The 55903-nt window shown below is 49.4% G+C and carries 60 protein-coding genes (1 of these 60 cut by a window edge); 35 read left to right on the top strand and 25 right to left on the bottom strand.

Annotated features, from left to right (window positions below; genetic code table 11):
- Nucleotides 1-654, bottom strand: partial view of a DUF58 domain-containing protein gene (locus ACN4EG_RS10265; protein ID WP_431629289.1) — the 5' portion only. The gene continues 495 nt to the left of window position 1, outside the view; 654 of the gene's 1149 nt are visible here — the first part of the coding sequence; its start codon is at nucleotides 652-654; the stop codon falls past the left edge of the window.
- 626 nt (nucleotides 655-1280) lie between these two features.
- Here ACN4EG_RS10265 and ACN4EG_RS10260 point away from each other — a divergent pair.
- The 13 genes from ACN4EG_RS10260 (at nucleotide 1281) to ACN4EG_RS10200 (ending at nucleotide 15504) form a co-directional block, all read left to right on the top strand.
- Nucleotides 1281-2597 (top strand): type IV pilus twitching motility protein PilT, encoded by a 1317-nt coding sequence (locus ACN4EG_RS10260; protein ID WP_431629288.1) that lies wholly within the window; start codon nucleotides 1281-1283, stop codon nucleotides 2595-2597.
- Between the two features lie 366 nt (nucleotides 2598-2963).
- Nucleotides 2964-3953: a UDP-N-acetylglucosamine 4,6-dehydratase (inverting) gene (pseB, locus tag ACN4EG_RS10255; RefSeq protein ID WP_431629287.1), complete on the top strand. Its 990-nt coding sequence runs from the start codon at nucleotides 2964-2966 to the stop codon at nucleotides 3951-3953.
- Nucleotides 3950-5116, top strand: coding sequence for a UDP-4-amino-4,6-dideoxy-N-acetyl-beta-L-altrosamine transaminase (gene pseC, locus ACN4EG_RS10250; protein WP_431629285.1), 1167 nt, complete (start codon nucleotides 3950-3952; stop codon nucleotides 5114-5116). Before pseB ends, pseC begins: the two co-directional genes overlap by 4 nt.
- On the top strand, nucleotides 5113-5856 hold the full coding sequence (locus tag ACN4EG_RS10245; RefSeq protein ID WP_431629283.1) for a cytidylyltransferase domain-containing protein: 744 nt from the start codon (nucleotides 5113-5115) through the stop codon (nucleotides 5854-5856). The genes pseC and ACN4EG_RS10245 overlap by 4 nt, the downstream gene beginning before the upstream one ends.
- A complete protein-coding gene (gene pseG / locus ACN4EG_RS10240) occupies nucleotides 5853-6905 on the top strand; it encodes a UDP-2,4-diacetamido-2,4,6-trideoxy-beta-L-altropyranose hydrolase (RefSeq protein ID WP_431629281.1) in 1053 nt (350 codons plus the stop codon). The genes ACN4EG_RS10245 and pseG overlap by 4 nt, the downstream gene beginning before the upstream one ends.
- A 15-nt stretch (nucleotides 6906-6920) precedes the next feature.
- Nucleotides 6921-7544, top strand: coding sequence for a class I SAM-dependent methyltransferase (locus ACN4EG_RS10235; RefSeq protein WP_431629279.1), 624 nt, complete (start codon nucleotides 6921-6923; stop codon nucleotides 7542-7544).
- A gap of 67 nt (nucleotides 7545-7611) precedes the next feature.
- On the top strand, nucleotides 7612-8211 hold the full coding sequence (locus ACN4EG_RS10230; RefSeq protein ID WP_431629278.1) for a class I SAM-dependent methyltransferase: 600 nt from the start codon (nucleotides 7612-7614) through the stop codon (nucleotides 8209-8211).
- Nucleotides 8212-8231: 20 nt separating this feature from the next.
- A complete protein-coding gene (locus ACN4EG_RS10225) occupies nucleotides 8232-8945 on the top strand; it encodes a WbqC family protein (protein WP_431629276.1) in 714 nt (237 codons plus the stop codon).
- A 15-nt stretch (nucleotides 8946-8960) separates the two neighbouring features.
- Nucleotides 8961-10019 (top strand): pseudaminic acid synthase, encoded by a 1059-nt coding sequence (gene pseI / locus ACN4EG_RS10220; RefSeq protein ID WP_431629275.1) that lies wholly within the window; start codon nucleotides 8961-8963, stop codon nucleotides 10017-10019.
- Nucleotides 10020-10072: 53 nt separating this feature from the next.
- Complete coding sequence (locus ACN4EG_RS10215) at nucleotides 10073-11065, top strand: hypothetical protein (RefSeq protein WP_431629274.1); 993 nt, start codon at nucleotides 10073-10075, stop codon at nucleotides 11063-11065.
- Between the two features lie 100 nt (nucleotides 11066-11165).
- On the top strand, nucleotides 11166-11999 hold the full coding sequence (locus ACN4EG_RS10210) for a class I SAM-dependent methyltransferase (protein ID WP_431629273.1): 834 nt from the start codon (nucleotides 11166-11168) through the stop codon (nucleotides 11997-11999).
- Nucleotides 11996-13243 (top strand): glycosyltransferase family 4 protein, encoded by a 1248-nt coding sequence (locus ACN4EG_RS10205; protein ID WP_431629271.1) that lies wholly within the window; start codon nucleotides 11996-11998, stop codon nucleotides 13241-13243. The genes ACN4EG_RS10210 and ACN4EG_RS10205 overlap by 4 nt, the downstream gene beginning before the upstream one ends.
- A gap of 98 nt (nucleotides 13244-13341) precedes the next feature.
- Nucleotides 13342-15504, top strand: a complete 2163-nt coding sequence (locus ACN4EG_RS10200) for a DNA polymerase III subunit gamma/tau (protein WP_431629269.1) — start codon at nucleotides 13342-13344, stop codon at nucleotides 15502-15504.
- Nucleotides 15505-15511: 7 nt separating this feature from the next.
- On the opposite strand, the gene ACN4EG_RS10195 is transcribed toward ACN4EG_RS10200, so the two are convergent.
- The 4 genes from ACN4EG_RS10195 to ACN4EG_RS10180 form a co-directional block, all read right to left on the bottom strand.
- Entirely contained in the window at nucleotides 15512-15829 is a 318-nt protein-coding gene (locus ACN4EG_RS10195; RefSeq protein ID WP_431629268.1) for a slr1957 family protein, read from the bottom strand.
- Nucleotides 15830-16364: 535 nt separating this feature from the next.
- Nucleotides 16365-17072, bottom strand: a complete 708-nt coding sequence (locus ACN4EG_RS10190; protein ID WP_431629267.1) for a class I SAM-dependent methyltransferase — start codon at nucleotides 17070-17072, stop codon at nucleotides 16365-16367.
- Between the two features lie 107 nt (nucleotides 17073-17179).
- Entirely contained in the window at nucleotides 17180-18040 is an 861-nt protein-coding gene (locus ACN4EG_RS10185) for a DUF6816 family protein (RefSeq protein ID WP_431629266.1), read from the bottom strand.
- A gap of 213 nt (nucleotides 18041-18253) precedes the next feature.
- Complete coding sequence (locus ACN4EG_RS10180; RefSeq protein WP_431629265.1) at nucleotides 18254-18658, bottom strand: NIL domain-containing protein; 405 nt, start codon at nucleotides 18656-18658, stop codon at nucleotides 18254-18256.
- Between the two features lie 298 nt (nucleotides 18659-18956).
- Here ACN4EG_RS10180 and ACN4EG_RS10175 point away from each other — a divergent pair, with 298 nt between their 5' ends.
- On the top strand, nucleotides 18957-19535 hold the full coding sequence (locus tag ACN4EG_RS10175) for a thioredoxin family protein (protein ID WP_431629264.1): 579 nt from the start codon (nucleotides 18957-18959) through the stop codon (nucleotides 19533-19535).
- Here the strand turns inward: ACN4EG_RS10175 and ACN4EG_RS10170 are convergent.
- From ACN4EG_RS10170 to ACN4EG_RS10160, 3 genes are all read right to left on the bottom strand, one after another.
- Nucleotides 19532-19678, bottom strand: coding sequence for a hypothetical protein (locus ACN4EG_RS10170; RefSeq protein WP_431629262.1), 147 nt, complete (start codon nucleotides 19676-19678; stop codon nucleotides 19532-19534). The two genes, ACN4EG_RS10175 and ACN4EG_RS10170, sit on opposite strands and share 4 nt — an antisense overlap.
- Nucleotides 19679-20106: 428 nt before the next feature.
- On the bottom strand, nucleotides 20107-20409 hold the full coding sequence (gene ureA, locus ACN4EG_RS10165; protein ID WP_431629261.1) for an urease subunit gamma: 303 nt from the start codon (nucleotides 20407-20409) through the stop codon (nucleotides 20107-20109).
- Nucleotides 20410-20596: 187 nt separating this feature from the next.
- Nucleotides 20597-22762, bottom strand: coding sequence for a CapA family protein (locus ACN4EG_RS10160; RefSeq protein WP_431629259.1), 2166 nt, complete (start codon nucleotides 22760-22762; stop codon nucleotides 20597-20599).
- Nucleotides 22763-23487: 725 nt separating this feature from the next.
- On the opposite strand from ACN4EG_RS10160, the gene ACN4EG_RS10155 reads away from it, so the two are divergent.
- The 5 genes from ACN4EG_RS10155 (at nucleotide 23488) to ACN4EG_RS10135 (ending at nucleotide 28899) form a co-directional block, all read left to right on the top strand.
- Nucleotides 23488-23928, top strand: coding sequence for an EamA family transporter (locus tag ACN4EG_RS10155; RefSeq protein WP_431629258.1), 441 nt, complete (start codon nucleotides 23488-23490; stop codon nucleotides 23926-23928).
- Nucleotides 23929-24158: 230 nt separating this feature from the next.
- Entirely contained in the window at nucleotides 24159-25865 is a 1707-nt protein-coding gene (locus ACN4EG_RS10150) for an NAD(P)H-quinone oxidoreductase subunit 4 (protein WP_431629256.1), read from the top strand.
- Between the two features lie 134 nt (nucleotides 25866-25999).
- Nucleotides 26000-27268: a DEAD/DEAH box helicase family protein gene (locus ACN4EG_RS10145; protein WP_431629255.1), complete on the top strand. Its 1269-nt coding sequence runs from the start codon at nucleotides 26000-26002 to the stop codon at nucleotides 27266-27268.
- A 120-nt stretch (nucleotides 27269-27388) separates the two neighbouring features.
- Nucleotides 27389-27943, top strand: a complete 555-nt coding sequence (locus tag ACN4EG_RS10140; RefSeq protein WP_431629254.1) for a hypothetical protein — start codon at nucleotides 27389-27391, stop codon at nucleotides 27941-27943.
- Nucleotides 27944-27945: 2 nt separating this feature from the next.
- On the top strand, nucleotides 27946-28899 hold the full coding sequence (locus ACN4EG_RS10135; RefSeq protein WP_431629305.1) for an HNH endonuclease: 954 nt from the start codon (nucleotides 27946-27948) through the stop codon (nucleotides 28897-28899).
- On the opposite strand, the gene ACN4EG_RS10130 is transcribed toward ACN4EG_RS10135, so the two are convergent.
- On the bottom strand, nucleotides 28896-29150 hold the full coding sequence (locus tag ACN4EG_RS10130; RefSeq protein ID WP_431629252.1) for a helix-turn-helix domain-containing protein: 255 nt from the start codon (nucleotides 29148-29150) through the stop codon (nucleotides 28896-28898). The genes ACN4EG_RS10135 and ACN4EG_RS10130 overlap by 4 nt on opposite strands.
- Before the next feature lie 147 nt (nucleotides 29151-29297).
- On the opposite strand from ACN4EG_RS10130, the gene ACN4EG_RS10125 reads away from it, so the two are divergent.
- Entirely contained in the window at nucleotides 29298-29546 is a 249-nt protein-coding gene (locus ACN4EG_RS10125) for a hypothetical protein (protein ID WP_431629250.1), read from the top strand.
- A 59-nt stretch (nucleotides 29547-29605) separates the two neighbouring features.
- Here ACN4EG_RS10125 and ACN4EG_RS10120 read toward each other — a convergent pair whose 3' ends face one another.
- Nucleotides 29606-30787 carry a phosphoadenosine phosphosulfate reductase domain-containing protein gene (locus ACN4EG_RS10120; RefSeq protein ID WP_431629249.1) on the bottom strand — a complete coding sequence of 394 codons (1182 nt, stop codon included), beginning with the start codon at nucleotides 30785-30787 and terminating at the stop codon, nucleotides 29606-29608.
- Between the two features lie 258 nt (nucleotides 30788-31045).
- Here ACN4EG_RS10120 and ACN4EG_RS10115 point away from each other — a divergent pair, with 258 nt between their 5' ends.
- Entirely contained in the window at nucleotides 31046-33121 is a 2076-nt protein-coding gene (locus ACN4EG_RS10115) for a DNA phosphorothioation-associated putative methyltransferase (RefSeq protein ID WP_431629248.1), read from the top strand.
- A 267-nt stretch (nucleotides 33122-33388) separates the two neighbouring features.
- Here the strand turns inward: ACN4EG_RS10115 and ACN4EG_RS10110 are convergent, their stop codons facing one another.
- The 5 genes from ACN4EG_RS10110 to ACN4EG_RS10090 all read right to left on the bottom strand — a co-directional run bounded on the left by ACN4EG_RS10110 (nucleotide 33389) and on the right by ACN4EG_RS10090 (nucleotide 37851).
- Entirely contained in the window at nucleotides 33389-33709 is a 321-nt protein-coding gene (locus ACN4EG_RS10110) for a type II toxin-antitoxin system RelE/ParE family toxin (protein WP_431629247.1), read from the bottom strand.
- A complete protein-coding gene (locus ACN4EG_RS10105) occupies nucleotides 33706-33960 on the bottom strand; it encodes a ribbon-helix-helix domain-containing protein (protein ID WP_431629245.1) in 255 nt (84 codons plus the stop codon). Before ACN4EG_RS10105 ends, ACN4EG_RS10110 begins: the two co-directional genes overlap by 4 nt.
- A gap of 42 nt (nucleotides 33961-34002) precedes the next feature.
- Entirely contained in the window at nucleotides 34003-34590 is a 588-nt protein-coding gene (locus ACN4EG_RS10100) for a hypothetical protein (RefSeq protein ID WP_431629243.1), read from the bottom strand.
- 177 nt (nucleotides 34591-34767) lie between these two features.
- Nucleotides 34768-36660 carry a glutamine--fructose-6-phosphate transaminase (isomerizing) gene (gene glmS / locus ACN4EG_RS10095; protein ID WP_431629242.1) on the bottom strand — a complete coding sequence of 631 codons (1893 nt, stop codon included), beginning with the start codon at nucleotides 36658-36660 and terminating at the stop codon, nucleotides 34768-34770.
- A gap of 393 nt (nucleotides 36661-37053) precedes the next feature.
- Nucleotides 37054-37851, bottom strand: a complete 798-nt coding sequence (locus ACN4EG_RS10090; protein ID WP_431629241.1) for an MBL fold metallo-hydrolase — start codon at nucleotides 37849-37851, stop codon at nucleotides 37054-37056.
- 170 nt (nucleotides 37852-38021) lie between these two features.
- On the opposite strand from ACN4EG_RS10090, the gene ACN4EG_RS10085 reads away from it, so the two are divergent.
- Together ACN4EG_RS10085 and ACN4EG_RS10080 are read left to right on the top strand one after the other, a co-directional pair.
- Nucleotides 38022-39506, top strand: coding sequence for a site-2 protease family protein (locus ACN4EG_RS10085; protein ID WP_431629240.1), 1485 nt, complete (start codon nucleotides 38022-38024; stop codon nucleotides 39504-39506).
- Nucleotides 39507-39666: 160 nt separating this feature from the next.
- Nucleotides 39667-40983: an ATP-binding protein gene (locus tag ACN4EG_RS10080; RefSeq protein ID WP_431629239.1), complete on the top strand. Its 1317-nt coding sequence runs from the start codon at nucleotides 39667-39669 to the stop codon at nucleotides 40981-40983.
- A gap of 34 nt (nucleotides 40984-41017) precedes the next feature.
- On the opposite strand, the gene ACN4EG_RS10075 is transcribed toward ACN4EG_RS10080, so the two are convergent.
- The 5 genes from ACN4EG_RS10075 to ACN4EG_RS10055 form a co-directional block, all read right to left on the bottom strand.
- On the bottom strand, nucleotides 41018-41668 hold the full coding sequence (locus ACN4EG_RS10075; RefSeq protein ID WP_431629238.1) for a response regulator transcription factor: 651 nt from the start codon (nucleotides 41666-41668) through the stop codon (nucleotides 41018-41020).
- A 481-nt stretch (nucleotides 41669-42149) separates the two neighbouring features.
- Nucleotides 42150-42623, bottom strand: coding sequence for a (2Fe-2S) ferredoxin domain-containing protein (locus ACN4EG_RS10070; RefSeq protein WP_431629237.1), 474 nt, complete (start codon nucleotides 42621-42623; stop codon nucleotides 42150-42152).
- Between the two features lie 89 nt (nucleotides 42624-42712).
- Nucleotides 42713-43120 carry a response regulator transcription factor gene (locus ACN4EG_RS10065; RefSeq protein ID WP_431629236.1) on the bottom strand — a complete coding sequence of 136 codons (408 nt, stop codon included), beginning with the start codon at nucleotides 43118-43120 and terminating at the stop codon, nucleotides 42713-42715.
- Between the two features lie 238 nt (nucleotides 43121-43358).
- Entirely contained in the window at nucleotides 43359-43760 is a 402-nt protein-coding gene (locus ACN4EG_RS10060) for a sensor histidine kinase (protein WP_431629234.1), read from the bottom strand.
- A gap of 104 nt (nucleotides 43761-43864) precedes the next feature.
- Nucleotides 43865-44569 carry a helix-turn-helix domain-containing protein gene (locus ACN4EG_RS10055; protein WP_431629233.1) on the bottom strand — a complete coding sequence of 235 codons (705 nt, stop codon included), beginning with the start codon at nucleotides 44567-44569 and terminating at the stop codon, nucleotides 43865-43867.
- An 82-nt stretch (nucleotides 44570-44651) separates the two neighbouring features.
- Here ACN4EG_RS10055 and ACN4EG_RS10050 point away from each other — a divergent pair, with 82 nt between their 5' ends.
- A complete protein-coding gene (locus ACN4EG_RS10050; protein ID WP_431629231.1) occupies nucleotides 44652-44996 on the top strand; it encodes a DMT family protein in 345 nt (114 codons plus the stop codon).
- A gap of 371 nt (nucleotides 44997-45367) precedes the next feature.
- Here ACN4EG_RS10050 and ACN4EG_RS10045 read toward each other — a convergent pair whose 3' ends face one another.
- Nucleotides 45368-45967, bottom strand: a complete 600-nt coding sequence (locus tag ACN4EG_RS10045) for a hypothetical protein (RefSeq protein WP_431629229.1) — start codon at nucleotides 45965-45967, stop codon at nucleotides 45368-45370.
- 461 nt (nucleotides 45968-46428) lie between these two features.
- Here ACN4EG_RS10045 and ACN4EG_RS10040 point away from each other — a divergent pair, with 461 nt between their 5' ends.
- Together ACN4EG_RS10040 and ACN4EG_RS10035 are read left to right on the top strand one after the other, a co-directional pair.
- Entirely contained in the window at nucleotides 46429-46647 is a 219-nt protein-coding gene (locus ACN4EG_RS10040; protein WP_431629228.1) for a hypothetical protein, read from the top strand.
- 539 nt (nucleotides 46648-47186) lie between these two features.
- Complete coding sequence (locus ACN4EG_RS10035) at nucleotides 47187-47600, top strand: hypothetical protein (protein WP_431629227.1); 414 nt, start codon at nucleotides 47187-47189, stop codon at nucleotides 47598-47600.
- Nucleotides 47601-47630: 30 nt separating this feature from the next.
- Here ACN4EG_RS10035 and ACN4EG_RS10030 read toward each other — a convergent pair whose 3' ends face one another.
- Complete coding sequence (locus ACN4EG_RS10030; protein WP_431629225.1) at nucleotides 47631-47918, bottom strand: DUF433 domain-containing protein; 288 nt, start codon at nucleotides 47916-47918, stop codon at nucleotides 47631-47633.
- 2 nt (nucleotides 47919-47920) lie between these two features.
- Here ACN4EG_RS10030 and ACN4EG_RS10025 point away from each other — a divergent pair, with 2 nt between their 5' ends.
- The 7 genes from ACN4EG_RS10025 to ACN4EG_RS09995 all read left to right on the top strand — a co-directional run bounded on the left by ACN4EG_RS10025 (nucleotide 47921) and on the right by ACN4EG_RS09995 (nucleotide 52654).
- The gene (locus ACN4EG_RS10025) at nucleotides 47921-50644 is read left to right on the top strand and encodes a tetratricopeptide repeat protein (protein ID WP_431629224.1); all 2724 of its coding nucleotides are present in this window, start codon (nucleotides 47921-47923) and stop codon (nucleotides 50642-50644) included.
- 112 nt (nucleotides 50645-50756) lie between these two features.
- The gene (locus ACN4EG_RS10020; RefSeq protein ID WP_431629223.1) at nucleotides 50757-50945 is read left to right on the top strand and encodes an RNA-binding protein; all 189 of its coding nucleotides are present in this window, start codon (nucleotides 50757-50759) and stop codon (nucleotides 50943-50945) included.
- A 54-nt stretch (nucleotides 50946-50999) separates the two neighbouring features.
- A complete protein-coding gene (locus tag ACN4EG_RS10015) occupies nucleotides 51000-51221 on the top strand; it encodes a hypothetical protein (protein ID WP_431629221.1) in 222 nt (73 codons plus the stop codon).
- Nucleotides 51200-51616, top strand: coding sequence for a type II toxin-antitoxin system VapC family toxin (locus tag ACN4EG_RS10010; RefSeq protein ID WP_431629220.1), 417 nt, complete (start codon nucleotides 51200-51202; stop codon nucleotides 51614-51616). Before ACN4EG_RS10015 ends, ACN4EG_RS10010 begins: the two co-directional genes overlap by 22 nt.
- Nucleotides 51617-51686: 70 nt before the next feature.
- The gene (locus tag ACN4EG_RS10005; RefSeq protein WP_431629218.1) at nucleotides 51687-51980 is read left to right on the top strand and encodes a helix-turn-helix domain-containing protein; all 294 of its coding nucleotides are present in this window, start codon (nucleotides 51687-51689) and stop codon (nucleotides 51978-51980) included.
- 52 nt (nucleotides 51981-52032) lie between these two features.
- Entirely contained in the window at nucleotides 52033-52329 is a 297-nt protein-coding gene (locus tag ACN4EG_RS10000) for a helix-turn-helix domain-containing protein (protein ID WP_431629217.1), read from the top strand.
- A 37-nt stretch (nucleotides 52330-52366) separates the two neighbouring features.
- Complete coding sequence (locus ACN4EG_RS09995) at nucleotides 52367-52654, top strand: helix-turn-helix domain-containing transcriptional regulator (protein ID WP_431629216.1); 288 nt, start codon at nucleotides 52367-52369, stop codon at nucleotides 52652-52654.
- 81 nt (nucleotides 52655-52735) lie between these two features.
- Here the strand turns inward: ACN4EG_RS09995 and nadC are convergent, their stop codons facing one another.
- The gene (gene nadC / locus ACN4EG_RS09990; RefSeq protein ID WP_431629214.1) at nucleotides 52736-53620 is read right to left on the bottom strand and encodes a carboxylating nicotinate-nucleotide diphosphorylase; all 885 of its coding nucleotides are present in this window, start codon (nucleotides 53618-53620) and stop codon (nucleotides 52736-52738) included.
- An 18-nt stretch (nucleotides 53621-53638) separates the two neighbouring features.
- A complete protein-coding gene (locus tag ACN4EG_RS09985; protein WP_431629212.1) occupies nucleotides 53639-54232 on the bottom strand; it encodes a TIGR04376 family protein in 594 nt (197 codons plus the stop codon).
- Nucleotides 54233-54446: 214 nt separating this feature from the next.
- On the opposite strand from ACN4EG_RS09985, the gene ACN4EG_RS09980 reads away from it, so the two are divergent.
- On the top strand, nucleotides 54447-54686 hold the full coding sequence (locus ACN4EG_RS09980; RefSeq protein ID WP_431629211.1) for a DUF2887 domain-containing protein: 240 nt from the start codon (nucleotides 54447-54449) through the stop codon (nucleotides 54684-54686).
- Between the two features lie 94 nt (nucleotides 54687-54780).
- Entirely contained in the window at nucleotides 54781-55575 is a 795-nt protein-coding gene (locus ACN4EG_RS09975; RefSeq protein WP_431629209.1) for an Rpn family recombination-promoting nuclease/putative transposase, read from the top strand.
- 27 nt (nucleotides 55576-55602) lie between these two features.
- On the opposite strand, the gene ACN4EG_RS09970 is transcribed toward ACN4EG_RS09975, so the two are convergent.
- Nucleotides 55603-55734 (bottom strand): hypothetical protein, encoded by a 132-nt coding sequence (locus ACN4EG_RS09970; protein ID WP_431629208.1) that lies wholly within the window; start codon nucleotides 55732-55734, stop codon nucleotides 55603-55605.
- Nucleotides 55735-55903 lie beyond the last annotated feature (169 nt).

Here is a 55903-nt window from a genome sequence, read left to right as displayed (position 1 = left end):
ACGGTAAGGCCGCAGCGATCGCGTCACTCCTTCCGTGGCTGACTGGATCCGTCGATCGCTGTTAAACTGAAGGCTCATATCCCGCCCCAGTTGATCAATCATGGGACAGCGTTGCAGCGAGAGTACCGTTGGATGGACGATCGCCACACTGGGACAGGGTTGGGGTCGCCTTGCCCAAAACAAGCCCAAGGGAGCCCCTGTTCGCAGATCCACCGTTTGCCAGCGATAGATGCCCCGTTGCGTGGTGGGCTGCTCGTAGGCCAAGGTGTAACTCGATCGGGGGGCAAAGGTTTCGAGAACCTGTGTCTGGATCTGGCCTAAGGCGGGGGGAATGCGATCTTCGACTTTGAGGAGTGTCTTGGGTCGGCGAGTTGTATTGTGAATCTCCAGTCGAATTTGTAAGGGGTCTCCTGCGGTCACGGGTTCAATGGCATGGCGATCGACTCGAATGCCTTGGACATTCTGCATGACTAGCCGCAAAGCTAGCCCCAACAGCGCAAAAATCACACCACTCATGACATACAGCCAACCGGATAGCGTATTTGTTGCGGCAATGAAAAAGAAAATCGCGAGACAACCGAGTAAGCCCCCACTGTAGGCAGGCTTTGCCCAGCTTCGTTCTAAGCGATCGAACCATGGCTGACCTAGACGCATAGGTGTTGATGATCAGGTAGATGGGCAAGATTCACGAAGGCCATATGAATGGCTAGGAATCAATGGCTAGAAATCAATGGCTGAAAAAATCAATGGGGGCTGGCGTTGCTCCATCAAAATCTCTGACTGGAGCCCCATTAAAATCCCATTGAAATTCCATTGACCCCCTTAAAATATTGGAGCAATCCTAGGGAAGTCGTGTAGGATTTCTAGATTTAGGTAGATGCGACTGGAGACATCGCAGTAAAAGTAGAAATTCTAACTGCTTCTTATCTTTTCTTTAAAGAACCCAAAATTTTAATCAAACCATTAACAGATCACGAAATTTGGCCCAGATTCGACTCACAAAACATGAAGAATCCCTATTCATTCCTCTCAACTTCGGAATTTTTAGATACATTCTTAGGAACCCGTTAATATATAGGGAACCATGACTATTTAAGTTTTGAGGGGAGTTTACTCAAACTGATTGAACCTGAACTTAAATATCATTCCAATTAGTGATCTTTGTGTCTATGCAACTGCCCATTTAATTCTTCTCTTTGCAATAAGGGTTGAAGTGGGTTTTCATCCAACCAGTCTCTTAGTCATTGAGGTTAGGGGCGTATTACTGGAATAGGCTTTCTATGAATCAATTTAACTCTCCGGACGATAAAAATCAGCGGGACTATTCACGGACTGTTCCCGTTCCCCCGCCCCCGCGTGCCCAAGCTGAGCCAGTTGCGCCGCCGCCCCCGCCCTTGCAACCGATGACTCCCCGCTCTCGCCCTGCACCACCGATGCCAGAACCAGCTAAGGCCAGTGCAACCAGTGACACGATCGAGCAGATGGTACGGGATGCCCATTCCAAGAACGCTTCAGATATTCACATCCGGGTGGGTGAAATGCCTCGCTTCCGAGTGCGGGGGCAAATGGTGCAGCAGCGTGAGTATTCCGTTGTTACACCGGAAGTTTTTCAACAGTATTTGAATGAAATCCTTAACCCCCGACAGCGGGAAATCTTTGAGGAAACCCAGGAACTGGATACGGCCATTTATTATCCCGGCTTCCTGCGCTGTCGGGTTAACTGCTTTGATAGCTTGACCGGAGGCGCGATCGTGTTCCGGTTGATTCCCTTGGATGTACCCACGATCGATGGCCTAGGGCTGCCCCAGGTGCTGAAGCACTTTATTGCCCAACCCCAGGGATTAATTCTGGTAACTGGGCCAACGGGATCGGGGAAATCGACGTCGATCGCGGCGATGATCCGTCACTTAAATGAGTCAGATACCCGCCACATTGTGACGATCGAAGATCCAATTGAGTATGTGCACCAGTCCGATCGGTGCTTGATCAGCCAACGGGAAGTGGGACTGCATACCAAGGAATTTGCCCACGCACTGCGGGCGGTTCTGCGGGAAGACCCCGACGTCATTCTGATCGGGGAAATGCGCGATCGCGTCACGGTGGATACTGCCCTCAAGGCAGCTCAAACGGGGCACTTGGTACTGGGAACCCTGCACACCAAGAGCGCGATCGGTACGCTAAACCGCTTGCTTAACATCTACAACCCCGATGAGCAAGCTTCCATGCGGATCCAAATTTTAGAATCCTTAATTTCGGTCATTTCCCAGCAACTCCTGCCTACCACGGATGGGCGTCGAACTGCTGTCCACGAAATTATGGTGAATACCCCGGCCATGGCCGACTATCTCCTGAAGGGTGATGAAACGGAAGCCTTCCGCTTGATGGAAACCGATGGCTCCGAAGGAATGCAGGTCATGAACCAAGCCCTGTGCGAACTGGTGCTGTTGGGTCGGATTAGCCCGGATGATGCCGTGAAATCCAGTCCGGATGCGGGCGACCTCCGCCGTCGTGTACGGAACGAAGGGTTCGATCCCGGTCGCGCTTCGACGCGGGATGCCTTTGAAGGCACCAATGCCCGTGATTACCACCCCGTCTAGAAAAAGACTGCGCTGGTACAGACCGATCGTGCTTGGGTGAGCGAAATCTCACCCGCTAGCCCTATTAACCCTGTGAGTAGCATGCTGCTGACAGGGTTTTTGATTCATTTCGATCGTTTCTGGGTCGCCTTGGGGCATACCAACTCATCACTTTGGCGGAAAAATCTTAACATTTAGCGGAAATTACCCAACAGCAAAATGATGGGTTTGTTCCTTGTCAAGGGCATCTTAGAGATACCTTGCACTGGAATCTGCATTGAGGCTCCTAGACAGTCTCTACCGTTCGCTATTTAACGGTTTGGCTGCAATCCTGTGCATTGATGCCTGCTCTTGCCCCCTAGTTTGCAGAATTTGTTGGAGTGCCTTGTGTTTGATCATCAAACGATTTTGATCACGGGTGGCACGGGTTCCTTTGGGAAACAGTGTGTCAAAACGCTGCTGGAACACTACCAGCCGAAGAAAGTAATTGTCTATTCCCGCGACGAACTAAAGCAGTATGAAATGTCACAGGAATTCCCCGATCCGGTGATGCGCTTTTTTATTGGGGATGTGCGGGATGTCGATCGCCTGCGCTTAGCGATGCGGGGGGTGGATTACGTTATTCATGCGGCGGCGCTGAAACAGGTGCCCGCAGCGGAATACAATCCCATGGAATGCATCAAAACCAATATTAACGGCGCGAATAACGTGATTGATGCGGCGCTAGAGAATGACGTCAAAAAGGTGATTGCCCTCTCTACCGACAAGGCGGCCAGTCCCATCAATCTCTACGGCGCAACCAAGCTGGCTTCCGATAAGTTATTCGTTGCGGCTAACAATATTGCAGGCGATCGGGTGACGCGGTTTGCGGTGGTTCGCTATGGCAATGTGGTGGGTTCGCGGGGTTCCGTGGTGCCCTTTTTCCAAAAGCTGGTGCAGGAGAAGGCCACGGAGTTGCCCATTACCGATCCCCGTATGACCCGCTTTTGGATCACCCTGCCCCAGGGGGTGGACTTAGTGCTCAAAAGCTTTGAACGGATGCAGGGGGGCGAAATTTTTGTTCCGAAGATTCCGTCGATGCGCATTCTGGATTTGGCCGAGGCGATCGCACCGGGAGTACCCACGAAAGTGGTGGGAATTCGACCCGGTGAAAAGCTACACGAGGTTATGTGTCCAGCGGATGACTACCACCTCACCTTGGAATTTGCCGATCACTATGTTATTTGTCCGGCGATCAGCTTTAGTATGGCTCACGACTTCACTGTGAATACGATCGGCGAGAAAGGCCAACCTGTACCGGAAGGCTTCCAATACAGTTCAGATAAAAATGATCAATGGCTAACTCCAGCACAACTCTTAGAAATTCTCACACCGTGAGTGCTTACATTCCCTACGGTCGGCAAAGCATTTCCGAGCAGGACATTGAGGCTGTAGTTGCGGTGCTGCGTTCCGATTGGCTGACCCAAGGTCCCGCGATCGCCCGGTTTGAACAGGCGGTGGCGGATTACTGTGGAGCGAAGTATGCGATCGCGGTGTCCAATGCCACGGCAGCGCTGCATATCGCTTGTTTAGCCCTTGGGTTGCAATCTGGCCAGCGACTGTGGACTTCGCCCAATACGTTTGTCGCATCTGCGAACTGTGGGCTGTACTGTGGGGCCGAGGTCGATTTTGTCGATATCGATCCGCACACCTATAACCTCAGCGTTGCCGCGCTACGGGAAAAGTTGGAACAGGCAGCCAAGTGCGATCGCTTGCCCCAGGTGGTGATTCCTGTGCATTTTTCCGGCCAAGCTTGTGCTATGGCAGAGATTGCGGAACTGGCTGACCAGTACGGGTTTCAAGTGATTGAAGATGCCAGCCATGCCCTCGGGGGGCGTTACCAAAGCCAAACGATCGGCAATGGCCAATTTTCAGAAATGACGGTTTTCAGCTTTCACCCGGTCAAAATGATCACGACGGGCGAGGGCGGCATGGTGTTAACCAATCGGGTGGATTTAGCAGAACGGTTACGCCAATTACGATCCCATGGCATTACCCAGAATCCCGATCGCCTCTTGCAAGATTCCCCTGGCGCTTGGTATTACGAGCAGCAGGAACTGGGCTTTAACTACCGCATGACCGATTTGCAAGCGGCGCTGGGATATAGTCAGTTACAGCGTTTAGAGCAATTCCTCGATCGTCGTCGCGATTTAGCCCAGCGTTATAACCAGCAATTACAAGATTTACCGATTACGTTACCCTATCAACATCCAGATACGCACTCTAGCTATCATCTCTATGTAATTCGCTTACAATTGGAACGGCTGAATAAATCCCATCGACAAGTGTTTGGAGCGTTGCGCGATCGGGGCATTGGGGTACAGCTTCACTATATTCCTGTCCATACCCAACCCTATTACCAACAGTTAGGCTTCCAATGGGGCGACTTTCCGCAGGCGGAGCAGTATTACCGCGAGGCGATCAGTTTGCCGATGCACCAAGGTTTAACCGATGCAATGCAGGATCAAGTGATTCGCATCCTACATGAGGTGTTGCAATGAAAACAGTCATCATTGTGCAAGCTCGGATGACTTCGACACGTCTGCCCGGTAAGGTACTGAAAACAGTGCTGGGAAAGCCGTTGCTGGAGTATCAAATGGAGCGACTTCAGCGGGTTACTCTTGCCGATCAGATCGTGGTTGCGACAACGGTAAATGAAACGGATCAGCCGATCGTGGATGTATGCGATCGCTTATCAATTCCCGTATATCGTGGGTCAGAGCAGGATGTCTTAGCCCGCTACTATGAAGCTGCACAGACATTTGAGGCAGATGCGATCGTGCGTGTAACCTCCGACTGTCCGTTGATTGATCCTGAAATCATCGATCGGGTCATTGCAATTTATCAACAAAATGTTCCCAACTTGGACTATGTTGTGACCGATGAAGTGAGTTATCCACGGGGAATGGATGTCGAAGCTTTTTCGATGCAGGTTCTAGAAGAGACCTATCGAGAAGCAACCCATCCTGCTCATCGAGAACATGTTACACCGTTTATCTACCAACAGCCCTCTCGGTATCATGTCTATACCGTTATGCAGGATTGTTTACTCGCACCCTGTCGATTAACTGTAGATACTTCAGAAGATTTTGAATTAATTCGCTGTATTTTAGAACACTTGTATTCAGCTCAACCTCAATTTAATTTACATAGCATCATTGGTTTACTCCAACAAAAGCCAGAATTAGTAGCGATTAATGCTCATGTTATACAAAAGCCGTTGATGGAGGCTGTGGTGTGAAAGTAGCAATTCGTGCAGATGCTTCTGTGGAAATTGGAACAGGGCACATTATGCGCTGTCTGACACTAGCGACGGCATTACAATCCCAGGGGGCTGAAGTCTTTTTTATCTGCAAAACATTGTTGGAAAATCTTGAGCATAAAATCAGAAATCAAGGTTTTCAGGTAGTTCGGCTAGAAGCTGGCTCAGACTGGAATCATTCTGTTGATGCACAAGCCACCATCTCAGTCATTCAGCAGTGTTCAGGCGAAATTGACTGGCTGATTATTGATCACTATCAAATTAGTCGATCGTGGGAGCAGCTTGTTCGTCCTTATATCAAAAAAATTTTAGTCCTGGATGATTTAGCTAATCGCAATCATGACTGTGACTTACTACTAGATCAAAATCTTGCTGACGATCGCCAAGCCCAATATCAATCGCTTTTACCCAGTCACTGCCTACAACTTTTGGGAATCGACTATCTTTTACTGCGATCGGAGTTTTGGCAAACACGATCTCAAAGACAAAATCGTTGCAATGTCCCGCAGACACTATTAATTACTATGGGCGGTAGCGATCCCAGCAATATGACTTCTCTGATTTTAAAAGCACTGAGATCTATTAATCAATCGCTAGAAATCAGAGTCATTATCGGCATTGGTTGTCCATACTGGGAAGACATTCAACTACAAATTAACGCGGTCTCTCAACATACCATTACATGCCTGCATGATGTCTCCAATATGGCATCACAAATGGATTGGGCGGATGTCGCCATTAGTGCAGGTGGTTTTACAGTATATGAGTTAGCCTGCATGGGGGTTCCTGCAATGATTATTGCAACTCATCCTACACAAAATCAGGTCTCTGAGGCGATGCATAATTACGGTATTAACTGGTTTTTGGGAGAAGCTTCTGACTTAACGGTTCCATTCTTAGAAGCACAAATCACTCAGTTTTTGAGTAATACAATTCATCTAGAGAAAATGACAATTCAAGGTCAGCAATCTATTGATGGATTAGGAGTTGGACGAGTGATTGAAATGATTTACAAACTAGCTAGCTAAATTGGAGAGTTATCTATGGCAAGTTTAATGAAAGAACATCAACATATCTGGAATTCCTGGAATCAGTCAAAAGGGCCTAAATATCCCCATGAAAAAGTGATTCAATTTGTATTTCGGAACTTTCCGATCGCCGATCGTGCTCAGACCCGCGTTTTGGATCTGGGCTGTGGTAGCGGAGTGCATACCCATTTCCTAGCATCTGAGGGATTTCAAGCCTACGGCTGTGACATCTCTGAGGTTGGGGTAACCAACACTCGATCGCGCCTCCAATCTGCTAATCTTGTGGCAGATTTACAGGTAGCGAGTCTTGACCAACTCAATTATGAGGATAATTTTTTCGATCTAATCATCAGCTGTAGCGTATTTGAAGCTGCTGGATTAGCAACTGTGCAAAAAGGTATTGGGGAAATTTATCGAGTTCTTCGATCGGGGGGACTAGGATTTTTTCTGTTTGCTAGCGAGGTTGATTTTAGGATTCAGCAGAACAATACCCTGGGATTACATGGATTCTCTCAAGCAGAGGTTGAGTCAATTTTCAAACCACTAAATCTTAATTTCTTATGCATAGATAGATACATCACAACATTTCAAAATCAGACCTTTCAATCCAATGATTTTCTGATCACCTTGAAAAAGTAAACTTTAATAAGTGGGTTTTAAACCAGTAAATGCAAACTTCAAAAATCAAACTCATTATTGAGACTATATGAATTTAGCAGAGCACTATCGAAACCTCTTCCTCCAGTATGGTGATTCCCCAGAAGCTTCCCAATGGCGCGATCGAGGAACTCAAGAAACCCGTTTCGCAATTCTTACAGAAATTGACGATCTCCATTGCCAAAGCATTCTAGATTTTGGCTGTGGGACAGGGCATCTAGCAAACTATTTAAAATCCAGGAAGATTTCCGTTAATTATACTGGTGTGGATATCGTTTCTGAAGTACTTCAGTGTGGTCAGAAAAAGCATCCTGAGTTTCGTTTTTGTCAAATGGAGGAACTTGCCCCCTCGGAGAAATTTGATTATGTTCTGATTAGTGGCGTTTTCAACAATTTGGTTGAAGATAACCGTCTATTTTACCAGTCCACTCTCACAGAATGTTTTTCCCGCGCTCGTAAAGGATTGGCATTTAATTTACTAAGTCATTATGTTGACTACTATGATCAAGGGCTTTTTTATGAATATCCTGAGGTCGTTTTTAAGTTTGCCAAGGAGCATCTATCTCCCTATGTAGTCTTACGCAATGACTACCAACTGAAACCAGGTATTATTCCCTTTGAGTTTACAACTTATATCTATCGTCGGTGAGAATGATGCGATGCGTTATTATGCAGCCAACTTATCTTCCCTGGGCAGGTTATTTTAACTTGATGGCTCAGGCTGATGTATTTATCATTTTAGATGATGTTCAGTTTGAGCGGAGATCCTGGCAAAGTCGCAATCGGATCTTATTAAACGGTCAGGAATGCTGGCTTACCGTTCCTGTTCATTCTCAGTATGGAGTTGAATCTATTTCGACAATTCAGTTAGATAATGGACAAAAATGGCGAAAAAAACATGTTCAAACAATTAGTCAAGCCTATTCCAAAGCTCCCTATTCTGATTGTTTGATCGGTTTGACAGAAATTCTTCTCAATGAATCATTAGAACTTTTAGTGGATCTAAATTTTCAAATTATTGACTGGATTTCGACCCAACTAAGTTTATCCCCTAAAATTATTCGAGCCAGTGAGGTTGGGGCATCTGGGAAGCGATCGCAGCATCTCTACAATCTCTGTGAAGCTTGTCAATGTGATGAGTATATAAGTCCGATCGGGTCACAAGAGTATCTTATTGCAGACCGGGTTTTTGAAGCATCATCAACTCGATTGATTTTCCAAGATTACCATCCTCAGCCCTATCCACAATTGAAAACGGCTCATTTTGTTAGTCACTTATCCATAGTTGATGTGATTGCTAACTTGGGTTGGGATCAAGCCTCAGAATATGTTTTAACAGGAAAAACAGAAAACACTTCATACGCAATTCGTGAGTCCTTCTGAAACATGGAATCTGAAATGTCACTAGAAAGAATTTGGCTTGGAAGTCGAGAGATCGGATCGCACACCGCGCCGTTTATTATTGCCGAAATGTCGGGAAACCATAATCAATCCCTCGATCGGGCCTTGGAACTGGTCGAGGCCGCAGCGAAATCCGGTGCCCATGCCCTCAAGCTCCAGACCTACACAGCGGATACGATGACCCTGAACCTGACGGAGGGAGAATTCTGGATTCACGACGCCGACAGCCTCTGGCAGGGCAATTCTCTCTACAACCTGTATCAGCAAGCCTACACGCCCTGGGAATGGCATGAGCCGATTTTTCAACGCTGTCGCGACCTGGGCATGATTGGCTTTAGTACGCCCTTTGATGCCACGGCAGTGGACTTTTTGGAATCCCTCTCCGTGCCCTGTTACAAAATTGCCTCCTTTGAAAACATTGATTTACCGTTAATTCGTAAAGTCGCCCAAACCGGGAAACCGATAATCATGTCCACGGGCATGGCGACGATCGCGGAATTAGATGAAGCCGTCAGAACCGCACGGGAGGCGGGTTGTCAGGATTTAATCTTGCTCAAATGCACCAGCACCTATCCCGCCACACCCGAAAATTCTAATTTGCTCACGATTCCGCACCTGCGGGATTTGTTTAACGTGCAAGTGGGGCTATCGGATCACACCTTGGGCATTGGCGTAGCCGTGGCTAGCGTTGCCCTAGGGGCAACGGTAATCGAAAAACATTTCACCCTGCGACGATCGGACGGTGGCGTGGATGCAGCCTTTTCCATGGAACCAGAGGAGATGGCGCAGTTGGTGACGGAAACGGAGCGGGCCGCCCAAGCCCTCGGCCAAATCAGCTATGGCCCCACAGCGGCGGAAATCAAGTCTCTCCAGTTTCGTCGATCGCTCTACATCACTCAAGACCTGCAACCTGGAGCTGTGTTAACCCCTGAGAATTTGCGATCGATCCGTCCCGGTTTGGGACTCCCTCCCAAATACTACGACCAGCTTTTAGGCAAATCCCTTCGTTGCGCAGTCAAGGCTGGAACGCCGATGAAGTGGGAACTCTTAGCTTAGATTGTTTGAAGGTGTTGGTATAGATTGGCTAGGCAGCAAAAGGAGTGCAAGCAATGGCTTCGATCGATTGGCTCACGAAACGATTGCCCCCCATTGAACGAATTCGGCTCCGGAGTGAACCGGATTATTACGGCATTAGCCATTTGATTGCCTGTGCCGTCGATCGAGCTAAGCCCCCTCGTAGCTTTGCCCACTGGCTCCACGGTTGGATTTGCACTGACCCGATTACCTATCCCCGCGAACTTACCTTTTGGGGGCAGCCGCAAGACACCGTTTTAGTGACTACCCGAGAACAAGTACAAATCCTACAGAAATTCGGCTTTCAGCGGGTTCATGCAGCAGGTTTACCCTTCATTTACGGGAACTTACAAGCCGTAGATCGAAAGCCTAAAACACTACTGGTAATGCCCTCCCATTCCTCTGCCTATACGGAACAGAAAGTTGATCAGGAAGACTATGTAAAATATATTTCGCAATGGAAAGCCGAATTTTCAGATATTGTATTTTGCATCCATGGTTCCTGCATAGAAAAAGGATATTGGATTCCTGTTCTAGATCACTATCAAATTCCTTGGATTACAGGAGCGACTACGGACGATCGCAATGCGCTGATTCGAATGAATGTCATTTTCCGTAGCTTCGATTGCGTTACTTCCAATGTGATTGGCTCCCACATTGCCTACGCGGCCTATTGCGGCTGTCGGGTGTCGATCGATGGCCCCTATGCCTCCCCCCAACTGAGTGAGTTTCGCAATGATCCCTGGTATTCCTTGTATCCGGAATTATTGCAGAAACATCTCGACCTATTCCATGAAGCCCAGATCCGTCAGCGCTTTCCTCAATTCTTTGTTTCACCGATCGAGGCAACACAACACGAACCTTGGGGAACCCAGATAGTTGGAGCCAGCCATCAGAAAACCCCTGAGGAATTGGTTTCGTTACTTGGTTGGGCACCCAAGCAACAAATAGCAGGATATACTACGCGAGTTGTCAAAAAGGTACGATCGATCCTACCTATCAAGCAAGCGGGGACAATCTCAGGCTGAGTTATTTTTAAGCTCAATTATTTTTAAGCTCAATTATTTTTAAGCTAAGTCATTATTTAAAAAGCCTTGTTAAATGAAGACGTACGATCGCGAAACAACGATGATGCAACTTGTGAATATTGGCTGTGGACAAACCTTCCATCCGGATTGGGTCAACCTAGATTTGATGCCCAGTGCGGCGGAAGTTCGCAGCTTTGATATTCGGCGAGGCTTACCGTTTGCCGATCGTACCTGCGATGTGTGCTATAGCTCCCACGTTTTAGAGCATTTACAACCAGTCCAAGCAAGTTTTTTGATTACTGAAGCCTTTCGAGTTCTGAAACCCGGTGGAATTTTGAGAATCGTGGTACCGGATTTAGAACAGATTGCACGGTTATACTTAGCAACGTTGGAACAGGCTACATCTGGCAATTCTCAAGCGATCGGGCAGTATGATTGGATGCTACTGGAATTATTAGACCAAATGACCCGTACCCATGCCGGGGGAGAGATGGGCAAGTACCTCGATCGGCTCAATGATCAGAATGCTGACTTGGATAGAGCGTTTGTGAGATCGCGTATGGGTGCAGAAATAGATAACTATTATCAAGCAAAAAAACTAACCCGCTGGCAAAAAATTAAATCGAAACGACCCACTTGGTATATCCAGAAAATTCGTACAAAAGTTGCTGAGTTTTTTGTCTTACTCATTGCTGGAAAGCAGGCCCAGAAAAGTTTTCAGGAAGGTATCTTTCGTAATTCTGGAGAACTTCATCGCTGGATGTACGATCGTGTTTCCCTTCAGCAATTACTCAGCCAAGCGGGATTTACAGAAATTCAGGTCTGTCAGGCATCAGAAAGTCGAATTCCTCACTTTAATGACTTTGAGCTAGACACCCTGCAAGGACAGGTACGCAAACCCGATTCGCTCTTTATGGAGGCGGTGAAACCATGAAACCGCTCTTGCTCAGTACGTACGACATCACCGGGGGCGCAGCGCGAGCAGCCTATCGCTTACACCAGGGTTTGCAAGAAATCGGTTTAGAATCCCAAATGCTGGTACAAAACAAAGCCAGTGACGATCGCTCTGTCATTGCCCCCCGCAGCAAACTCCAGAAAACCATCGCCTTCTTGCGGCCTGGGATTGATGGCTTGCCCCTCAACTTCTATCGTCAACGGCAAATCGATCGCTATTCCCCCGCTTGGTTACCGGAACCTTTGACGCAGCAAATTGCAGCCCTGCAACCGGATATTGTCAATCTCCATTGGATGGGCAGTGGCTTTCTGCGGCTGGAAACTTTGCGTAAGCTCCGGCAACCGATCGTTTGGACGATGCATGATATGTGGGCCTTTACCGGGGGATGCCACTACAGCGATGGCTGCGATCGCTACGAGCAAACCTGTGGTGCTTGCCCAAAACTCAACAGCCAGAAACCCCGCGATTTATCCCGTTGGATTTGGCGGCGGAAACAGCGTGCTTGGCAACGGCTCAATTTAACGATCGTCACTCCTAGCTGCTGGTTAGCCCAATGTGCGGCCCAAAGTTCGCTGTTAAAGCCCTACCGCGTTGAAATTATCCCCTATGGCCTCGATTTACAGCGGTATCGCCCCTACGATCGCGACGACGATCGCGCCATGGTTCGCAAAATTCTAAATTTACCGTTGGATGTGCCATTAATTCTCTTTGGTGCGGCGGATGCCACCCGCGATCGGCGCAAAGGGTTCCATGTCTTGCAAGCGGCGTTGCAAAGCCTGAGCCAACAATCGTGGCCCCAGCGACCTGAACTGGTGATTTTTGGTGCATCGCAACCTGAAGTTCCACCGGATTTAGGCTTTCCCACCCACTACCTAGGCACCTTGGGCGATGAGATTTCTCTATCCCTGGCCTACGCCGCAGCGGATGTGTTTGTCGCACCGTCCCTGGAAGATAATTTGCCCAATACAGTCTTGGAAGCCTTGGCCTGTGGGACACCCTGTGTGGCATTCAAAATTGGTGGGATGCCGGACATGATTATTCCAGGCGAAACGGGATACCTGGCCCAGCCCTACCGCGTCCAGGACTTGGCCCAGGGGATTCGTTGGGTGCTGATGACCGATCGACCGTTGCGTGCCCAAGCCCGTGCCCATGCGGAAAAATCCTTTGCCCTCACGCAACAGGCCCAGCGCTACCAGCGGCTTTTTCAGGAGCTTCTATCCTAAAAAAGTATTCTAAGAACTTTTGTTCTAGTCCCAGGGAAGGGGGAAATCGGGCTTACAATAGATCCCGGTTCACTTCGACTTGGGTCGCGATCGTTCCTATGTCCTACATTCCTCTGCACCACAAATATCGTCCTCAAACCTTCGCGCAATTGGTGGGGCAGGAAGCGATCGCGACTACGCTCAGCAACGCCCTAACCCAAAAACGCATTGCTCCGGCCTACCTGTTCACGGGGGCTCGGGGAACCGGAAAAACCTCTAGCGCTCGCATTTTGGCTAAGTCCCTCAACTGCATTGCGGGATCGGAACCAACGCCCCACCCCTGCGGCCAATGTGAAATCTGTCGCGAAATCACCCAAGGGTCTGCCTTAGATGTGATTGAAATCGACGCGGCCAGCAATACGGGGGTTGATAATATTCGCGAACTGATTGAACGGGCGCAATTTGCTCCAGTGCGTTGCCGTTATAAGGTCTATGTCATTGACGAGGTTCATATGCTGAGCAATGCGGCCTTTAATGCATTGCTAAAGACGTTGGAAGAACCGCCAGAACGGGTCGTATTTGTCCTCGCAACCACCGATCCCCAGCGGGTTTTACCGACGATTATTTCCCGCTGTCAGCGCTTCGATTTTCGGCGTATTCCCCTAGAAGCGATGGTGCAACACCTGACCCAGATTGCCCACCAGGAGCAGATCGCGATCGCGCCCGATGCGGTGCAACTGGTGGCCCAAATTTCCCAGGGCGGCATGCGCGATGCGGAAAGTTTGCTAGATCAACTCAGCTTATTGGCGGGTGAAGTCACCGTCGAAAAGGTGTGGGATCTGGTGGGGGCGGTACCGGAGCGGGACTTGATGGCGTTGGTGCAGGCGATCGCGTCGGATGATCCCGAAACGATGCTCGATCGCACCCGTCGCCTCATGGATCGGGGCCGCGAGCCGTTGATTGTGCTGCAAAATTTAGCTAGTTTCTACCGGGATTTGCTCATTGCCAAAACGGCCCCCCAGCGCAATGATTTAGTGGCCATCACGCCCCCCACTTGGGCGGAAATGACTGCATTTGTTCAATCGGTGGACATTGGCTGGTTGCTGGCTGGACAGCAACACCTGCGCAGTGCCGAAGTGCAAATTAAAAACACGACCCAACCCCGGCTCTGGCTGGAAGTGACCTTAATGGGATTGCTGCCCTCGGCGATCGTCACTGCCAGTGTTGTCAGCCCGACGACTGCGGCCCAGCAGGTGCCCCGATCGGTTGCATCCCCACCCTCCGCAAAATCTACGCCCCAGCCGACGGCCCAATCCACCCAGCCAACTGCCCGACCCGTATCCCAACCGATATCCCAACCACCAACCGCCACGACAGCACCGCGATCTACGACAACTCCTGCTGCAACCCCAACTCCACCAACGAGTCCCCCAACACCAACTCCCGCTGCTTCTGCAAATGCAACCGAACCCTCTGGCCAGCCTACCAACCCAGATTTAGAAGCGCTATGGCAGCAAATTCTGGGGCACATTGATTCGGCTCCGGCCTTGGGAATGATTCGGCCTAACTGCCAATTGCTGAAATTTGACGGCCAAGAAATTACGATCGGAGTGGTCAAAACCATGCTGGCGATCGTGAAAAAACAAAGCCCAGCTCTCGGAAAAGCCTGTGCCAAAGCCTGCAAAGCTAACGTTAAGCTGGTTTGGGTTGGCATAGACGGTAAACTGATGCCGCCCGCCGCCGGGTCTTCACAGATTCCGGGATCGTCTCACCAAGAGAGATCCCAGGGCTTTTCAGCCCAATCCAGTCCTGCGATCGCCCAGTCCTCCTCTTCCTTCCAACCATCTCAGTCTGCCCAGCCGCAGCCCCCCCAGAAGTCTGCCCAGCCCAGCCCACCGGCGACGGGCTTACCTCGACCGATCGACCTGCCTACGCCGCCACCAACAATCGATTCGCCCACTGGAGGAATGCTGCTGGAAATGCCATCGGCGAAAGCGACTGGCTATGACCTAGATGAACTGAGTCGCGCAACGAAAAGTTTAGCCGAAGCCTTTAATGGTCAAGTTGTTACGTTAGAAGACGAGGTCGCGGTTCCTGAAAAGTCCGTTGATCCTCAAGATTCTCAGATTGGCTCCCACGATTCCCCGCCTTCATCCCCCCCCCATCCTCCACTGTCCAATGCCCAAACCCCTCCGCCCAGCCGCGAACTGCCTACGGTTGCAGAGATTTTGGGAGAGGATGGACTGAATGTAGATGATGACGAGGATGATGTCCCGTTCTAGCCCAGAGTTAAAGCGCTTCGTCTTCTAATGTGCCAACCACGATCGCGCAAAAGGCAAAACCAGCCACCAACGGGATAGGAGCCGCAAGAACACAACTGAGCCCCAAGGAGACTAAAAAGACTGTTGTTGCAACGAGGCACCAAAAGCGTTCATCGGCACTTAATCCCTTTTCTGCTTTAATTGCCCGCAGGACTTGCTGGGGAATCGGCACAGGCATCACAGCATTGGGTGGAAAGGCCCAATAGCTGGATCGATCGCGAAACCAATCAGTCCACCCATTCTCCAAACACCAGTCGGCGATCCACTGTTCGCAATAATGATTCATAGCGCAATTGTCTAAGCCTTAGAAAAGTGGATAAAGCAATCCTGCGTAGCCCATTGCCACACTAATTAGAACTCCATTGATAAACCTTTTACCGACCGAGTTATTGGGTTGGGAACAGAGCCTCATCAGCCCATCCGTCTCTCCCAATCGACCCCTAACCCGCGAATTTGGTTTTCAGGAACGTTACTAATTCATTCGATGCTTTGATTTAAATCTATTATTGCAAGAGAGTAGCAAAGGGAAAGACCTCTCCACAACCAAAGATATTAAAATTTACGTATCTACACGTAAAACATTGCGACATGTCACTAAATCTAGAAAGTTGATAACGCAGGAATGGGATCTCTGTTGCGATCTTTGTCTAGTCTTCCACACAGGCAGGCTTAGATAGTCGTCATCCATGATAGTTGCCATCCATCGATCGCGAGGCTGCGAAACTAGGGGGTGAGGAATGCGTGAAGCGGGAGGAGGCTCGCTAGGAGCAGAAGAGATTCTGAGGGGGAGGGAATTTTACAGAGGTTAACCCAAATTTGCTCTATTCAATATTAAATCCTTGGGCGGGTTGACTAACTGCAATGCCTCCATCAACAGGGTACATCTGAAACGAGATCCCTAGTTGGTCTGACCAGCGCTGTATAATTCGTCGTTCTCCAGGACGCTGGATGTCGTCAAGCACGATCGGGCAAGCGGGCGCAAGCTGCTTAGCAAAAAAAGGAACTGCTGGATAACGAGCCAATTGTTTGCCCGGTTCATAGGCCGGGGGGCCATCGACGATGAGGCAATTAATTTCTTGGTTTCCGATCGCCCGCTGAATGGGTTCGGCGTCGTACCACAGGTTGCCATCCAACGCCAAGGCACAGGGAGCCAAGGGGGCATGAATGAAGGTTACGAAGTCCAACAATTTTTCTTGAGTCAGAAATCCTTTGACTTGGTGAAGCCAATCTAGATCATGATCGATCGTATATAAGTGACCGTGGCCCAAATTTTTGAGAAGTTTAGCCAAGTAGTAAGTTGTCAGGCCACTGCCACATTCCACAACTGCCTGGGGACGACGGAAGACCAATGTATTAAGAACTTTAACAATGCCACTGGGACGCATTGCAGAAGAAGACCAAGGCAAATAAGTCGTTGTTAAGGGCGTCAAAGCCTGTATTGCCAAATTATCCTGGAGATCCTTCGCTAGCGTTTCGGAATGCAAGAGGGTCTCAATCCAGGTACGTATCCTATGCTTCCACTGAACCATAATGCAAACAGACTCCTGAGTAAGCAAGTATCAACGTTAGCAAAAATGAACATTAGCAAAGACGAACATTAGCAAAGACGAAAAATTGGACGTAACAAAAGAAAAAACTATGACTTGGAAATTGGAAATAATTCTAAACGGTAGCGATAGAGAGCAATGGGAGTTTCCCTCGCGCGAAAATATTGGGGATCCTGGGGTGAGAGATAAACAGCCGTGAATTGATCTGCGACGATCGGTGGCCTTTGGGTTTGTTCAGATGTGTCTAGAGAATTAGTGTCTAGAGAATTAGTATTTAGAGAATTAGTGTCTAGAGAATTAGTGTCTAGAGAATTTTGTAGGTGATAATCCGTGGTTGTTTCCACTTGGTTGAGATAGGGAGAAGTGCTCCCCCGAAAAATCTGTTGAAAAATTTCTGTGGTAATAAATTCCTCGGAATCAGGCTGCTCAGTATTCCGACCTGTAATGCGGGAGATGAGTTCCCGATCGCCCTGCAAAAGCGTTCGCTGTTCGTTGGGGAACTTGGGATTGACGGTAACTGATTTCACGAGATTATCGCCCAAATAGGCGCGGGCAATATTCAGTCCATTGAAAGCCCGATCGATCACAACTTGATTGGCCGTAGATGGAATGAGTGCCGTCGTATTAATCACCGGCTGCTCAATAAACCGAACATCAAATGCGATCGGTTGATTGAGAGAGGCTCGGTTACTCTCAAATCCTGGGGTTACAATCTCTGGAGCTAGGGGAGCCACAAGATCAATCAGGGTACTTTTGACATGCCACGTCCCGGCCAGCCACTGGGGAAAGGCGATTTCCCGATCGGGGGCTTGGACAGTGGGGAGATGCTGCCATTGGGGAAAAGTCGCCACACGATCGGTCAAGTTTTCTGCAAATGCACCCTCTACCCATCCCAAATTCGCAAAACTCAGGACTAAGCTTAGGAGGACACCGATTCCAATTTGTTTCATAGCTATTCTGCAAATTTCGATCATTTCGTCCTTAGTTGGTGCATTACTGGTATTCAATCTTGTATTAAATCAGTATTCAATCTTGTATTAAATCAGTATTAACTAATATTCCACTGAAGTATTCCACTGAGACTGTAAATCAGTATGACTAGATACAACGTCCGATTTTGCTTTCAGTCGTTCTTATTTGACGCAAATACCGATGAAACGCGATCAGAAATTGGTAGAAATTGCTTGCACCGGACAGGTAGGAATGCATTGCTCACAGACAATACAGCGCGATCGGGTAAAGGTTAGTAAATAGGTTTGTGGATCTAATGTCAGCGCTTCTGTGGGACACACTCCCGTACATAAACCACAGTGCACACAGGCATCCTCATCGATCGTAATTTCTTTGCTGGCAAAGGAAACTGTAATATCTTGTGTTCGCATCCAATCGATCGCTGCATCCAGAGCATCAATATCTCCAGACAATTCCACCACCAGCTTTCCCACTTGGTTCGGGGCTACCTGTGCGCGAATGATATTGGCTGCAACGTTAAAATCCTTTGCCAGACGATAGGTGACTGGCATCTGCACATAACGGCGGGGAAAGGTAAGGGTAACTCGTTTTTTCACAGCGTTTTTGGAAGAATCAGCTCAGAGGGAGCCTGGAACAAGCCTGACCAGAATAGGTTGCTTCTATTGTAGAAAGAGAATGTGGGCGTCATTATAATCTGCTACGGATTTAGAGGTAATACGAGCATTGGGAACGCCTAGTGCTCTGTCAAAAAAAGACTGACCTTAAAGACTGACCTTATAGTTTAGGAGGGCGTTGACGGGACGATCGCCAACTTCAGGACAATCGCGACGGGAATTTCCGTCGTCAGCTAAACTGGGCAATGGTAAGGCTTTGAGAAGGATCTCCCGAACTGTTATGACTGATCATACAACTCAACCCAATTCTGGCAGCAAACTTCGGAACGTCGTGATTGCGATCGTGGCGATCGTCCTCTCAGCGGCGGTGGCTCTGGGCTTACGATCGAATACGACCCCAGCTTCTCTCGATGGGATGGCCAAAACAGCAGTTCCCTACGAAGTTGCCTTGAGTAATGGTCAGCCCACTCTGGTGGAATTCTATGCAAATTGGTGCACCAGTTGTCAGGCTATGGCCGGAGATTTGCAAACGTTGAAAACGGCATATGGCGATCGCGTCAACTTTGTCATGTTGAATGTGGATAACGATAAATGGCTGCCGGAAATTGTCCACTACAAGGTGGATGGGATCCCCCATTTTGTTTACCTCAGCGCCCAAGGGGACGCCGTGGCAGAGGCGATCGGTGAACAGCCCAAGGGCGTCATGGAGGCCAATCTAGTGGCTTTATCTGACGGACAGCCCTTGCCCTACTTGCAAGCTGGCATTGGTCAAACGAGCGATTACACCCCCCCGGCTGCTGCAACCAAATCAACCCAAGACGATCCCCGCAGTCACGGAGCACAGGTGAAAAATTCCTAGTTCCACTGGGCGGGTGGGGGACTGTCTGTTGTAAAGGCTTCCTGTTTTTGGTGAACTTGCTCAGCCAGGATGATGCGTTGCGATCGACAGGTTTGCCCATCGGTCTCCTGGAGCCGCAGTGGCCAGCAAATTTCCCCCTCCACCCACAGTGGCAGAGTTGGAAGTTGTTTCCCACCTCAAACCGTTCGTACCCAATATCTAGCTCTACTTGCCCTGCCCGTTTGGGATGGTCAGCCACGGTATAAGGGAACAGTGCATGAATAAAATCCCAATTGGGTAGGGGTAGGAGAGTAAAAGAGTAGGAGAGTAAAAGGGTAGGAGGGTAGGGGAATGAAGAGGGGATATTATTTCTTTGCAAATCCCTAAAGTCCATTGGCATGCACTTTAATGTGACTGAGTGATACTGCAATGTGACCGAGTGATGCTGCTTCGTTGCCAGATAGATTGCCCAGGCATTGTGAAAAGCTTGCCAGTGGCGGTGGCTACTGAACGAGGCCCAAAATGGTCAAGGCGGGGGCAAAAAATGGTCAAGTAGAACCCTCAGAATTTGACTCAGAGAATTCCTGGCATTCTACTGAATGGGATCGTGAACCGTGACGAGTTTGGTGCCATCGGGGAAGGTTGCTTCTACCTGCACTTCAGGAATCATTTCGGCGATTCCTTCCATGACGTCCCCTTTGGTTAATAATGTCTTGCCGTAGGTCATCAGTTCTGCGACGGTTCGGCCATCCCGCGCCCCTTCTAAAATGCCAGCGGTGATGTAGGCGATGGCTTCGGGGTAGTTGAGTTTAAGACCGCGATCCTTGCGCCGTTCTGCAAGTAACGCTGCCGTAAAAATCAGGAGTTTATCTTTTTCTTGGGGGGACAGTTGCATGTCAAACTCAACCAACGGTGATGAACAAGTGCATGGACTAGAATCAATCCGAGTTTGAGTTTACCAGAATAGTGAGGAAAGCTTAAAACCCCTCGCGCTACAGCCGGAAAAGGAAAAGCGGCTCAAGGGGTTTTAAAACTAATCACTGGGTGCGATCGAGTAACTTTGCGCTATCGGGAACTTGGGGCTATCGATTGGCCGGAATCGTGGTGACAGAACCGGGATCGATCGTGTCAGCCCCAGCATCCGACGTCACTTCTGCATAGCGTCGCTGGATCGGTTCTAGGCTAGGAACTGGATTCGGAGCTTGTACATCATGGGTTTGCCCACTAGCTGGTTGTTCGTTTACTTCAGCTTGCATCGTTTCCCCGGCTGTTGCTTCCGTAGTCGTTGAGCTATCAGACTGGGACTTTGGTAAAAACTCCGGTGATTCTCCCGCCAACATGGATTCCTGTTCTAGTTGATTAATCGATGGCATTTCCGCCACGATCGTCTTGGTTTTCCGCGTGGGGGGATTACTAGAGTCATCAGTGGGAGCGGCCCCTTGATTATCCTCCTCCGTCATCGGCTTATTTTTGTTCCCAGGATTGATAAATGAGTCTGAATTCCAGGGATTTTCTGGATCTTCCACCAGAGGTTTCGCAGGTTCCTTCGGAGTCACCGAATTGCTGGCAGGTGCTGGCTTAGAAGGAGAATTCTCATTCTGGTTTTGATTGGAATTACTGGGTTTTGACGATTCGATCGGGGTGGCTTGATTGGTCTTCGCGTCAATCACCATCGGAGATGCCAACGGTTCCTGGAAAATATCAGAAACACTTTTCACCTGTTGCAAGATCTGTTGCCCTGCATCACCACTGACTACTTTTGCTTGGTAATTACGCACCTGTACGGGTAGCAATTCCACCTTCATCTGCTTATCTTTCAGCGACACTTTCAACGCAGCTGTGTCATAGTCGCTAACGGATTTTCCCCCAAAGATAAAGTTACCCAAGGAATAGACGATCGGACGCCCCTTATACACCTCCGCCCCTTGCAATACCTGGGAATGGTGCCCCACCACCAGATCCGCCCCTTGATCGATCGTGAAGCGGGCTAAATCAATCTGCCAATCACCGGGATATTTCGCTAACTCATCGCCCCAGTGGTAATTCACCACAATCCAATCCACTTGGCTCCGTAGCGTCTTGATATCCTCAGCCACGCGATCGTTGCGCCGAGGATTAGTTCCCGCTTCCTGTTTAGAAGCTGCCTGTAAATCCGCATCGTAATAGCCCAGATAGGCAATGCGCTGTCCCTTCACATCCATGATGACCGGACGGCGAGCTTCCTGACTGTTCAGCCCTGCACCAACGTGGGCAATTCCCGCCCCACTAAGAGACTTAATCGTTTGCTCCAACCCAGCTTTTTCGTAGTCCATCGTGTGGTTATTCGCCAAATTCACGATGTCAATCCCGCCATTTTTCAGCACTTGGACATTTTCCGGTGGTGCTTTGAATGTGGCTTTTTTCCCTGGGAGAGCCTGGTTAGCGGTTGTAAACGGAGCTTCCAGATTCACCATACTCACATCCACCTTGCGCGCCTCGTCAAAGGGCGCAAAGGCCCAATGGTAATCATTGCCCACCTTAGCGGTATAGGACTCAGTCAGGGTCACATCCCCAGCAAACAATAGGCTGGCCGCCGGATCGGAATTACCGGAAGTTTTCTTAATTACGGGCACCTCTTCCAAGGCCGTTTTCACCTTTTCCGAAGAAGTTTGCACGAGTTCCGTCGGCTGGCCAGAGAGTTTTGCAGAAGCAGTGGTTTGCTCCGGCGGCGCGTCGGCATAGCCTAACCAGCAGCCAATGATAAAGGCGGCGGCAGAAGACCCGCTAATGATGAGCGATCGCAGGGTCTGGAATTGCTTTTTCTGTTGGCTGGCTTGACGAATTCGAGTATGAATCTGCTGAGTCTGGGCAACCTGAACCGAATGTGTGGCCTGTTGGGCTGCTTGTCGAGCCAGTACGGTTTTGCGGGCAGGGGAAACGATACGAACCGATTGCTTCCAGAGAATATTAGGCTTGCCGATTTGCTTGGCAACAATATAGGCTCCGTCCAATACATCGGAATTGAGAATCCAGAGCTTATGGCAAATAAATCGAGCTAGACGATTGCGGAAGGCTCGGCCTTTTAGATCGTTTCTCGAAGGACGTAGCTCAACCACAACCCGCAGGTAAGCTGGCTTTACCCAACTCAGCCTGACCCGTAGTCTATAGGGGGCTAGTTGGCCGTTTAGCCACATTGTCAAGGACGGTAAATGCCCGCCTTGGGCCATTTCAACCATTGATAATTGCTCGCGATCGCTAGCGTAAACCATAGCCAGAACTCACAGAACTTCCGTCAGAATTAAGCCGATAACCGGGTACGACAAAGTTTGCCGAAGAAAGTTTGTCGAAGATGCTTCCCTGGTTGGGAGTCACAGCATCATACTTCAGATATCAAAAAATGCAAGAAAATCTTAGCGGCTTATTTGATCAGGGTTTGAGCCTCTTTGATCCACCGTAAACAATTCAGTTGGGGGGATGTTTTCTAGGGGGTTTCAATTTTTGGCAAATTCGCTAGCTTTAGTTGAAGTTTAGCCGTAATGGATGATCCCAGCCCGATGATGACATCGCATCTTTTTATGTAATACGCAGTGACGATAGAATTTGCGTTGCTTGTCAGTCAAGCGTGAACAAAAATGCGGAAAATGGCATCCATGGCGAAATGACCGATCGGCATTCCCCGGAATTTTGCAAGAAGAACTTTGACAAGACTTTGACAAAACTTTGACAAAACTTTGACAAAACTAGAATGGCAGCAAAGATCACAATGGCACCCAGAATGCGCTAGGAGCGATCGTCAAATGAACTCTTCACCAGGATTTTTAGAAAATTGGCAAGATGCCTTGGTATTTTGGAGCTTTGTGGCATTTACTGCCTTTGTGACTTGGCGCATTTTAGTCAGCAAACCCCGGAACTAAACCTAGAGCCCAGTTAGTGAAGCCAACCAGTAGAGTGAGGGGAGACAACTCACCCAACTTAGTTTTCCCCCAAACCTGTTATGTCCAGTGTTACGCCCAGCGCTCTGCCCAGTTGGCTGCTACCCACCCTCGGAGCCATGCTCTGTTGGGGCTTGTGGGGCTTCATTCCTAAATTGACAACGCAATATTTAGCGCCCAAAAGTGCCATCCTCTATGAAGTCTTGGGAGGGCTTCTATTGGCGTTCTTGCTCGTGACGCTCTTTCAAGTGCGCCCCCAAGTCCATCCGATCGGGATTCCCTTGGCCCTTTCTACAGGAATGTTGGGGTTTCTGGGTGCCTTCTGCTTCCTCAACGCCATGACCTCCGGCCCCGTTACCCTCGTCTCAACCATTTCGGCCCTCTATCCGATCGTCAGCGTGATTCTCGCCGTCACGTTTTTGCAGGAGCCCTTAAGTTGGCGGCAGGGAATGGGGATCCTCCTGGGTTTAATTGCCATGCTTTTGATTACTACTGGGGAATAGATTTTTCTTTATGGATCCATAGAAGAATTAAGCAATCTAAAATTGGCCGATCGCCCATCGATTCTCGCGATCGGCTTTTTGTCGTCCGATCGCCTTGCCCGCCTGGGTTTCCCAAAAATCTTCATGGATTGCCCGGAATCTTCACACAACCAAAAGCAAGATTGATTCATAACACTTCATAAAGTTTAGTAATATTTGATCAACTGGTAGGTATTTTTTCTCACTACACTATGGCGGATCAATTTCCTTGGCTGACCGCGATCGTCCTACTCCCCTTCATCGCTGCTTTTGCTGTGCCTTTTCTACCCGACAAAGATGGCAAGCGTCTGCGGTGGTATGCCCTCGGTGTGGGTCTCGCTGACTTTGCGCTTATGTGCTACGCATTCTGGATCCACTATGATCCCAGTAGCACAACCTTTCAAATGGTAGAAAAATATAACTGGATCCCTCAATTGGGATTAAGTTGGACATTGTCGGTGGATGGGCTGTCGGCTCCGCTCGTATTACTGGCAGGGCTGGTAACCACCCTCGCAATCTTCTCGGCATGGCAGGTCGATCGGCGGCCTCGGCTGTTCTACTTCCTCATGCTGGTACTGTACGCAGCTCAGATTGGCGTGTTTGTCGCCCAAGATATGCTGCTGCTGTTCATCATGTGGGAACTGGAGTTGGTCCCGGTGTACCTGTTGGTCTGCATCTGGGGTGGCCAACGGCGGCGCTATGCGGCCACAAAGTTTCTGCTTTATACCGCAGCGGCTTCGATTTTCATCCTCGTAGCGGCCCTAGGCATGGCCCTATACGGGGGTGGCCCCCTCACCTTTGACATGGCAGAACTCGGCATGCGGGACTATCCGCTGGGCCTAGAACTGTTCCTCTATGCGGGATTGCTCATTGCCTTTGGCGTCAAGTTGGCGATCTTCCCCCTGCATACCTGGCTGCCCGATGCCCACGGTGAAGCGTCGGCTCCGGTGTCCATGATTTTGGCGGGCGTCCTGCTGAAGATGGGCGGTTATGGGTTGATTCGGATCAACATGGAAATGCTGCCCAATGCCCATATTTACTTTGCCCCAGTGCTAATGGTTCTGGGCGTGGTCAATATTGTCTATGGCGCGCTGAGTTCCTTTGCCCAAACCAATATGAAGCGGCGTTTGGCCTATTCATCGGTTTCGCACATGGGTTTTGTGCTGTTGGGCATTGCTTCCTTTACCGATTTGGGCGTGAGTGGCGCAATGCTGCAAATGCTGTCCCATGGGTTAATCGCAGCGGTGTTGTTCTTCTTAGCAGGCGTCACCTACGATCGCACCCACACCATGACCATGACGGAAATGGGTGGTATTGGTCAGATGATGCCGAAGGTGTTTGCACTATTTACGGCAGGCTCGATGGCGTCCTTGGCCCTGCCAGGAATGAGTGGATTTGCCAGCGAAATTGCGGTGTTTGTCGGCATGACGACCAGCGATGTTTATAGTGATACCTTCCGCACTATTACGATCTTCCTTGCTGCAGTGGGTGTGATTTTAACGCCGATTTATCTGCTGTCCATGCTGCGTCAGGTCTTCTATGGGACGGGTTTAGCCCAAAGCTGTAACCTCACCCAGAGTGAAATTAAGCAACCTGAGGAAGGACAAGCGGTCTGTTTTGGCACAGATTGCGTGCTACCAGCCTATGCCGAGTTTAAAGACGCGAAACCTCGGGAAGTATTTATCGCAGTGTGCTTCTTGGTGTTGATCGTAGGGATTGGGTTCTATCCCAAGCTGGCAACGCAAATGTATGACGCCAAGATGGTGGCTGTGAATACGGAATTGCGCCAAACCTACACAGAAATTGCCCAAGGCAATCCTAAATCGATCGGTGCGCCAAAGGTGTATGCCCAACTGTTCGGCACGAATACCAAGCTGGCTGAGGTTGAACTGTCTGCGGCTACCAACCTTGTGGATTAAGGCTTGGTTAACCGCTTAGCTTTCACGAATCGACTGTAACCAAATCTAAACCGATCGCCTTGCATTAGTCAGTGCGATCGGTTTTTATATTGAGCTTGTATGCTGAGTAGTGATTGTTTTCGCGTTGTTAACGAATGCGTGACTCCATGATTTTGAAGAATCTTGACCTCCGCAACCAATACCGCAGCGATCGCCACAACTTGCTGGAGGACTTTTATATCCCCTGTTTAGAGCGATCGCTCTCCTACGATCGTGCAGTGGGTTTCTTTTCCAGCACCTCCTTAGCAGCCGCCGCGAAAGGTGTTTCGGCCCTGATTGGAGGGGGTGGCAGGATGCGGCTGATTGCCTCGCCCCACCTGTCTTCAGAGGATGCTGAGGCTATTTCCAAAGGACTTAAGCAGCGAGAGGAAGTCATCGAAAAGGTTCTGGTCAGGGAACTAGAGCAATTAGAGCAACTTGCAAACGATAGATTGGGCTACTTGGCATGGCTGTTGAGCAGGGAATTGCTGGAGATCAAGCTGGCAGTTCATCAGAACCCTTGCCAGCAGGGCATTTACCATGAGAAGTTAGGCATTTTGAGGGATTCCGATGACCAAGTGGTTGTTTTTACAGGGTCAGCGAATGAGAGTGCCAGTGGACTGATTACTAATTTTGAGTGTATTGACGTGTTCCGTTCCTGGAAATCAGGGGATGACGATCGCATTGTCGAGAAAATAGAGGACTTCCAGCGACTTTGGCAAAATCAGACTCCCACTCTGGAGATTCTAGATTTTCCAGAGGCAGCGCATCGATCACTTTTGCGCCTGTGCCCAGCGCAGTTTCCGAGGATGGAGGGATCAGGTCTCAGGAGTCATGAGCATCAGGGGAATTATTCTGTTCCTGCCACAGAGCCTGATGTTCCGTCTTTTTATCCGGTTATGCCATCGTGGCTCAATATACGTCCCTATCAACAGCAGGCGATCGACAACTGGTTTGCCAATAAGGGACGGGGAACACTGAAGATGGCAACCGGTAGTGGAAAGACGATTACTGCCCTATCCTTGACCACAGAACTCTACAAAAAGATTGGTCTGCAAGTTCTGCTGGTAGTTTGTCCCTATCGGCATTTGGTAAGCCAATGGGCAAGGGAGTGCCAGAAGTTTGGACTGGAGCCAATTCTGGCTTTTGAGAATGTTCGCACGTGGCAGAGTAAGCTTTCCACTCAGCTTTATAACGTTCGCTCTGGCAATCAACCTTTTTTGACGATTATCACAACCAATGCAACCTTAATGGGCCAAGGCTTGCAGTCGCAGTTACCCTATCTGCCAGAAAAAACTCTGATTGTGGGAGATGAGGCGCATAATCTGGGAGCTAGGCGATTGAAGCCTGCCTGCCACACAGCAGCAGCACGTATCCGCTTGTGATGGCCTCCCCCTTGGCAGTCTAAATGAGATTCGCTAAAGCAGATTGTGAGGAGAACTTTGACAGCTAGATTCTGAGTGTTCTGGTACAGTTTTAGGGGAAAGAACTTGTCAGACTCATTTATGAGAGATGAAGTAGCCAGGATAGAGGCTCTAAGCTACTATGCCAAGAGGTTTCAACGATTGCGAGTCGATCGTGCTCATGGTATAGCTCCTCATAAACCTATTTTGTTGCTGTCTGTAATCGAACAGATTAGAAGAGAAATCATTACAGAGAACAAAATTTATTTGTCCCGTGAACTGATTCAAACATTTCTTAAATACTGGAGTTACTTAGGCTCATTCAATCATAATCCTGATATTTCTAGACCTTTTTTTCATATGAGAAGCGGTAAGTTTTGGCATTTATGGGCAAATCCAGATTATGTAAAACTAATCTCTTCTAAAGAGAAATTAAAAACTCTTGCAGAAGTTAAACAAGCAATTAAATATGCATATTTAGATGAAGAATTATTCGAATTTCTACAAGAGCCAACTTCAAGAAGTAGCTTAGTTACTGTATTAATTGCTAGATGGTTTTCGGGTAAGTTTGAGTTAGTTGAAGAGATTTCGCAAACTAATGAACTTCGAGATCCGCCAGAGTATCTGAGAGATGGCTATTGGGAGCTTTATAAATAGTGATGAAGAAAGACATAAGCTACTACGCTAAAAAATTTACAAAGCTAGGAGTAGATCGCGCTCATGGAGTTGCACCACACAAACCAACTCTATTACTCTCTGTAATTGAACAATTTGACAAAGGCAAAATACAGCATAATCAAATTTATTTAACTCCTGAATTGATCGCTACATTCCTCAAATACTGGTCAAATCTAGTAACTACTGATCATCGATCAGATATTTCCTTACCTTTCTTTCATCTTACAGGGGATAAATTTTGGCATCTTATGCCTAATCCTGGCTTTGAGGCAACGATTGCAAGTAGAACTAAAATCAAAGGTTTATCAGCACTCCGTAATACAGTTAAATATGCGTATGTAGATGATGAATTATTTGAGTATCTACAGGATGTTAGTTCGAGAGTTTATTTAGCCGAAACTCTAGTTTCAACATGGTTTTCAGCCAAGACCCAACAGCTAGAAAAACTTTATCCAGTTGATGAGCTAGATAATATTCAGTTGAGATTATTCGAAAAAGGTGGTGCAGTCTACACAACAGAAGACATTAAAGATCAGGATAAGACATTCGTAAGAAACGCTGCATTTCGTCGTAATGTAGTCTCTCTGTATCTACAACATTGTGCTCTCTGTCGTTTAAAGATTGTTAGTCGAGATAACCAGAATATTGTAGATGGAGCGCACATCAAACCATTTTCAGAGTTTCATGACGATCGCTTTGATAATGGTTTAGCACTTTGCAAAAATCATCATTGGGCGTTTGATCGCGGTTGGTTTGGAATTAGTGATGATTACAAGATCATCATTCCCCACGATAGACTTCACGAAGAAACTCCAGCATATATGCGATCGCTACAAGATTTTGACGGTGAAAGCATCCTTCTACCCAATCAAGAAACTTACAACCCCAGAATTGATTCTCTTCGGTGGCATCGCGCATTCTGGAAAATTGCTTAGCCTGGTTCTGTGTCTTCTGGATTGGATAAATCAGAACCCATGTAGAGTTTTCTAAATTCTACGGCGGCATCTGGGTTAATCTCTCCCAATGCCTGAATGATTGCAATGACGGTTTCTGAAGTGGGATCTCTCACTTCATTCGCCCACCGATAGACATTCGATCGCCCCACGCCTAACTGAGCAGCCAGCTTGATTTGGCTGATGCTGTACTGCTCCAATACTACTTTTAGAACTCGACCTGCTTTTCCCATGACTAGATCGTGTCAGAGGATGATCAACTCGTAAAGGAGTGAGTCCTTATGGACTACAAATGGTGTATAGTAATGGCACTCAGCACTAAGTGGACTTTGCTTTTCCCGCTTGTAGTCCATTAAGGCGACAAAACAGGAGATTGATTTATGAACTTTGTCGAAAACGGAGGGGTCAACCCGCCGACTAATCCACCTGCCAATTTTTCTGCTAATCATTCACCTAGTGAAGAACCTGTAAAACTGACGATCGCTGCTTCTCGTCAAGCTGTCGATCGCATGATTCTTCTACTTCACAAGTGCAATATCATCGCGGGGAGCGAATGGAGTCGCCCAATTGCTATTAAAAACTCAACAGAGGTAATCAGTGTTGCTAGTCGAATGATTCAAATCGATTAGACGTTAGCAGTGACAGTCTTACTGACTTGGCTGTAAAAGCTGTCACTGCTAGATTCAATCTACTCAAATAGCAGTGGTTGAATACTTCCATCAGGCAGTATGTCAGGAAGCCACTCGTTGCCTCTAGGTTCTGTCCCATCCCATTTTTCAGGGTAGGTTTTAGCCGCAATTAACTCCTCAATTCGGGCCAGTTCTTCAGTGTTAATGAGACTGATTTTGGTTCTTCCGAGCAATTGTGCGGCTGTATTCACTTCGTCCTGAATTGCTAAAACCTGATTCAGCATCCATCGTCGGGCTTCTAGGGTTAATGGCCCAAGTCGATTTTGTTTGGCTGCTAGTGACCCATCCTTGTTGATTTCCCCATGCTTACGATGGCGATACTGGGGTTTCTTGACTTCCCAGTATAGTGGCCTGAGTTTTTGGAGGGGTGCTAGGTACGCCCATTCTGGCTGGGCAACCACGCGATCGAGGGCAGCATCCTTCTGCACCAGCGGGCAACCGATACACCCCGTCCTAGCATTCAACGGCTCTTCTCCATCGCTAACATCCTGTCCATAGATTTGTGCTACCGGAAAGGTTGGGAACCCAAGCTCTAAGTCTGCCTGAAGCAGCCAATCCCAAACAAGACAGACACGCCAATGAACGATCGGGGCTAAGGTATCTGCAACAGCATTAGAGGAAGAATTCTGAAACCAGCCTTGTCCGCACTCCCCACCATCCTTAGTACAGCTAACGGCGATCCGCTGGTCACGGGCGGCGCTCTCACCGATACGGACACCTGTCAGCATCAAGAACTTTTCACCCCGCTCCCGCCGAATGGCTTCCAATTCCCGCTCCATACTCATCACTTTTAATTTAGGCGTACACCAACGGAAAGTATTAGAGGGTGGTGGAACTCCACGACCCAGCATGTAGACAAAATAGCGGTGATCCAATTCTGGTAAAACTACGCGAGTCTCCAGGCAACCTTTCTGAAAGTGGGGCTGAAGACGATCGCGCAGGGCACCTAAAATATTGAGCGCACTCAGGTGAAGAGGAGGTAATTCCTGCCGAGTATCTGCATAAAGAATCGTTAAACTTTCAGGCTTAGGGATTCGCCCTGTTTCGAGTAGATGGGCAATCAAGGTAACAACACAACTGCTGTCTTTCCCGCCAGAGAAAGCGATCGCCCAATGCTTATAGAAGGATCCATAATGACGCAGCGACTCCACCGATAGCTCAATGCTCTTCGGCAGAGTCAAGCGATCCTCCTCAAATAAACTCAGGGTTCTCATCAATCCTGCTTTTACTTTCTACTGGCTCCTAACAATAGCAAAAATTTGGGGCTTTGCACTAGATATAGGGGATAAAAGTTAGAGGCAAAACCCGTACACGCTAGGAAATTTCCAAAGTCTTAATTTAGTATGGATGTACTTAAAATTGTTTTACTTCTCACACTGATGAATGCCTTATGCTATTTCTAGCGCCTGGGTAAGGTTATGGAAAGCATAGAGTTTGCAATGTGCGCCTCAAAGTCGATTCATCAACAATTTGCTGAAATTGTGCGGTGTTGCAATCGCAGTCAAACTGGCAAACGTCTCCCTGGTGCCCTTTACGTTCATGTTTCTGCTCTCATTGCCCTAGAGCGATCGCTGCAAGATTACGAGAATCTGGCTCGTCAACATCTGAAAAAGCTGGAGGGGGCTACCCTCGTCAAGTTCAACACTGACCAGCCCAAAGTATCCTACTTGTCCTACCCTGATTTTGATACTGATGCTCATCCTGCGCTGCAATGGAGCGTTCAGGTTGACCTGGTAACTTCGCAGGTCGGTGTGCGGAACTACAACGACACAGATAATCCGCCCGTTCTGCACCGGAAAGAAACCTTTGTCACCTCAGACTACCCCCTGTACCAACTCTTCGCAGAACTGACGCGACAGGAAGAAACTTTAGGGTTACTGAATCAATCGCGGGATATCGGCACTCGTGAGGGTTGGACAAAACGGCTGACCGATTGCGGGATCGAAATTCAAGTTCACGTTCTGGCTTGCCCGACTTCCCGAACTGCGGTTATCAGTCAGCCCAAAATCGATCGCCACAAAGCTGCCCTCGTCCGTAACGAGCTTTCTAAACCTGTGAGGGTTGCATTGGAAGCAGGATTATTTCCCCCTGAAACTACATTTTTTGATTATGGCTGTGGGCATGGGGGAGATGTAGAGCGGATCGGCGATCGCGGATACGCTAGTGCTGGTTGGGACCCCTACTATCGTCCTGATACTTTCTATCAAGCGGCTGATGTTGTCAACCTGGGTTACATCATTAACGTTATTGAAGATCCGGCAGAGCGACGCGAGGCATTGCTTAAAGCCTGGGGGTTAACCGGAAAGGTGTTGATTGTCGCGGCGCAAGTGCTGATCGAAGACCGAATGCGCGGCATGATGGCGTACAGCGATGGGGTGATTACCCGTCGCAACACGTTCCAGAAGAATTACAGCCAGGAGGAACTCAAGAGCTACATCGACCAGGTGCTTGGCGTTGATGCCATTCCGGTTGCGTTGGGCATCTACTTGGTCTTTCGAGATGAGGTACAGGCACAGACCTTCCGAGCGTCCCGCTTTCGATCGCGTGCTACGACTCCCAGAGTCAAAGCCAGCGTCAAGCGGTTTGAGCAATATAAGGAAATGCTAGCTCCCCTAATGGCATTTTTCACCGAGCGGGGACGGTTGCCCATTGAAGAGGAACTTCAGGAGTTTTCGGCGCTGCAATCGGAATTTGGAACGCTACGACGAGCCTTCCAAGTGGTTCTCCAGGCAACGGAAATTCAAGAATGGGATGCCATCAGTGAGAAACGTCGCCAGGATTTGCTCGTCTACCTTGCGCTCAGTCATTTTGGCACACGCCCCAAGCTACGACATCTAGCCCCCATCGTTCAGCATGACGTCAAGGCATTATTGGGCAACTATCAGCAAGCCTGTACCGCAGCCGATTTGATGCTGTTGAGCCTGGGGAATTGGTCGGTGATGGCGGAGCGGTGTAAGTCGAGTGCGATTGGCAAGAAGCTGTCGCACTCCCTCTGGGTTCATGTTTCTGCCCTAGATGCCCTTGATCCCCTGCTTCGGCTTTATGAAGGTTGCGCTTCTCGCACGATCTGTCGCCCTGAAGAAGCAACCGTAGTCAAGTTTCACACCAGCAAACCCAAAATCACTTACCTGTTCTACCCAGATTTCGATCGCGACCCGCATCCCTACCTCCGTACCAGTATGCAGATTGACTTGCAAGATTTGCACGTTAGCTACCGAGACTATGACCCAAAGGACAACCCACCTGTATTGCATCAGAAGGAGTTGCTGGTGCAGTCGGACTATCCGCTCTATGAGAAGTTTGCCAAGCTGAGTCGGCAGGAGGCGGATTGGGGGTTATTGGATGATTTGGGAAAGATTCGCGATCGGCGAGGTTGGCAGAAGTGCCTGGAAGATCATTGTGCAGAGTTGCATGGGCATCGGGTGGTGTGGCAGAAGGATGCTGACCTATATCAAGTAAAGTTAGTTCGATCCCGCCTTCGAGCTGCACAAATAGAACGACTGCATCGAGATTAGGTTAATCACTATCGAGATAATCACACACCCATTACTTCTATTGATTAATCCACTGCTCAATTTCCTTCCTTGTTGGCACTCCTCCATCTGTAAACGTACAAATATTCTGCCTTTGCTGAGGAGCGTAAGTGATGTGGATGGGTCGATCGCTCCCATACTAGTACAGCGAGTCAAACGGTAGCTGCTGCTCCAGAATCCACTCCACGAGGCGATCTCTCTCCAACCCTACAATCCGAAAATCACAGGCAGCACTAAGGCGACGAGTTTTCATGACTCACCATCCAAAATGCTGTTGATGTTTTGCGTTGCATACAGAATTCGTACAACTTCGATTGAATCATCCCATTCAAAGTAAAAAATCAGGTACTTCTTGAAATCCTTCACTGCCCATTTCCGTAGTCCCTGCAAGCGAGAATTTTCGACCGAGTAAAGGTTGCCCATTCCTGGCATTCTGGCAAGTTGGGTGATCGTCGATCGCGCTAAATCGAAAAACTTCAGGGCTGCTTCAAAATTATTCTCAGCAATGTAGGCAAAGTGGTCGTCTAAATATTGGCTTGCCTTCGGTCTGACGATAATTCGCCTGGTCATGCGTCTGACTCTTGAAAGCGTTTAACCAGTTGAGTGCGCTTTTCTTCCCACCAACCATCCGTTGCCTCCAATGGTTCCCCGCTCTCCAGACCCTCTAGCAACAGAAATTCGATTCGCTCTTGCTGAGCAACTCGCTCTTGCTCCCGCAAAATCAGATGATAGATGTACTCATTGGCGGAGTTAAAGCCCGCTGCGATCGCTTGCTCTTCTACAAATGTTTGAACCTGATCTGGAAGAGAGATATTCAGCATTCGCCCCAGCCTTAAATCATTGCATTTCTGCTTCTAGGATAGCTAAAAACGTGGTTCAACTTGCTTAAGCCATTGCTCAATCCCCTTTCTCGTGGGCACTCCTGTTTCTGTAAAAGTCCAAACATTCTGTCTTTGCTGCGGAGCATAACTAATGTGGATGGGTCGATCGCTGCCATAGTAGTACAGAGAATCAAACGGTAACTGCTGTTCCAGAATCCATTCCACGAGGCGATCGCTCTCCAATCCAATAATCCGAAAATCACAGGCAGCACCGAGGCGACCGCAGTAATATTTGCCATTCCGGTTCTTCTCATGCGCCATATGCTGATCTCGACTGGGATCTACCCGTCCATTTTTCATCCCTGTCTCTAGGTCTTTCTGAGCTAGAAACCGCTTCAAATCCTTTGAGCAGAATCCGTAAGTCAACTGAAACCGCTGCCTGTCGAAGTGAGCAATCACTGGGTCAAGGATATGTTGGCACAGAGCCTCCAACGCTGGGATTGTCTCTGACCGGTTGTCAGGGTATGGAGCAATTTGATCTGCATACTTTTGGTACGTTTGTGTACAGGTGCAAAACTCCTTCAGCGTCAGGTATTGACTAATTTGCATCTCTTTCACAGGGTTAACCATCCTGAAAGAAAGTCTAAACAGTCCAGGTATCTGCAAATCTAAAATAGCTCTCATTCACTCAGCCGCTCCAAGAAAGACGACAGCGGAATGAGAGCAATGAAATGATTTTAAAGAGTTCGATTCTCCTTGTGCGACATCATGCTGTCTGGGTATGGGTCGGAATCGGCATTTCCCCCATTACTCAACCGTCACCGACTTTGCTAAGTTACGCGGTTGATCCACATCCAAGCCGCGCCGTGCTGCGATGTGGTAGGACAGTAACTGCAAGGGAATCACTGCCACGATCGGCGACAGAATTTCCTCCACATGGGGCACCGGAATCAGCGTATCAAAGGTTTCTGCGGCCTCCATTTCATCCATCGGCGTCACGCCAATCAATCGAGCATCCCGTGCCCGCGCTTCCTGGGCATTGGATAGCACTTTTTCAAACACCGTTCCCGGCATCGCGATCGTCACCACCGGAACCTTGGCATCCAACAGCGCGATCGGGCCATGCTTCATTTCCCCAGCGGGATAGCCTTCCGCGTGAATGTAGCTGATTTCTTTCAACTTCAGCGCCCCTTCCAAGGCGATCGGGAAATTAATCCCGCGACCCAGGAAGATAAAGTCTTGGGTTTCGGCGAAGTCGTGGGCCAGTTCCTCGATGTACCGTTCCTGACTTTCCAGCACACTTTCAATTTGAGCCGGGAGCTGACGCAATCCTTCAATGATTTTCTCAATCTGGTCGATCGCGATCGTTTGGCGCTGATAGGCCAGTTCTAATGCTAGGAAATAGAACGCCATCAACTGCGCCACAAAGGTTTTCGTTGCTGCAACGCCAATTTCAATCCCAGCTTGGGTGTCAATCACATGGTCTACCATCTGTCCCAGGGTGCTTTCTGGGCGGTTGGTGATGCCCAACGATCGCGATTGGAAAGCGGGTTCCAGCGCCGATCGACGGTTCCGTTCCATTTCTAGTGCTGCCAGCGTATCCGCCGTTTCCCCGGATTGGGTTACGCCAATAATTAGGGAGTGGGGCCGTAACGGGGGCGGGGAATAGCGAAACTCGGAGGCATACTGCACCGTGGTGGGAATGCCTGCCAACTGTTCCAGCAGGTACTTACCCACTAAACTAGCGTGCCAACTGGTACCACAGGCCACAATTTGGATTTGCTGCAAGTTCTCGGTTAAGGCTGCGGGTAAGTTGAGTTGAATGGGCGAGCTCTGAGAGGACTGGATCCAATCTGGCACTAAGTAGGCTTCCAAGCAAGACCGCACCACCCCCGGTTGCTCGTAAATTTCCTTGAGCATGAAGTGGCGGAACCCTTGTTTTTCCACCATGACCGGGTTCCAGTTGAGGGTGCGGGGGGCTTTGCGTAGACGGTGGCCATCGAAGTTGTAGACCTCTACGCCCATGGGTGTCATACGAGCAATCTCGCCATTTTCCAAGGGCAGCACCGCACGGGTGTAGGGCACGAGGGCGGGGGTATCGGAGGCACAGTAAAATTCGCCCTGACCAAAGCCAATGACCAGCGGGGCTTGCTGGCGAGCTACGATTAATTCATCGGGAAAATCCACAGAAATAACAGCGATCGCAAAGGCTCCCTGGAGTTCGTTTACCGCAAGGCGTACCGCTTCCATCAGGCGAGAAACCCCTGCAAAGTCTTCGGGAATCTGTTTCAAATATTCTGCGATTAAGTGGGGAATGGTTTCAGTATCGGTTTCCGATCGAAACACACAGCCCTTTGCCTTGAGGGATTCCCGCAGTTCTACATAATTTTCGATAATGCCATTTTGTACCACTGCCAGCCGGCCCTCTGTGTCGCGGTGGGGATGGGCGTTGTGTTCCTCCGGTTTGCCATGGGTGGCCCAGCGGGTATGGCCAATGCCAATACGCGAAGGATTGTCCTCGCTTTCTAGCTTTTCCTGAAGATTATTCAGCTTGCCCTTCGCACGCACGCAATGCAGATCGCCTTCCAAAATCGTGGCGATCCCCGCCGAGTCGTAGCCGCGATATTCCAGTTTCCTCAACCCCTCCAACAGAATACTGCTCGCAGCCTGCGTCCCGATGTAACCAACAATTCCGCACATTAGGTAACTCCTATCTTGAGAGATTTCCTCACGCTGAGGGACTTCTTTACTGTCCTGAGCAATTCCGAAATTGATTCGGAGAAGGGTTTAGGGGGAATCTCCCTCATCTAAAGTCCTCAGCGATGGGTGAGAGATGGTTTGAGAGATTGTTCCAGAAATTGCCTGAAATCGTCTACGGAAAATTCCAGGTTTTAGATTCCAAGTACTGCACCTGTGCTATCAACACTATGCCATCAACCCTTTGATGTTCTTGGTTATTATGAGCAGCCACCGTGCTCCCGTTGTGATCCTGTTTAGAAAAACGTGGGGATCAAGTGCCAAGATTTTAGCGCTTCAATTCGTCTTTGGCAGTAAACCTCGCATCACCTCGATCGTTGGGTTCCCTACAAAGCCCTAGAGCCCCGGCGGCATTTGTTGTAGCGTGGAAAAATCCAAAGCCGTCAGGGCAGAGTAAGCTTGGCCGATCGCGGTTGCACCCCGCAGATATCCCGTACTGGCACCGGGACAGATCCAAGCAAGGGTTTCCGGCGAGAATTTTTTGATTAAAGTTTGGATGTTGCGCAGTTGCCGAGGCCAATGAAAGGTTTTAGAAGTGCGAAGGGGTGCGGGTTTCTGGTGACGATCGGGCAATAAATGCCGCCCAGAAAAAAGAATGCCGCCGCCGGCGGGGTGATACAGACAAGCGGAACCGGGGGAATGACCGGATGTCCAGATGGCCCGATCGCCCGTGGGAAATTCAAAGGTTTGCTGAAAGGGGGTGACTTTTACCTTGGGGAGCAGATAGGCTTCCTGCTCTTGGACAATCACATCACAATGGAGGGCTTCCTGGATTTCTCGTACCTTGCCCATGGCTCCCCGATGGGTCAAAAAGAGCCAGCGCACGCCTCCCTGAGACTGGAGAAAGCTTTGCGTCACCTCATCCCAAGCGGGACTATCAATTAACAAATTTCCCGCTGGATGAACGATTAGATAGGCTGTGCCCCCCAAGGTATCCCGGTTGGGTGTAAAGGCATAGATGGGATGGGGGAGCGCTTGTTCCGGGAGGACGGGCCGGGGAGCCTTGCTGAGGGGGGTAGCGTTAGTCAGAGCTGGGGCTGAGGGCTGAGGGGCAGACAGGGGTTCCGAAATCACGATCGCATCCGGGGTTAAGTTCCTTGCTGATTGTGACAGATCTAGCGTGCAGTTAGTCAAGAACACCCGATCTCCTCTGGCTCAATGCGAACTGGCTCAACGCGAATCCGAGCGCTTCTCCCAGAATTGGGCAAAGATAGGTTGGAATCAAGTTCTATAATTTGCTATGACCTATCTCCCGGTATCTTAATGAATCCCTCCATGGGACAGGTGCCCGCTGAACGAATTACATGATTTGGTTTTTTCTACTCTTAGGATTTCTGGGGCTAGTTTCCTACGCCTTCATCGTGAAGCGAGTTACTAGCGTCACTCGGACACCTGCTTGGTTGCTGTGGCTGGTGGTTATGACGCCTGCCCTGAGTTTGATGGTATGGACGTTCCTGTTTGGCAGAACTCCGATGCCGATCGGCTTAGCAATTTTGCTGTTTCTAGGTTGTTTTTTACTCTATCTCTACCTAATTCAGCGAGGTCGGATCGTCCCTGATCCCCGCAGTGCTCCCCAGGAAGTGGAGCCAGTCCAGTCATCGGAGCCCCCGATCGAGCTGCCTGCTGAGCCTGTGATGACCCGCCCGATTAACAAAGAGGAGGAAGATCACCTCAAGTCTTGTTTCCCGTGGTCGGTCTATTACTTGCAACATTTGGAATATCGTCCTCAAGCGGTCATTTGTCGTGGCCAGTTGCGCTCTAAGCCGGAGGTGGCCTATCAGACGATTCGGGAGAATATTGAAGCCCATTTTGGTAAGCGATTTTATGTCGTGTTCCAGGAAGGGGGCGATCGTAAGCCGTTTTTTGTGCTGGTGCCCAATCCCTTTGCCCAGTTAGATTTTTCGCCCCGCGCCCTGCGACGGCCAAAAGTTGCTGTGATTTTAGCGATCGTGACTGCCTTTACGACCACTTGGGCGGGTCAGCAGCTTTTGCAGCAGGTGGGAATGCGAGGCAACCCGAGTTTTTGGGAAGGGGTGCCCTATGCGATCGCCTTGATGGGCTTTTTTGCGATTCGGGAAGGGGGCCATTACTGGACAACCCTGCGCTACGGGATTCCGGCGACATTGCCCTATTTCATCCCTGTCTTGCCCTTGCCGCAACTGCCGATCGGCACGGTAGGGGCGTTTTTGCAAATTCGATCGCCCATTCCTAACCGCAAGGCATTGTTTGATGTTGGGATGTTTGGGGCAATGGTGGGGCTGGCCGTGGCAGTGATTTTGTTGGTCGTTGGGCTAACGCAATCGCAAATTGTCAATGCCACTGAGCATCCTAGCGTGTTCAAGTTTGAGGCATTGTTGCCACAGTATTCGCTGTTGTTAACACTGGCCTGTAAAACGGTGTTTGGCAATGCGCTGACGGCCAAAAGTGCGATCGCGCTGCATCCGATCGCGGTGGCGGGCTGGCTAGGCATTTTGTTCACAGCATTTAATTTAATGCCTGTGGGACAGCTTGATGGGGGTCGGATGGTTCATGCAGTGTACGGCCAGCGGGCGGGGGCCATGATTGGTCAAATGGCGCGGTTGTTGCTACTGGTATTGGCGTTAATGCAACCCCATTTGCTGTTGTGGGCGGTGTTATTGTTCCTGTTACCCACGATCGATGAACCGGCCTTAAATGATGTAACGGAGTTGGATAATACTCGAGATATGATTGGCCTAGTCGCGCTGTTCTTACTGATTGTGATTATCCTACCGACTCCCGGCGTTTTGCTCAATGCATTAGGAATGTAGTTTTAATCCTTTGAAAGCTACATATCGCTGGATTTCCATCGCTTGCATTTCTAGCTTTTAAACGTGTACTTGTACGCAAGCAAAGTACACAGAGCGCAATCAGCATTGAAGGTTTACTTTAGATTGAATTGCAATCCTCAAAGAAGTTAGGAGTCATCATATGGTGAAGGTCACGCAATTGCATCGGGACTTGATGTCGTTGACGCTGTATCGATCGACGTTGGAAGATCCGATTGCAGCAGCATTTGTCCATTTATTGCGATCGATTCGCCAAGCTGCACCCCAACCGTCTTGGGATGGGGAAGTCCTGGTTTTAGAAGCCTACAGTCTATGGTTTCAGGCAATCGCCCCTCTATCCCTTAGTTGGGACAGCTATGTTCGATCGCTCGTCCTGAAGGCAGATAATCCATTGACTCGAATGTTACAAAAATGTTCGATCGATGCCATTAATCCTGCTGTGATTGCAGCAGCCCAGCGAGATTTATCCATTTTGCAGGGATTGGCAGATTTAACCGGTGAAACGATCGGGGCAATGGTCAATAGTGTCGTGGCCAATGTGGAACTGCCTGTTTGGATCAGTGCAGAAAGCGTGGGGATTCCTGCCAATCAATCCCAAACGGATTCAGATCTCTTATCTAAAGGATCGGATTGGTCAACACAATTGCAAGCATTAGGGGGATATTATCGACAACACGGCACAGGACTGTTTGCAACGTTTAAAGCCTTTACCTGGCAGCAGGGAGAACTCGTTGGAATTCCCAATCCCGATCCGATTCAAACGCTAGATTTAATTGGTTACGAATGGCAGCGAGATGCACTGTTACAAAACACCGAGGCACTCCTAGCAGGGTATCCTGCGCTCCATGTTTTGCTCTACGGCAGTCGCGGATCAGGGAAGTCGTCGTTAATTAAAAGCTTGCTGCAAACCTATGGAGGTCGGGGACTGCGGTTAGTGGAAGTGACCAAAGCAGAACTCCTGTCCCTGCCGCAAATTGTGGAACAGCTACGGGATGTGCCCCAGAAATTTATTATTTTCGTCGATGATTTGTCCTTTGAAGAGGACGATGATGCCTACAAAGCTCTGAAGGTCGTCTTGGAAGGGAATGTGACGGCCCGATCGTTGAATACAGTGGTGTATGCCACATCCAATCGACGGCACTTAATTCGCGAATTTTACGGCGATCGGCCCAGACCCAAGGATGCCGATGAAATTCACCAATGGGATACATTACAGGAAAAGCTTTCCTTCAGCGATCGCTTTGGTCTAACCCTCACCTTTGAACCTGCCGATCAGACCACTTATTTAGCGATGGTACAGCACTTGGCTCAACGGGCAGAAATCAAACTCCCACAGTCAGAAGTGGAGTTTCGAGCCTTGCAGTGGGCCACCCGACACAATGGGCGATCGGGGCGATCGGCAAGGCAATTTATTGACTTTCTGACTGCCGATTTAGCGAGATCGCCGGATTCGCTATAGATTCGATCGTGTAATAGCGCGTCTTTTTCGTTAATTAAGCCATATTGTTTTCTAGAGCCCAGCGTGCTAGTTCCGTGCGATTGTGCAGACCCGTTTTGCCCAGCATGTTGCTGACATGGCTTTCGATCGTCCGTTGACTGACGTTCATTTCTTCAGCAATTTCGCGATTGGCTCGCCCTCGTGCCACAAACTGAACTACCCGCAGTTCGGTGGGCGTCAGTTCCACATCAAAGGGCACTTGAATCTTCGGCGAACCATCTCCGCCCTTAGAGTCCTTATGTTGGATCAGTCGGGAAGCTTGCTTAAGAGAAGATTCCACTTGGGCAACTAATTCTTCTGGCTCAAAGGGCTTAACCATGTAGACATCGGCCCCAATATTTAACCCCTTGACGCGGTCTTGGCTTTGGCCCTTTGCGGAGAGAAAGAGAACAGGAATCCAATTGGTTTTAGGATCGTTACGAATGGCACTGACGAGCGAATATCCGTCCATCTCGGGCATCATGACATCGCAGATAATCATGTCAGGGGTGTGCCCTTCGAGAACTTCCAGTGCCTCCCGACCATTTTCGGCGGTAATCACCTCATAGCCACGAAACTCCAGGTAATCCTTGACCAACAAGATGAGGTTGGGGTCATCGTCAATGAGGAGTAACTTTTTTGGGATGATGTTAGTAGCTTCCTTCATATTGACTCGTATTGCCTGGATATCGATAGGGTGAACTCGTTGGTCGGTTGCGGGATGGAACCTGAGGAACCAGCCCATTGTTAAGAAACTTGCCGTAGGAGATTACGGATGCAAGATTCGTCAATTTCTGCCATGCTGGGTAGATACAGTGAATATTCCCAAACAGACTGCAAAACTATCGGTACGAAGGCAAGAACCTTCAAAGATTTTGCACTTGATTCCCGATCGGTTCACTGAGTGCCATTTTACTTAGTGCTATTGTATACGACACCCCAAAAAAGTTACCTTGGAAAGTTTTAAGATTGTGCGTTGAGATCGGTCAGCTAAGGCAAGCTGAAGACAAGAAATTAAGTAGAGCACTGGGGAGTACTCGGAGCAGCACAAGAGCAGAGCACCAAAGCCCAGTACTAAAGCCACAGCGCTAAAGCTACAGCACTAAAGCTACAGCGCTAAATCACTTAGTAGCACCAAGAACGAGGGCTTAGGGCAGGCCCCCCTCGGGAATTTCTAGGGAGTCGGTAAGCTGGGGATTCTCCTTCTGGTTGCTTAGGGTTTGATCGCTTAGGTGCTGTCTGAGGTTTAAGGGATGCTCTAAAAAAGCATACTCTTGAACAATTTGCCCTCTGATTAAATGCTGCTGAATAATTTGTTCAATAACCTCGGGCGTTGCACATCGGTACCACACTCCTTCAGGATACACTACCAGGATAGGCCCTTGTTGACACACTCTTAAGCAATTAGCTTTGGTGCGAAAGATAGAGGTAGGCCGATCGGGTTGGGGTTGATCCAGCTTGAGTTCACTCAGGCGTCGCTTCAAGTAGTTCCAAGCAGCTAAGCCTGCTTCATGGCTACAGCAGAGGGGCTTGGTTTGATCGGCACAAATCAAAAGATGACGATCGATCGTGCGTAAACCAAGGGTATTGATACAAGCGTCTAAGGAAGGCTCTGAAATCATTTGGGTGGATCAATACATTTAGGAGTGAACCTTGTTGGCTCCTAGCTTATCAGGATAGCGTTTGGGGGATTAACTGATTACCAGGTGGATTACTGCGTTCTGAAGAGAGACTGAGCCAGGAGCGCTGCTTGAGTACGATCGCGTAATCGCAATTGACTCAAAATGTTGGTGACGTAATTCTTGACGGTGTTTTCTGACAAAAAGAGCGCTTCAGCAATTTCGCGATTATTGGAACCGGAGGCGAGGAGATACAGGACTTCCAATTCCCGGCTGGTCAGGTGGGCCAATTCTGGCGGCGGGGCAGTGGAGAGGGTTGGTTCAGGCGGGGGGCAGGACTTTTTCAAAGAGACCGGGGCCCAGTTGGGTATGGCCCTTGTGTACTGCACGGATGGCAAGGGTGAGCTCTTCCGGTTCGGTGTCCTTGAGTAAATAGCCTTAGCTCCTAGGCGCATGGCTTGGGAGACGTATTCGTCATCGTCAAAGGGGGGGCGAATCATGGTTAGGAAGGAGATAGGGGAAGGGGAACCAAAATGGAACAGCCTTGATAGGGATGGCTCTGGATGGTCAGGGTTCCCCCGAGGGCCGCAGCGCGTTCTCGTATTCCTTGTAGGCCAAAGCCTGTGGTATTTTGGGTCGGGTTGAAGCCCTTGCCATTGTCTACGATCGATCAATAAATGCAGCCACTGGGTGTTACGTGTCCCAGGGGGGACTATTCCGGTTGAAATAGTTTGCAATTCAATAGTTGCGGTGGTTGCAGCGGCATGTTTCGCAATATTCGTCAGAGGTTCTTGAAGGATAGGAAAGAGGGCCATATTCATTTCTGCGGGTAAGGCAGGGTGTTCGCAGCATGGAAACAGATTTTCGCACCTCTAGTAGCGCTGCGGCTCCTAACTGTTTGGCTTCTTTTAGAAAGATGAGGGCTTGCGGGGGATCGGACTGCCAGAAGAGAATCGCATGGTTGATCTGAATAGTTTGGGCAGCGAGGGTGTGGCCAAGGCCGTCGTGGATTTCGCGGGCGATGCGATTGCGTTCCTGGAGGGTGGCTTGGTCTTCGATGCGAGGGCGTATTGTGCGCTTTCGATTGATGATGACGACTATCTCAACTGACCTTTCATCGCCTTTTTGGGTGGTTCTCACGGGGCTAGTGTCGGATCTTGCGGCGGGTTTAATATTGGGCTGACTAATATTGGACTGACTAATATTGGGCTAACTAATATTGGGCTAACTAATATTGGGCTGACCTAGACTGGGCTGACTTTTGCACGATAGAGCAGCTTTTCTCCCTGATGGTAGCCGCAATAACGGATTCTTACCCGATCGCCTGGATTGGTGCTGCCCTCCATGGGTTGATGTAGGTGGGGATCGAAAAGGACTTCCTCGCCTACAATGCCGATCGGGATGAGTCCCCATTGTTGCATTAGCGTTTCCACAGGTCGCACTAGGGGAATGAGATTAACGGCGGGTAATTGGGGATTTTTCTGGGCGGCGTGGGTAGCGGCAGACCATTGAACTAACCACGGTTCTAACGTTTGCAAGCTGGTTTGCTGAAATTCCTGCCAGAGTTGTTCCCGCTGTTGCTGTAACTGTTGTATGAGGCGATCGTACTCCCCTTGTAAATCTGCTTGTAGATCTCCTTGTAGATGATGGGATGGCGTTGGAAGAGTGCCTTGGGAAAATTGCTGGAATAAGTCTTCGATCGAGATTTCCAGAACAGCCGCTAATCGTGTCAGCGTCCGAATTTTCATCAGCGGAAGATGGCCCCGCCGTAGCCTGGTAATGGCCTTTTCTGAAATGCCCGCCCGTTGGCTCAGGTTACGAAAGCTGGGAATGCCTTGGGCCTGCATCAGAGCTTGCAACCGCTCAGTGTATTCCTGCTGGGATGCCTGGGATGGACTGGCGTTAGATGGCTGGTTAGATGGCTGGTTTAAAGATGGGCTGAATGACATGGCTTACCTTACACACGATCCCAATTTTAAATATCCCATACTGATGCTAGGGAATGACGTAAACGATTATTGAGGACACAAGGTGCTACAGCCGATCGTATTGTTGATGATTTCCAATGTGTTTATGACCTTTGCCTGGTACGGGCATTTGAAGGATCTGAAAACCGCGCCGTTGTGGGTGGCGATCGTGGTGAGTTGGGCGATCGCGTTTTTTGAGTATTGTTTTCAAGTGCCTGCGAATCGGCTTGGCAACCATTATTTCAGCCTACCGCAGCTCAAAGTGCTCCAGGAAATTATTACGATGGTGATCTTTGCGGGGTTTAGTGTGGCTTACATGAAAGTTCCCTTTACCCGCAATTATGTTTTTGCTGGGATGCTGTTGGCGGGAGCGGCCTACCTGATTTTTAGTGAGCATCAAGCAAAATGAGGAAAATACGGACTCCATCTAGAGCATTAAACCCATTCGTGAAGAAGTCGGGGACGAGGTATCGCTTACGGAAGATTTGTGGCTAATTTTGATTTTTTTGTTGGTTTTTTCCTGATGGAATTCGATCACTGAAGTATAGAGGAATGGTAGATGCACCCTGACAAATTTGACCTCCCAAGCTCCCGGCCTGGGAGGTTTTTTATAATCTTTTTTTCTGTTTTTTCCTGATGGAATTCGATCACTGAAGTATAGGGGAATGGTAGATGCACCCTGACAAATTTAACCTCCCAAGCTTCCAGCCTGGGAGGTTTTTTATGCACGATCGAAGGGTCTACTGCTTGGGCGATCGTCCATGGCCGATCGGGGTGGGTTTAACGCATGGCTGCGACGGTATTACGCCATGCCAAATCCTTCGAGAGCACAATTAAGGCGCGTTCTTCGGGGCCGGTGAACATTTTGGCGTCAATCAATTCAGTCAGCACTTGGTAGGTGAGTTGCTTGGCGAAGCTGCCGCCTGCTTGCAACAGGTGGCTGTAGTAGGTGAATTGCGATCGGCCTTGGGGGTCAAGGTGAAATTGATGAATTTCGTCGCGGGTCATTTTGACCACGGGGGTATCTACGGGGACGACGACGCGGGGAATGCCTTGAATCCCGTAGGTGGGGGTGGGATTTAAGTTGCCAATCAAGACTGTCCAGAGGAGCGTGCGGGTTTCGGTGATCAGGTCGGGGGCAAAGACGGGGTCGGGTTCGCTGGTGAGGCGGGGGCCGAGGTTATTGAAATTGGGGTTGAGGAGTTGGGAGTTGTAGACTAAACCGACTGCCCAGTGGCGACCGTGGTTTTCCTCAAGTTTGACAAAGGTGCCAAATCCATAGTCGTCGGCTTTGGGGGCATCGAGAAATTCTGTTTCGTCGTCAACTTGGACGATGTAATCGCAGTGGGAGTTGGATTTGACGACTTTGCCTAAACGCATGTTTAGTGCCTGCTTGAATGCTAGTAGTTCTTCTGTTCCAAATGGAATTATTGTAATACCATTTGCAAGAAACGGAACGCTTGGCACAATGTGGAATGGTTGCTGGGGGAATTGGGGGGGAGGTCGGAGTGCACGATCGACTCCATGGAGCGTGCTAATCCGCATTGTTGCGAAGTGTCTCGTGGGGTTGACAGACCCCCTTGTTTTCCGTAGGCTTGTCTCTCATAGCTGAGTACAACCGTGTTAAACTTCCCGATTGATCAGCTTAGCTCCCGAAAATTAAGGCGCTACCCAGCGTTGCTGCAAACAACAAAGGGTAGCTAAACCCCCAAGCTGGTCTAGACAGCTAGGCGGTCTGACACGGATTGTAACATTCGATCGGGCCACCCTACTTGTCCTGCGCAAAAGGGTGGTCTTAGTTTTTGGGGTTTCTTCCCGTCACCCCATTCAGGAGAAATCCCATGTTTATTGGTTTTGATAGTTCCGATCGTGTAACTGATTCGCAGCGTAGACCGTTGCAGTTTTATTTATTTGGCACTCGTGAAGATGTGCAATCAGCGATTAACCAGTTGCATGTTGTGCATTTTAGCGATCGTATTCGCTGGAGTGTTCCGGTTCCGGTTCCCGGTTCGGATTGGCAATACGTGAGCATCATGCAGCGCGATCGGGCTGCGGAGTAAGTGCGATCGAGGTAAGTGCGATCGACTTTGTTTTCCCGGTGGTTGCAGATCCCCCCTAACCCCCCTTAATAAAGGGGGAACCGGAGTAAATAGGAGAAAAGTTGCTAAAATCTCTATTTTTTGCTCGATTGACTCAAAGTATCCCTTAATAAGGGGGATTTAGGGGGATCGAATACCCGCGATCGACGTTTTGCTGGATTGACTCAAAGTTCCCATCGGGCTGCGGAGTAAGTGCGATCGAGGTAAGTGCGATCGATTTAGTTTTCCCGGTGGTTGCAGATCCCCCCTACCCCCCCTTAATAAAGGGGGAACCGGAGTAAATAGGAGAAAAGTTGCTAAAATCTCTATTTTTTGCTCGATTGACTCAAAGTATCCCTTAATAAGGGGAATTTAGGGGGATCGAATACCCGCGATCGACCTACAAAATTTCACTTACAAGCGATCGAAGCTTCTGGGCTGGTTGGGTTTTCGGAATGGGTTGTTTTTTGGGTGAAGTTGCCATAATGGAGTTGGCAAAGTCTCTGGTAGGAGAAATCGCGATGACGGAACCCATTACGGCGGCGGTGATTTTGGGGTTGGCGGCGCAGAAGTTTGCAGAGGGTGCGGCGGGGAAGGCGGCGGAGAAGTTGATCGAACGATTGTGGGAGTCGATCGCGGCGCGGTTTGCGGGACGGAAGAAGACGGCGGAAAATTTGGCGACGATCGCGGCGGAAAAGGGTGAGGCTCCGGCGGCTCTGAAGCAGGTGGAGACGGTGTTAGAGGCGGAGTTTGTGGAGGATGAGGAGTTCCAGCAAGAGTTGCAAGGGCTGGCGCAGCAGATTATCCAAATTCAAAACCAGTCGCAAAACCAAAGCCGAAATCAAGTCAAGATTGAGTTTACGGCGCAGGACAATTCGCAAGTTCGTGTGGTGGGACAAGTGGAGGGGACGGCGAATCTGGGAGATTCAAAATAGCTGAAGTTTCGGTAGTTGATTAGTTATTGATCACTGCTGTAGATCCGATCCCCCTAGCCCCCTTAAAAAGGGGGGAATCGAGCCATAATCGTTAGAATTTATTTTATTTTCCTGATTTTCTCTTACGTTGGCGAGTTGGAGAACCGCGATCGCTTGTTCGGGTTGGACGCTGGGGAAGTGGTCGAGAAATTCGTTGAGGGGATCTCCGGCGGCGAGGTAGTCGAGTAAGGTTTTGACGGGGACGCGGGTGCCTATAAAGACGGGGGTGCCGCCGAGGATGTCGGGGTCGCTATGGACGACGGAGAGGAGGTTTGTCATGATTGGATGCAGGGTGGGTGGTTGCTGGGTCGATCGTAGCGTTTTTTGGGATGGGTTGGGGTTGTCCGATGAAGTTTGATGCGCGGGATCACTCTCAGGTGAGGGCGGTGGGGCAGGCTGAGAATGCCTATTTGGGGGATCAGCATTACCACTACGTGGCGCAGCCGATCGAGGTGTCGGGGGTGGGGGAGCGTCCACCTAGTTATGAGCGCTATTGGATTGATCGATCTACCTATCAAACGCAGTTGACGGATTGTTTGATGCGGGTTCCGGTGACGCAGATTGTGGCGCAGGGGGGCTTTGGGAAGTCTTCTTTGGCGGCGTGGGGCTACGATCGCGGGTATGCGCAGGCTGGATTTGATAAGCGGGTGTGGGTAAGTTTTCGACGATCGCTGCTGTTCGATCGGTTTGCGCGGTTTGTATTGTCTGAGTTGGGGCGTCCGGTGCGGGATCCGCAGGCGAATGAGGAGTCGTTGCTGCGGGATTTGCTGTGGCTGCTGGATGATCCGGATAGGGCGCGGATGTTGATTGTGATCGATCAGGTGGAGTCCGGGTTGGCGCAGTCGGATTGGGGTTGGTATGAACAGTTTTTGCAGGGATGGGCGGCGCAGGGGCGGCGGAGTGCGGTGCTGCTGACGAGCCGATCGCGGGTGTTGGATCTGGAGACGATCGAGTTAGGGGGGATGACGGAGGCGGAGGGGCTGGCGTTTTTCGATCGGGAGGGGGTGACGGGGGAGGCGCGATCGCGGTTGGTGGCGTTGGCGGCGGGGCATCCGTTGTTGTTGAAGTTGGCGGCGGCTTGGACGACGGAAACCTATGGGGCGCGGGTGGATGAACGGGCGATCGATTTCTTTGGGAAGTTGTTTGCCAATTATCAAGGTGATCCGGAGGCGAGTGTTTCGGCAATCTTTGATGTGATTTTTGAGGCGTTGCCGATCGAGTTGCAGGAATTGTTGTTGCAGGTGTCGGTGTATCGGTTGCCGATCGACTTGGAAATGGCGCAGGCAATGCGATCGGAGGCGACGGCGGCAGAGTTGGAAGTGTTGGAGTCGCAGGGGTTGCTGTTGCGGCAGGATGGGCGGTTTGTTTTGCATCCGTTGGTGGAGCAGTTTGTCCGATCGCGGTTGACGGAGGAGATCACAGCAGCAGCCCACGAAGCAGCGATCGCTTACTATTCAGCGCATTATCAGGAATGGGATGGGTCGATCGAAAGTTGTCGATCGGAGTTGGAGAATTTTTACCATGCCTGTGAGTTGGGGCAGTATGGAAGGGCTTATGCAATACTTGATCGGTGCGTTGGGTTTCTAGATCTAGCGGGGCAATGGCAATTGTTGCTGCCGCTGTATGAACGACTGACCACCGAATGGGTTGCCACAGAGGACACTGAAGCTATCAACCTAGGCTGGGCTTGGACAAGGCTGGGTAACTTGCATTATCGTTTAGGACGCTATCGAGAAGCGATTTCCTCCTACGAAAAAGCCCAAGCCCTGTTTACCTCCCTCCATTTTCGTAACGGCGAAGCATATTCCTTAATCGGTCTAGGGGCTGCGTACTCCTCCCTGGGGCAATACCAACGGGCGATCGAATTCCATCAACAATCTCTGGAAATCACGCGCGATATCTGCGATCGGTGGGGTGAAGCAGCGTCCTTAGATAGGCTGGGGGTTACGTACTCCTCCCTGGGGCAATACCAACAGGCGATCGAATTCCGACAACAATCTCTGGAAATTAAGCGCGATATCGGCGATCGTGACGGCGAAGCAGCGTCCTTAATCGGTCTGGGGAATGCGTACTCCTCCCTGGGGCAATACCAACGGGCGATCGAATTCTACCAACAATCCCTGGAAATCAAGCGCGATATCGGCGATCGTGACGGCGAAGCAGCGTCCTTAATCGGTCTGGGGAATGCGTACTCCTCCCTGGGGCAATACCAACGGGCGATCGAATTCTACCAACAATCCCTGGAAATCAAGCGCGATATCGGCGATCGTAACGGCGAAGCAGCGTCCTTAGGCAATCTGGGGAATGCGTACGACTCCCTGGGGCAATACCAACGGGCGATCGAATTCTACCAACAATCCCTGGAAATCAAGCGCGATATCGGCGATCGTCGCGGCGAAGCAAGCTCCTTGGGCGGTCTGGGCAATATCTATAGGCTACTCAGTCATCCGAAACAATCTCTTGAGTTCCACCAAGCAAGTCTTGAAATTGCCCGTGCAGTAGGTGCGAAAGATATAGAAGGCGGTAGGCTGTGTGACATGGGACATGTATACATAGCCTTAGGAAAATACAAACAAGCTTTAGAAGCTTATGAGTCAGCTCTTAAAATTTTGACTGAAATCAACCGTAAGCAATTTATCGCTAATACCCTAGGTGGAATAGCTAGTGTTTACGCTCTCACAGGCCAACCCAAGCAAGCAATGTACTATCGCCACCAAATGTATAAACTTTGGCATGAGATGGAGTTGCCACCTCAGGCTACGTCACTGCCTCCATGGGTTACGAGTAACTTAGACTCTTCAGATCCAAATTGGGCAGAAGATTTGATTGAGAGTGAAAATTCCATAGTATGGTTCAACTTCAGTATCATTTATATTTTATTTATAATTCGTACTGCCACCTTTCCACTCATTACTCTTCAGAAAAAGCTCAAAATTAAACCAATATGGTTTTGGGTAACTGTTGTAATCATGATCGTTTTTTTGATTGCTTGGTTAAAACGATGAACCTATGAACAATAGACAATGTAATTGGTTAGATAATCAACACACGAAACCCTTGACAGTTGACACTTTCAAAGATGCGATAGACTGGAAGAACTCCCCACCCCAAATCACCATGAACACCCAAAACGTCAAAACGATCGCCCGTCAACTCATCGACCAACTCCCCGAAAACTGTAGCTGGGAAGACCTCATCGAGCAGATTTACGTCTGCCAAGCGATCGAAGCCGGACTCGCCGATAAAGAAGCTGGACGAACCAAATCCGTCGAAGACGTTCGTAAAATGTTCGGACTCAACCTATGAACGTCTACTGGACAGAAACCGTAATTCAACAACTCTCCCAAAACCTTCATACCCATGCAAACCACCACCATTCAGCTACCTGATCCCCTGCTCCAATCCCTTCAAAACCTCGCCCAAAAAACAGGAACCCCCTTCGACCAGCTCATCCAAACCGCGATCGAAACCTACCTGCAACAACATACGCCCCTCCCACCCTCGATCGGTAGCGGCAACAGCGGCCTCACCACCCTCTCCGAACAAACTCATGATCGGCTATGGCAAGACCTCTCGCACTAGCTGATACCAGTGGCATCATTGCTCTACTCGATCGCAGCGATCGACATCATCAAGCAGCCATTCGAATCTTTCAGCAATATCAGCTAATGGTTCCAGCAACCACACTACCCGAAATTGATTACCTAGCCAGCAAATATTTAGGTGAACCTTCCGCTAGAGCCTTTTTTCAAGATCTAACTGATTGCTATTACACCTATCAAACGGTTGACTTACAAGATATCCAAAACGCCTTGAAAATCATGGCACAGTATCAAGGAGTCCCCCTAGGCATTGTAGATTCTACAATCATTGCACTAGCTGAACGTTATCAAATCCCTCAAATCCTCACGCTCGATCGACGTCACTTTAGTTTGATTCAGCCCAAACAACTTCCGTATTTAGAATTACTTCCATAAAGACCGATCGTGCAGTTTATTCATCATTTCCCGATCGCTTCCTGCAACATCGATAAAATTAGAGACGAGCATGAACCGTGAAATTCAAGATGGCGCACAAAACGTATTTTTAGACCTTGGTTTTTCAGTTGAAGAAGCTGAAAATCTGAGAATTCGATCGGAATTGATGGATCAAATTACAACGCTGATTGAAACGCAAAACTGGTCTTCCGAACAGGCCGCGATCCAGCTTGGAACTTCCAACGCAAACCTAGACGCTCTCCACCAAGGCAAAATCAATCAGTTTTCGATCGAACAGTTAATCACCATGCTCACCCCTGCAGGTCTGAAAATTCGAGTCGAAGTTCTACCCGCAGTAGCCTAGAAATGACCTTTCATGGGTCAACTGCGATCGTACAGTCAGGAGAACCCGTCCCATGACTAAATCCCTACTCACCCCAGAAGCCACCAATATCTTTGAAGATCTAGGTTTTCCGCCCCAACAAGCTGAACACTTAATCATTCGTGCCGATCTCGTTCTCCAAATCCGTCGTTACATCGAAACCCAGCAATGGACAATCGAGCAAGCCGCAACTCACTGTCAAACTTCAGTCGATCGAATTGAAGCCTTATTACAAGGAAACATTGGAGAATTCACAATTGAACAATTAATTACCTTCCTGAGCTGCGTTGGAATGAAGGTTCGTGTAGAAGGAACACCCGAAGCCGCTTAGGGGAAACCTCACACTACGAAATATAGGAATCGGAATAATGCCTAAAAGTAAACCTTACGAACAAGAATTACTTCAATATTTGCAAGACTCTGAACCGGCGATCGAATATCTCAACGCAGCCTTAGAAGAAGGAGATCTCGATCTCTTTCAGAATGCCTTACAAAATGTTGCAAAGGCAAAAGGCAAAAGTGACAGGTGGGTTGAACAATTCTCGATCTCCACGCCAGCGATCGAGAATCGTGGACAGCAGTTATTTTTCCTCTTAAAAGAACTCGGATTAGGCTTGAAATCCATAGAAGTTAATCCAGTAGAGCTAGCACATTAGATACAAACTATAACGTCGAAGTCTTCTTCGCAGTAGCATGGCAAAGTTTGAATCATTTGGTCTTGTAGTCGCAACGCTGTTTCAAGCCGATCGAAATCGCATACTGATATCCAACCAAGGCGCACGGGTAATCGGCGCACTACTGGAAATAAAATCCACCCCCGTTTCCGCGATCGATCGAATCGTTTCCAAACTTACATTCCCCGACGCCTCAATCTTCACCCGTGGACTGTAGGCCCGAATCTTCTGCACCGCCTCCCGCATCCGTTCCAGCGGCATGTTGTCCAGCATAATGATATCCGCCCCGTGGGTCAGCGCCTCCGCCACCTGCTCCAACGTTTCCGTCTCCACCTCGATCGTCAATGGATAGGGCAACGTTTTCCGCACCTGCGCGATCGCGGGGCCAATCCCCCCTGCCGCCACAATGTGGTTATCCTTCAGCATCGCCGAATCATCCAACCCCATGCGATGGTTCACCGCCCCGCCCACCTGGGAGGCATATTTTTCTAAAATCCGCAGTCCCGGTGTTGTTTTGCGGGTATCTGCAAACTGCGTCGGCAGATCTTGAATCTTCTCAACGAACTGCCGCGTCGCTGTGGCAATGCCACTCAGCCGCATGACCAAATTCAACGCCACCCGTTCCCCCGACAGCAACGCATCAAAGGAACCCGTCATCTGGGCGATCGGGGTTCCCGCCCTGACAAATTCCCCCTCCGCCACCTGGGGAATAAATTCAACGGTTTGATCCAAGAGGTAAAACACCCGTCCCGCGATCGGTAATCCCGCAATGACCCCATCAGCCTTAGCAATCCACAACGCTTGGCTTAGCTGTTGCCCTGCTGCACCGTCGCCCAGACCCAACGCCTGCGTTGCCCGATCGCCCCGTCCGATATCCTCCCGTAACCATTCCTGCAAACTGCGATCGAGGACAATCCAGTTCGGCAGCGCGTAGTTTGAACCCTTCATACCCGTTAACCTTGCTAATTACTGACCCATCTTGCGTTTGAGTTGTTGTAACTCCTCCTCCGCTTCCCAATTTTGGAATTGTTTCTCCAACGGATCAGCCGGATTCACATTCATACGGGGAATTTGGTTCCAGGTTGCCTTCCAGGTTGCATTGGGAGCCGGGTTGGGCTGGGCCGCTTGCTGAGCCGCCTGCTGGGCCTGCACCTGCGCCAACTTTGCCTTGACCTCTTGCCGCTGCCCCTGAATTTTCTTTTGCAATTCTTCCGTTTGCTTGACCCGATCGCGCAGGAGTTCCATCTGGCCCCATAGTTGGTTGCCTGTGCGGATTAAGGAGGCTTCGTGGGCCTGGGCAGGTTCCGCCAAATCGCGCCGATTAGCCGTCTTGGCTTTTTCGATGCGCATATGCCAGCGCTGCACGTCCTGGGCCGTTTCCCGAATTTTTTGCTCGACTTGCTGAATGCGCGATCGCAGATCGGCCAGTAGGCGACCCGTTTCCTGCTCCTGTTGGTAGAGTTTTTCTTCTAGGGCTTGCAGTTCCAGATGGGGATTATTTTTGAGAAATTCGTCAATCCGATCCTCTAGAAATTGGCTGACATCATCGAATAGACCCATTGCACTGCTCCTTACAACAAGCTCGCCGCACAGTTTGCCTTGATTCAAGACTTCTCTATTCTAACCAATTCAAACGCTCTCCTCGCGTTGACTGTGGGGCAAGAAAACAGCAGGGTGGAGAATTTGATACATTCACTATTGCTCATTCTGCTATTGCAAACGGATATTTTACATTCGATCGTACGATTTTTTTTGAATTCTCCCATTGACATCGATGCATTCTTTGGATCTACTTCAGCCTGGATGCTGTTACATGATTGATTCGCAGGATTCAGGATATAGTACTATTGAATTAATTCAATTTCACAATGCTACTCAGCCCACCATGCGGCGAGATACTATCTTCTACAAACTCTTCCAAACCAACCCGACTCTCCTGTTTGACCTCCTGGGTACTGCTCCCACCCACGCGGCGCAATTGATTTATCAATGCTACAGATCCGATCCCCCCTAGCCCCCCTTCAAAAGGGGGGAATTTAGCCAAATTCTTCCAAAGTCCCCCTTTTGAAGGGGGATTTAGGGGGATCATCATGTGTTGCAATCACAGGTTGATTTGTTATCACGCGGCGCAATACCGCTTCTACTCCGTTGCGGTTAAGGAAGCCAAATTCGAGATCGATGGTGTCTTTCTTCCCCCCGAAGACCAACCGCCTGCGACTGTCTACTTCTGCGAAGTGCAATTCCAGCGCGATGAGCAACTTTACGAGCGGCTCTTTGGCGAATCCTTTCTCTACTTCTACCGCCAACGGCAGCGCTTTACTGATTGGCAAGCCGTCATTGTCTATCCCACCAGAACGATCGAACAATCTGCAATTTCCCCCTACGAAGATCTGCTCCACGGTTCCCGTGTTCACCGTGTTTATCTGGATGAATTAGGCGAGCTTGAGGATTTGCCCTTGGGCGTTGCCCTCATGGTGTTGACGATTCTGGATGACGCGACGATTCCCCAAGCTGCCCGCAATTTACTGACCCGATCGAGCCAAACGGAGCTGCCAGAACGCGATCGGCGTGGCATTATGGAAATAATCACCACAATATTGGCCTACAAGTTCACCCATCTAAGTCGTCGCGAGGTAGAAGCCATGCTCGGCATTACACTCCAAGAAACCCGCTTTTATCAAGAAGCGAAGGAAGAAGGCCGGGAAGAAGGTCAGCAGAAGGAATGCCGATCGCTGGTATTGCGGCTATTGACTCGACGCTTGGGGACTTTGCCGGAGGGGATTTCAGCGACCTTGGAAGCCCGATCGCTGTCTAACCTGGAAGCCCTTGCCGAAGCGCTGTTGGATTTCACAACGATCGCTGACCTGCAAACCTGGCTACAGGATCACCCTAGCGATCGCTAATTTTCCAAGCGTGTTGTGTGGGGTTTGTTATCGTTTGAGCCAGTAAATCAGTAGGGCGATCGCGAGTCCAGTGCCAAACAAAATCCAAAAGTTTGGGAAGTTGCTGGAGGATTTGGGGCGGGGGCGAGTGGTGGTTGAGGTTTTATTGACGTTTTCCATTCGATCGTATGATCGTTTTGGAATTTTCCCATTCCCATCAATGTGTTCTTTTGTAACTACTCAGGCTTAAAAAAATAAAGAGTTTTACCAAGAATCGTGAAAAAGCAGGTAATTTAGCATCATATTAGGGATTAGAGATTGAATCAGTGAGAGAACCAGGGCTTCAACC

The organism is Alkalinema pantanalense CENA528, from assembly GCF_050753345.1.
Taxonomy (GTDB): Bacteria; Cyanobacteriota; Cyanobacteriia; order Leptolyngbyales; family Leptolyngbyaceae; genus Alkalinema; species Alkalinema pantanalense.
This window is presented reverse-complemented; position numbering and strand designations above follow the sequence as displayed.

What these genes read in the sequence shown, in the direction of transcription:
- ACN4EG_RS10205 (WP_431629271.1), top strand. Translation starts at nt 11,996, where the DNA reads ATGAAACCGCTCTTGCTCAGTACGTACGACATCACCGGGGGCGCAGCG.
- ACN4EG_RS10160 (WP_431629259.1), bottom strand. Translation starts at nt 22,762, where the DNA reads ATGGTTTACGCTAGCGATCGCGAGCAATTATCAATGGTTGAAATGGCC.
- ACN4EG_RS10045 (WP_431629229.1), bottom strand. Translation starts at nt 45,967, where the DNA reads ATGCGTTTAGGCAAAGTCGTCAAATCCAACTCCCACTGCGATTACATC.
- ACN4EG_RS10225 (WP_431629276.1), top strand. Translation starts at nt 8,232, where the DNA reads ATGCAGCCAACTTATCTTCCCTGGGCAGGTTATTTTAACTTGATGGCT.
- ACN4EG_RS10135 (WP_431629305.1), top strand. Translation starts at nt 27,946, where the DNA reads ATGAAGAAAGACATAAGCTACTACGCTAAAAAATTTACAAAGCTAGGA.
- ACN4EG_RS10105 (WP_431629245.1), bottom strand. Translation starts at nt 33,960, where the DNA reads ATGCTGAATATCTCTCTTCCAGATCAGGTTCAAACATTTGTAGAAGAG.
- ACN4EG_RS10150 (WP_431629256.1), top strand. Translation starts at nt 24,159, where the DNA reads ATGGCGGATCAATTTCCTTGGCTGACCGCGATCGTCCTACTCCCCTTC.
- ACN4EG_RS10100 (WP_431629243.1), bottom strand. Translation starts at nt 34,590, where the DNA reads ATGGTTAACCCTGTGAAAGAGATGCAAATTAGTCAATACCTGACGCTG.
- nadC (WP_431629214.1), bottom strand. Translation starts at nt 53,620, where the DNA reads ATGAAGGGTTCAAACTACGCGCTGCCGAACTGGATTGTCCTCGATCGC.
- ACN4EG_RS10145 (WP_431629255.1), top strand. Translation starts at nt 26,000, where the DNA reads ATGCGTGACTCCATGATTTTGAAGAATCTTGACCTCCGCAACCAATAC.
- ACN4EG_RS10130 (WP_431629252.1), bottom strand. Translation starts at nt 29,150, where the DNA reads ATGGGAAAAGCAGGTCGAGTTCTAAAAGTAGTATTGGAGCAGTACAGC.
- ACN4EG_RS09985 (WP_431629212.1), bottom strand. Translation starts at nt 54,232, where the DNA reads ATGGGTCTATTCGATGATGTCAGCCAATTTCTAGAGGATCGGATTGAC.
- ureA (WP_431629261.1), bottom strand. Translation starts at nt 20,409, where the DNA reads ATGCAACTGTCCCCCCAAGAAAAAGATAAACTCCTGATTTTTACGGCA.
- ACN4EG_RS10000 (WP_431629217.1), top strand. Translation starts at nt 52,033, where the DNA reads ATGACTAAATCCCTACTCACCCCAGAAGCCACCAATATCTTTGAAGAT.
- ACN4EG_RS10235 (WP_431629279.1), top strand. Translation starts at nt 6,921, where the DNA reads ATGGCAAGTTTAATGAAAGAACATCAACATATCTGGAATTCCTGGAAT.
- ACN4EG_RS10075 (WP_431629238.1), bottom strand. Translation starts at nt 41,668, where the DNA reads ATGAAGGAAGCTACTAACATCATCCCAAAAAAGTTACTCCTCATTGAC.
- ACN4EG_RS10020 (WP_431629223.1), top strand. Translation starts at nt 50,757, where the DNA reads ATGAACACCCAAAACGTCAAAACGATCGCCCGTCAACTCATCGACCAA.
- ACN4EG_RS09980 (WP_431629211.1), top strand. Translation starts at nt 54,447, where the DNA reads ATGCATTCTTTGGATCTACTTCAGCCTGGATGCTGTTACATGATTGAT.
- ACN4EG_RS10005 (WP_431629218.1), top strand. Translation starts at nt 51,687, where the DNA reads ATGAACCGTGAAATTCAAGATGGCGCACAAAACGTATTTTTAGACCTT.
- ACN4EG_RS10125 (WP_431629250.1), top strand. Translation starts at nt 29,298, where the DNA reads ATGAACTTTGTCGAAAACGGAGGGGTCAACCCGCCGACTAATCCACCT.
- ACN4EG_RS10070 (WP_431629237.1), bottom strand. Translation starts at nt 42,623, where the DNA reads ATGATTTCAGAGCCTTCCTTAGACGCTTGTATCAATACCCTTGGTTTA.
- ACN4EG_RS10055 (WP_431629233.1), bottom strand. Translation starts at nt 44,569, where the DNA reads ATGTCATTCAGCCCATCTTTAAACCAGCCATCTAACCAGCCATCTAAC.
- ACN4EG_RS10115 (WP_431629248.1), top strand. Translation starts at nt 31,046, where the DNA reads ATGTGCGCCTCAAAGTCGATTCATCAACAATTTGCTGAAATTGTGCGG.
- ACN4EG_RS10065 (WP_431629236.1), bottom strand. Translation starts at nt 43,120, where the DNA reads ATGATTCGCCCCCCCTTTGACGATGACGAATACGTCTCCCAAGCCATG.
- ACN4EG_RS10195 (WP_431629268.1), bottom strand. Translation starts at nt 15,829, where the DNA reads ATGAATCATTATTGCGAACAGTGGATCGCCGACTGGTGTTTGGAGAAT.
- pseI (WP_431629275.1), top strand. Translation starts at nt 8,961, where the DNA reads ATGTCACTAGAAAGAATTTGGCTTGGAAGTCGAGAGATCGGATCGCAC.
- ACN4EG_RS10200 (WP_431629269.1), top strand. Translation starts at nt 13,342, where the DNA reads ATGTCCTACATTCCTCTGCACCACAAATATCGTCCTCAAACCTTCGCG.
- ACN4EG_RS10010 (WP_431629220.1), top strand. Translation starts at nt 51,200, where the DNA reads ATGGCAAGACCTCTCGCACTAGCTGATACCAGTGGCATCATTGCTCTA.
- ACN4EG_RS10245 (WP_431629283.1), top strand. Translation starts at nt 5,113, where the DNA reads ATGAAAACAGTCATCATTGTGCAAGCTCGGATGACTTCGACACGTCTG.
- ACN4EG_RS09995 (WP_431629216.1), top strand. Translation starts at nt 52,367, where the DNA reads ATGCCTAAAAGTAAACCTTACGAACAAGAATTACTTCAATATTTGCAA.
- ACN4EG_RS10040 (WP_431629228.1), top strand. Translation starts at nt 46,429, where the DNA reads ATGTTTATTGGTTTTGATAGTTCCGATCGTGTAACTGATTCGCAGCGT.
- ACN4EG_RS10175 (WP_431629264.1), top strand. Translation starts at nt 18,957, where the DNA reads ATGACTGATCATACAACTCAACCCAATTCTGGCAGCAAACTTCGGAAC.
- ACN4EG_RS10080 (WP_431629239.1), top strand. Translation starts at nt 39,667, where the DNA reads ATGGTGAAGGTCACGCAATTGCATCGGGACTTGATGTCGTTGACGCTG.
- ACN4EG_RS09970 (WP_431629208.1), bottom strand. Translation starts at nt 55,734, where the DNA reads ATGGAAAACGTCAATAAAACCTCAACCACCACTCGCCCCCGCCCCAAA.
- ACN4EG_RS10015 (WP_431629221.1), top strand. Translation starts at nt 51,000, where the DNA reads ATGCAAACCACCACCATTCAGCTACCTGATCCCCTGCTCCAATCCCTT.
- ACN4EG_RS10155 (WP_431629258.1), top strand. Translation starts at nt 23,488, where the DNA reads ATGTCCAGTGTTACGCCCAGCGCTCTGCCCAGTTGGCTGCTACCCACC.
- ACN4EG_RS10260 (WP_431629288.1), top strand. Translation starts at nt 1,281, where the DNA reads ATGAATCAATTTAACTCTCCGGACGATAAAAATCAGCGGGACTATTCA.
- ACN4EG_RS10110 (WP_431629247.1), bottom strand. Translation starts at nt 33,709, where the DNA reads ATGACCAGGCGAATTATCGTCAGACCGAAGGCAAGCCAATATTTAGAC.
- ACN4EG_RS10185 (WP_431629266.1), bottom strand. Translation starts at nt 18,040, where the DNA reads ATGAAACAAATTGGAATCGGTGTCCTCCTAAGCTTAGTCCTGAGTTTT.
- ACN4EG_RS10210 (WP_431629273.1), top strand. Translation starts at nt 11,166, where the DNA reads ATGATGCAACTTGTGAATATTGGCTGTGGACAAACCTTCCATCCGGAT.
- ACN4EG_RS10140 (WP_431629254.1), top strand. Translation starts at nt 27,389, where the DNA reads ATGAGAGATGAAGTAGCCAGGATAGAGGCTCTAAGCTACTATGCCAAG.
- ACN4EG_RS10190 (WP_431629267.1), bottom strand. Translation starts at nt 17,072, where the DNA reads ATGGTTCAGTGGAAGCATAGGATACGTACCTGGATTGAGACCCTCTTG.
- ACN4EG_RS10085 (WP_431629240.1), top strand. Translation starts at nt 38,022, where the DNA reads ATGATTTGGTTTTTTCTACTCTTAGGATTTCTGGGGCTAGTTTCCTAC.
- ACN4EG_RS10030 (WP_431629225.1), bottom strand. Translation starts at nt 47,918, where the DNA reads ATGACAAACCTCCTCTCCGTCGTCCATAGCGACCCCGACATCCTCGGC.
- glmS (WP_431629242.1), bottom strand. Translation starts at nt 36,660, where the DNA reads ATGTGCGGAATTGTTGGTTACATCGGGACGCAGGCTGCGAGCAGTATT.
- ACN4EG_RS10215 (WP_431629274.1), top strand. Translation starts at nt 10,073, where the DNA reads ATGGCTTCGATCGATTGGCTCACGAAACGATTGCCCCCCATTGAACGA.
- ACN4EG_RS10035 (WP_431629227.1), top strand. Translation starts at nt 47,187, where the DNA reads ATGACGGAACCCATTACGGCGGCGGTGATTTTGGGGTTGGCGGCGCAG.
- ACN4EG_RS10230 (WP_431629278.1), top strand. Translation starts at nt 7,612, where the DNA reads ATGAATTTAGCAGAGCACTATCGAAACCTCTTCCTCCAGTATGGTGAT.